Source organism: Micromonospora pattaloongensis (assembly GCF_900107255.1).
Lineage (GTDB): Bacteria > Actinomycetota > Actinomycetes > Mycobacteriales > Micromonosporaceae > Micromonospora_I > Micromonospora_I pattaloongensis.
In genome coordinates, this window is the sequence record NZ_FNPH01000013.1 from 1 (window position 1) to 56,522 (window position 56,522).

General features: G+C 70.9%; 52 protein-coding genes, 3 pseudogenes and 1 riboswitch (1 of these 56 running past the window's edge). Of the genes and pseudogenes, 22 read left to right on the plus strand and 33 right to left on the minus strand.

Annotated features, from left to right (window positions below; genetic code table 11):
• Positions 1–95: 95 nt before the first annotated feature.
• The 5 genes and pseudogenes from BLW47_RS22350 to BLW47_RS22370 form a co-directional block, all read right to left on the minus strand.
• Positions 96–458 carry an alanine racemase gene (locus tag BLW47_RS22350; protein ID WP_245736938.1) on the minus strand — a complete coding sequence of 121 codons (363 nt, stop codon included), beginning with the start codon at positions 456–458 and terminating at the stop codon, positions 96–98.
• A gap of 290 nt (positions 459–748) precedes the next feature.
• Complete coding sequence (locus tag BLW47_RS22355; protein WP_139307414.1) at positions 749–1,288, minus strand: hypothetical protein; 540 nt, start codon at positions 1,286–1,288, stop codon at positions 749–751.
• 408 nt (positions 1,289–1,696) lie between these two features.
• On the minus strand, positions 1,697–2,683 hold the full coding sequence (locus BLW47_RS22360) for a protein NO VEIN domain-containing protein (protein ID WP_175543759.1): 987 nt from the start codon (positions 2,681–2,683) through the stop codon (positions 1,697–1,699).
• A gap of 474 nt (positions 2,684–3,157) precedes the next feature.
• A pseudogene (locus BLW47_RS25950) lies at positions 3,158–3,313 on the minus strand (hypothetical protein); the annotation flags it as partial.
• A gap of 45 nt (positions 3,314–3,358) precedes the next feature.
• Positions 3,359–3,727: a hypothetical protein gene (locus BLW47_RS22370; protein WP_139307415.1), complete on the minus strand. Its 369-nt coding sequence runs from the start codon at positions 3,725–3,727 to the stop codon at positions 3,359–3,361.
• A gap of 143 nt (positions 3,728–3,870) precedes the next feature.
• Here BLW47_RS22370 and BLW47_RS24915 point away from each other — a divergent pair.
• Positions 3,871–4,063: pseudogene (locus BLW47_RS24915) on the plus strand (class I tRNA ligase family protein); the annotation flags it as partial.
• Positions 4,064–4,113: 50 nt separating this feature from the next.
• On the opposite strand, the gene BLW47_RS22375 reads toward BLW47_RS24915, so the two are convergent.
• The 3 genes from BLW47_RS22375 to BLW47_RS22385 all read right to left on the minus strand — a co-directional run bounded on the left by BLW47_RS22375 (position 4,114) and on the right by BLW47_RS22385 (position 6,495).
• A complete protein-coding gene (locus tag BLW47_RS22375; RefSeq protein ID WP_175543760.1) occupies positions 4,114–4,758 on the minus strand; it encodes a LysE family translocator in 645 nt (214 codons plus the stop codon).
• A gap of 201 nt (positions 4,759–4,959) precedes the next feature.
• Positions 4,960–5,505 carry a GNAT family N-acetyltransferase gene (locus tag BLW47_RS22380; protein WP_091561761.1) on the minus strand — a complete coding sequence of 182 codons (546 nt, stop codon included), beginning with the start codon at positions 5,503–5,505 and terminating at the stop codon, positions 4,960–4,962.
• 468 nt (positions 5,506–5,973) lie between these two features.
• Positions 5,974–6,495: a GNAT family N-acetyltransferase gene (locus BLW47_RS22385; protein ID WP_281247299.1), complete on the minus strand. Its 522-nt coding sequence runs from the start codon at positions 6,493–6,495 to the stop codon at positions 5,974–5,976.
• Positions 6,496–6,910: 415 nt separating this feature from the next.
• On the opposite strand from BLW47_RS22385, the gene BLW47_RS22390 reads away from it, so the two are divergent.
• Complete coding sequence (locus tag BLW47_RS22390) at positions 6,911–7,387, plus strand: GNAT family N-acetyltransferase (protein WP_091561765.1); 477 nt, start codon at positions 6,911–6,913, stop codon at positions 7,385–7,387.
• Positions 7,388–7,493: 106 nt separating this feature from the next.
• On the opposite strand, the gene BLW47_RS22395 is transcribed toward BLW47_RS22390, so the two are convergent.
• The 5 genes from BLW47_RS22395 to BLW47_RS22415 all read right to left on the minus strand — a co-directional run bounded on the left by BLW47_RS22395 (position 7,494) and on the right by BLW47_RS22415 (position 12,236).
• Complete coding sequence (locus BLW47_RS22395) at positions 7,494–8,210, minus strand: polyamine aminopropyltransferase (RefSeq protein ID WP_091561768.1); 717 nt, start codon at positions 8,208–8,210, stop codon at positions 7,494–7,496.
• Positions 8,211–8,340: 130 nt separating this feature from the next.
• Entirely contained in the window at positions 8,341–9,111 is a 771-nt protein-coding gene (locus BLW47_RS22400) for a MerR family transcriptional regulator (RefSeq protein WP_091562017.1), read from the minus strand.
• 29 nt (positions 9,112–9,140) lie between these two features.
• Positions 9,141–9,902, minus strand: coding sequence for an ABC transporter permease (locus tag BLW47_RS22405; RefSeq protein WP_091561772.1), 762 nt, complete (start codon positions 9,900–9,902; stop codon positions 9,141–9,143).
• Positions 9,899–10,744 carry an ABC transporter ATP-binding protein gene (locus tag BLW47_RS22410; RefSeq protein WP_091561775.1) on the minus strand — a complete coding sequence of 282 codons (846 nt, stop codon included), beginning with the start codon at positions 10,742–10,744 and terminating at the stop codon, positions 9,899–9,901. The genes BLW47_RS22405 and BLW47_RS22410 overlap by 4 nt, the downstream gene beginning before the upstream one ends.
• Positions 10,745–10,838: 94 nt before the next feature.
• On the minus strand, positions 10,839–12,236 hold the full coding sequence (locus BLW47_RS22415) for an aminotransferase-like domain-containing protein (protein WP_091561778.1): 1,398 nt from the start codon (positions 12,234–12,236) through the stop codon (positions 10,839–10,841).
• Here BLW47_RS22415 and BLW47_RS22420 point away from each other — a divergent pair.
• On the plus strand, positions 12,235–13,167 hold the full coding sequence (locus tag BLW47_RS22420) for a DMT family transporter (RefSeq protein WP_091561781.1): 933 nt from the start codon (positions 12,235–12,237) through the stop codon (positions 13,165–13,167). The two genes, BLW47_RS22415 and BLW47_RS22420, sit on opposite strands and share 2 nt — an antisense overlap.
• A 33-nt stretch (positions 13,168–13,200) precedes the next feature.
• On the opposite strand, the gene BLW47_RS22425 is transcribed toward BLW47_RS22420, so the two are convergent.
• The 3 genes from BLW47_RS22425 to BLW47_RS22435 form a co-directional block, all read right to left on the minus strand.
• Positions 13,201–13,620 (minus strand): hypothetical protein, encoded by a 420-nt coding sequence (locus BLW47_RS22425; protein ID WP_139307416.1) that lies wholly within the window; start codon positions 13,618–13,620, stop codon positions 13,201–13,203.
• Between the two features lie 108 nt (positions 13,621–13,728).
• Positions 13,729–14,184, minus strand: a complete 456-nt coding sequence (locus BLW47_RS22430; protein WP_091561789.1) for a pyridoxamine 5'-phosphate oxidase family protein — start codon at positions 14,182–14,184, stop codon at positions 13,729–13,731.
• 67 nt (positions 14,185–14,251) lie between these two features.
• Entirely contained in the window at positions 14,252–15,010 is a 759-nt protein-coding gene (locus BLW47_RS22435) for a DeoR/GlpR family DNA-binding transcription regulator (RefSeq protein WP_091561793.1), read from the minus strand.
• A gap of 61 nt (positions 15,011–15,071) precedes the next feature.
• Here BLW47_RS22435 and BLW47_RS22440 point away from each other — a divergent pair.
• A pseudogene (locus BLW47_RS22440) lies at positions 15,072–16,294 on the plus strand (MFS transporter).
• 212 nt (positions 16,295–16,506) lie between these two features.
• Here the strand turns inward: BLW47_RS22440 and BLW47_RS22445 are convergent.
• From BLW47_RS22445 to BLW47_RS22460, 4 genes are all read right to left on the minus strand, one after another.
• Positions 16,507–18,015 (minus strand): DUF6297 family protein, encoded by a 1,509-nt coding sequence (locus BLW47_RS22445; RefSeq protein WP_245736942.1) that lies wholly within the window; start codon positions 18,013–18,015, stop codon positions 16,507–16,509.
• A gap of 37 nt (positions 18,016–18,052) precedes the next feature.
• A complete protein-coding gene (locus BLW47_RS22450) occupies positions 18,053–18,703 on the minus strand; it encodes an ABC transporter ATP-binding protein (protein ID WP_245736944.1) in 651 nt (216 codons plus the stop codon).
• Between the two features lie 81 nt (positions 18,704–18,784).
• Entirely contained in the window at positions 18,785–19,585 is an 801-nt protein-coding gene (locus BLW47_RS22455) for a DUF4240 domain-containing protein (RefSeq protein WP_091561800.1), read from the minus strand.
• Positions 19,586–19,649: 64 nt separating this feature from the next.
• Positions 19,650–25,943, minus strand: coding sequence for a DNRLRE domain-containing protein (locus tag BLW47_RS22460; protein ID WP_091561803.1), 6,294 nt, complete (start codon positions 25,941–25,943; stop codon positions 19,650–19,652).
• Between the two features lie 299 nt (positions 25,944–26,242).
• On the opposite strand from BLW47_RS22460, the gene BLW47_RS22465 reads away from it, so the two are divergent.
• Complete coding sequence (locus tag BLW47_RS22465) at positions 26,243–26,767, plus strand: GNAT family N-acetyltransferase (protein WP_091562024.1); 525 nt, start codon at positions 26,243–26,245, stop codon at positions 26,765–26,767.
• Positions 26,768–26,966: 199 nt separating this feature from the next.
• Positions 26,967–27,851, plus strand: a complete 885-nt coding sequence (locus BLW47_RS22470) for an aminoglycoside phosphotransferase family protein (protein WP_091561807.1) — start codon at positions 26,967–26,969, stop codon at positions 27,849–27,851.
• A gap of 71 nt (positions 27,852–27,922) precedes the next feature.
• On the opposite strand, the gene BLW47_RS22475 is transcribed toward BLW47_RS22470, so the two are convergent.
• Positions 27,923–28,171: a hypothetical protein gene (locus tag BLW47_RS22475; RefSeq protein WP_091561811.1), complete on the minus strand. Its 249-nt coding sequence runs from the start codon at positions 28,169–28,171 to the stop codon at positions 27,923–27,925.
• Between the two features lie 140 nt (positions 28,172–28,311).
• Complete coding sequence (locus BLW47_RS22480) at positions 28,312–29,649, minus strand: helix-turn-helix domain-containing protein (RefSeq protein ID WP_091561814.1); 1,338 nt, start codon at positions 29,647–29,649, stop codon at positions 28,312–28,314.
• Between the two features lie 95 nt (positions 29,650–29,744).
• On the opposite strand from BLW47_RS22480, the gene BLW47_RS22485 reads away from it, so the two are divergent.
• Positions 29,745–30,035 carry a hypothetical protein gene (locus tag BLW47_RS22485; protein ID WP_139307418.1) on the plus strand — a complete coding sequence of 97 codons (291 nt, stop codon included), beginning with the start codon at positions 29,745–29,747 and terminating at the stop codon, positions 30,033–30,035.
• 145 nt (positions 30,036–30,180) lie between these two features.
• Here BLW47_RS22485 and BLW47_RS22490 read toward each other — a convergent pair whose 3' ends face one another.
• Complete coding sequence (locus BLW47_RS22490) at positions 30,181–32,235, minus strand: putative bifunctional diguanylate cyclase/phosphodiesterase (RefSeq protein ID WP_175543761.1); 2,055 nt, start codon at positions 32,233–32,235, stop codon at positions 30,181–30,183.
• 159 nt (positions 32,236–32,394) lie between these two features.
• On the opposite strand from BLW47_RS22490, the gene BLW47_RS22495 reads away from it, so the two are divergent.
• From BLW47_RS22495 to BLW47_RS22510, 4 genes are all read left to right on the plus strand, one after another.
• Complete coding sequence (locus BLW47_RS22495) at positions 32,395–33,564, plus strand: branched-chain amino acid ABC transporter substrate-binding protein (RefSeq protein WP_175543762.1); 1,170 nt, start codon at positions 32,395–32,397, stop codon at positions 33,562–33,564.
• 74 nt (positions 33,565–33,638) lie between these two features.
• On the plus strand, positions 33,639–34,568 hold the full coding sequence (locus tag BLW47_RS22500) for an LLM class F420-dependent oxidoreductase (protein ID WP_091561829.1): 930 nt from the start codon (positions 33,639–33,641) through the stop codon (positions 34,566–34,568).
• A gap of 340 nt (positions 34,569–34,908) precedes the next feature.
• Positions 34,909–35,874, plus strand: a complete 966-nt coding sequence (locus BLW47_RS22505) for a peptidoglycan recognition protein family protein (RefSeq protein ID WP_091561833.1) — start codon at positions 34,909–34,911, stop codon at positions 35,872–35,874.
• 120 nt (positions 35,875–35,994) lie between these two features.
• Positions 35,995–36,249: a hypothetical protein gene (locus BLW47_RS22510; RefSeq protein ID WP_091561836.1), complete on the plus strand. Its 255-nt coding sequence runs from the start codon at positions 35,995–35,997 to the stop codon at positions 36,247–36,249.
• A gap of 71 nt (positions 36,250–36,320) precedes the next feature.
• On the opposite strand, the gene BLW47_RS22515 is transcribed toward BLW47_RS22510, so the two are convergent.
• Genes BLW47_RS22515 through BLW47_RS22535 form a run of 5 tightly spaced genes read right to left on the minus strand, consistent with a single transcriptional unit; the run spans position 36,321 to position 40,316 of the window.
• Positions 36,321–37,559, minus strand: a complete 1,239-nt coding sequence (locus BLW47_RS22515; RefSeq protein WP_091561839.1) for a styrene monooxygenase/indole monooxygenase family protein — start codon at positions 37,557–37,559, stop codon at positions 36,321–36,323.
• Between the two features lie 41 nt (positions 37,560–37,600).
• The gene (locus BLW47_RS22520; protein WP_175543763.1) at positions 37,601–38,206 is read right to left on the minus strand and encodes a GTP-binding protein; all 606 of its coding nucleotides are present in this window, start codon (positions 38,204–38,206) and stop codon (positions 37,601–37,603) included.
• The gene (locus tag BLW47_RS22525) at positions 38,184–38,528 is read right to left on the minus strand and encodes a DUF742 domain-containing protein (protein WP_091561843.1); all 345 of its coding nucleotides are present in this window, start codon (positions 38,526–38,528) and stop codon (positions 38,184–38,186) included. The genes BLW47_RS22520 and BLW47_RS22525 overlap by 23 nt, the downstream gene beginning before the upstream one ends.
• Before the next feature lie 28 nt (positions 38,529–38,556).
• On the minus strand, positions 38,557–39,021 hold the full coding sequence (locus BLW47_RS22530) for a roadblock/LC7 domain-containing protein (RefSeq protein ID WP_091561846.1): 465 nt from the start codon (positions 39,019–39,021) through the stop codon (positions 38,557–38,559).
• On the minus strand, positions 39,018–40,316 hold the full coding sequence (locus tag BLW47_RS22535) for an ATP-binding protein (protein WP_091561849.1): 1,299 nt from the start codon (positions 40,314–40,316) through the stop codon (positions 39,018–39,020). Before BLW47_RS22535 ends, BLW47_RS22530 begins: the two co-directional genes overlap by 4 nt.
• A gap of 619 nt (positions 40,317–40,935) precedes the next feature.
• Here BLW47_RS22535 and BLW47_RS22540 point away from each other — a divergent pair.
• The 9 genes from BLW47_RS22540 (at position 40,936) to BLW47_RS22580 (ending at position 50,355) form a co-directional block, all read left to right on the plus strand.
• Complete coding sequence (locus tag BLW47_RS22540; protein ID WP_091561851.1) at positions 40,936–41,205, plus strand: hypothetical protein; 270 nt, start codon at positions 40,936–40,938, stop codon at positions 41,203–41,205.
• Between the two features lie 172 nt (positions 41,206–41,377).
• Complete coding sequence (locus tag BLW47_RS22545) at positions 41,378–42,826, plus strand: alpha-amylase (RefSeq protein WP_091561854.1); 1,449 nt, start codon at positions 41,378–41,380, stop codon at positions 42,824–42,826.
• A gap of 410 nt (positions 42,827–43,236) precedes the next feature.
• Positions 43,237–43,605 carry a hypothetical protein gene (locus tag BLW47_RS25270; RefSeq protein WP_091561858.1) on the plus strand — a complete coding sequence of 123 codons (369 nt, stop codon included), beginning with the start codon at positions 43,237–43,239 and terminating at the stop codon, positions 43,603–43,605.
• 317 nt (positions 43,606–43,922) lie between these two features.
• A complete protein-coding gene (locus BLW47_RS22555; RefSeq protein ID WP_091561861.1) occupies positions 43,923–46,628 on the plus strand; it encodes a cellulose binding domain-containing protein in 2,706 nt (901 codons plus the stop codon).
• A 210-nt stretch (positions 46,629–46,838) separates the two neighbouring features.
• Positions 46,839–47,162 carry a hypothetical protein gene (locus BLW47_RS22560; RefSeq protein ID WP_139307419.1) on the plus strand — a complete coding sequence of 108 codons (324 nt, stop codon included), beginning with the start codon at positions 46,839–46,841 and terminating at the stop codon, positions 47,160–47,162.
• 109 nt (positions 47,163–47,271) lie between these two features.
• The gene (locus BLW47_RS22565; RefSeq protein ID WP_091561868.1) at positions 47,272–47,664 is read left to right on the plus strand and encodes a TOBE domain-containing protein; all 393 of its coding nucleotides are present in this window, start codon (positions 47,272–47,274) and stop codon (positions 47,662–47,664) included.
• Positions 47,664–48,440 (plus strand): molybdate ABC transporter substrate-binding protein, encoded by a 777-nt coding sequence (modA, locus tag BLW47_RS22570; protein WP_091562031.1) that lies wholly within the window; start codon positions 47,664–47,666, stop codon positions 48,438–48,440. Before BLW47_RS22565 ends, modA begins: the two co-directional genes overlap by 1 nt.
• Positions 48,437–49,288 carry an ABC transporter permease gene (locus BLW47_RS22575; protein WP_091561872.1) on the plus strand — a complete coding sequence of 284 codons (852 nt, stop codon included), beginning with the start codon at positions 48,437–48,439 and terminating at the stop codon, positions 49,286–49,288. Before modA ends, BLW47_RS22575 begins: the two co-directional genes overlap by 4 nt.
• Positions 49,270–50,355, plus strand: coding sequence for an ABC transporter ATP-binding protein (locus BLW47_RS22580; RefSeq protein ID WP_425435435.1), 1,086 nt, complete (start codon positions 49,270–49,272; stop codon positions 50,353–50,355). Before BLW47_RS22575 ends, BLW47_RS22580 begins: the two co-directional genes overlap by 19 nt.
• Before the next feature lie 53 nt (positions 50,356–50,408).
• Here the strand turns inward: BLW47_RS22580 and BLW47_RS22585 are convergent, their stop codons facing one another.
• Together BLW47_RS22585 and BLW47_RS22590 are read right to left on the minus strand one after the other, a co-directional pair.
• The gene (locus BLW47_RS22585; RefSeq protein WP_091561876.1) at positions 50,409–50,795 is read right to left on the minus strand and encodes a hypothetical protein; all 387 of its coding nucleotides are present in this window, start codon (positions 50,793–50,795) and stop codon (positions 50,409–50,411) included.
• A gap of 130 nt (positions 50,796–50,925) precedes the next feature.
• On the minus strand, positions 50,926–51,312 hold the full coding sequence (locus BLW47_RS22590) for a VOC family protein (protein ID WP_217634918.1): 387 nt from the start codon (positions 51,310–51,312) through the stop codon (positions 50,926–50,928).
• 381 nt (positions 51,313–51,693) lie between these two features.
• On the opposite strand from BLW47_RS22590, the gene BLW47_RS22595 reads away from it, so the two are divergent.
• Positions 51,694–52,059, plus strand: coding sequence for an STAS domain-containing protein (locus tag BLW47_RS22595; protein ID WP_091561879.1), 366 nt, complete (start codon positions 51,694–51,696; stop codon positions 52,057–52,059).
• 131 nt (positions 52,060–52,190) lie between these two features.
• On the opposite strand, the gene BLW47_RS22600 is transcribed toward BLW47_RS22595, so the two are convergent.
• Complete coding sequence (locus BLW47_RS22600; protein WP_091561883.1) at positions 52,191–53,213, minus strand: coiled-coil domain-containing protein; 1,023 nt, start codon at positions 53,211–53,213, stop codon at positions 52,191–52,193.
• A 32-nt stretch (positions 53,214–53,245) separates the two neighbouring features.
• Positions 53,246–53,374, minus strand: a riboswitch (cyclic di-AMP (ydaO/yuaA leader).
• 188 nt (positions 53,375–53,562) lie between these two features.
• On the minus strand, positions 53,563–54,477 hold the full coding sequence (locus BLW47_RS22605; RefSeq protein ID WP_091561887.1) for a cation diffusion facilitator family transporter: 915 nt from the start codon (positions 54,475–54,477) through the stop codon (positions 53,563–53,565).
• 253 nt (positions 54,478–54,730) lie between these two features.
• On the opposite strand from BLW47_RS22605, the gene BLW47_RS22610 reads away from it, so the two are divergent.
• Complete coding sequence (locus BLW47_RS22610) at positions 54,731–55,672, plus strand: SMP-30/gluconolactonase/LRE family protein (protein ID WP_175543764.1); 942 nt, start codon at positions 54,731–54,733, stop codon at positions 55,670–55,672.
• A gap of 35 nt (positions 55,673–55,707) precedes the next feature.
• Here the strand turns inward: BLW47_RS22610 and BLW47_RS22615 are convergent, their stop codons facing one another.
• Positions 55,708–56,522 carry the final stretch of a HelD family protein gene (locus BLW47_RS22615; protein WP_091561893.1) on the minus strand. The gene runs 1,300 nt beyond the window's last position, so the window shows 815 of its 2,115 coding nt (coding positions 1,301–2,115); its start codon lies off the right edge, out of view; the stop codon is at positions 55,708–55,710.

Here is a 56,522-nt window from a genome sequence, read left to right on the forward strand (position 1 = left end):
CCATACTTCGACCCCGAGCTGTTGGGCCAAGTCCAGTGTTTCCGCGATGGCTTCGAGCTGACGCTCATTGAGTCCGGCGGCCATAGATCGGCAGCCTATGCAAAGCGGCCAGAATCGCGGCAGCAGATGCGGTGCGACACCTGCTCGGCGAGGGCACGTAACCGTGCCGCACGCGCAGGTGACGCCCAGACGGGGTAGGCGATGAACAGGTCGGTGAATCCTGCCTTGGCGAACACCTCGGCCTCGCTGACGGTCGCCACGGTCAGACCGACCGCGCCGATCTCGATCTGACGGCGTGCGATCTGCAAGCATTTATGGGTCTTAGCGTGTGGCCGCAGCGCGAGCCCCTGCGCGGTCGCCCTCACCGCCATGGCGCGCAAGTTACGGTCGAGAACGTCGAGGTCAACGGCCACATACGGCGTGCTCAGATCAGTGGGCAGCGGAGCCGGCATGTCCATGCGCCGGATCATGCCATGCGGGGGGAACAGGCGGGTGAGGACCGCAGCTACCCGCAGTCATTTAGCCGCGATCGGCGCGCTGAGGTGTCGCAGATCAGTTGGCGGACGACTGTCGCACGTCAGTCGACAGAGGACACTGACGCAAGCCCAACACTGCCGGCGACCTCAGGCCGGCATCGGCCGGGCCGGCCGGCCACGCTGAGAAACGGACAAGAGCAGAAGGCCCTGGGCTCCGCCCCAGACCCGGCCACTGCTCGGAGATCCGCCGCTTTCCAGCCAGGTCCGCATCGCTACTCAAGCATTGACCTGTAGCAGTCGCCAGCGTCGCTGATCGGGCGGTAGTGCTCGTTGACTGCCGCTGCGTGCAGTGCGGCCAGAAGCTCGTCTGCGGCCGGCAGATCGAGTGCTTCCCGGAGCCGGTCCCGTTCCATGTCGAGCTGCGGCCAGTCAACGCGAATGTAGTGGTCTGCTTGGGCCAGCCAGTCCCGTAGCTGGCTGCCATCATCACCGAACGGTCTTGCGGTCGCGTCGTGGAGACTGGACAGGCCAACGACGAGCGCCAGCGCATCACGCAGGGACGCGGCGATTAGCCCGCCCTCGCCTTCTGACCCGACATACACGACTGGTCGGTGACTGCCCGAGCCGACCAGCATGAATGCTCCGCCCGAGGCATCCCCGGCGATCATCTCAAGGGATTCCCCATTGGCTAGCTGGACCGGCTCAATCGGCCCGAATGCCGCCCGCGAGACATCGAAGTCGAACCGCGCCAACAGGGCCGCGATCCACGGCGTAGCGCGGATTTGATCCAGCAGAGCGCGATCGGATTGCACGTCAGCGACGGTACCGCCCAGGATCGGTGGGCCGTCCACGGGCCAGTAACGGTGTCGCTGAACGGTCACGAGTGGGCACGAGACGCAACCAGACCGCCCGCCGGCCGCAGGCGTTTCGGGCGTCACGTTCGGCCCCTGAAGATGTCGATTAGAGACTTGTCGAGGGTCCCGCTGATGCGGTGCAGGGCAGGTCTCGTGATCCCTGGTCGACGCCGTCCTCTCGCCGAGACCACCAACGCCTGCACCTCACCCGACGGGGCGCTCACGCCGTGACGCCCGCCAAGGCCACCTGCGGCCGCAAGGTCAAGGCGACTGTCGGGCCGAACAAGGCAGGAGGCTTGGGGGGCAAGCCTCGCCGGTCGTTGGGCAGCGGGTGTTGAGTCAACAGCCGCTGCCCAACGCACCGAATCAGATGACGGCTTCGTGCTGGTTGGCGGAGTCCCAACCGGGAACACGTCCGAGCCAACGCGTCGCCTGCAAGTCCTCTGATGGGGCCTTGTAGTTCTCGATGTGGAGGAGCCGCCCGCCCGTGGCCTGGTATGGGCGTACGGTGCGGTCAACCGCGATGTCACGAACAACGATGAGGTCAGCGCCGTGGGGGCAAGAGCGGAAGTGCGCAACCTCGTTTGAGGTGTACTCGACGTCAGCGCCCGCCCCGCTGGTTCCCTTTACTTCGACGTGCTTTTCCTCGCCGGACGGCTTCCGGCAGACGAGGTCATAGGGCTTGCCGAGCGGCTTGACGTCCGGCCACCCCTGGGCCTTCATGTGTTCGATGGCGAGATCGACGGCGCGGGCTTCGACAGCGCTGTTGAATTCCGGGTCACGCGACCGACCGGCTCCCCGGCGGCCCCGGACCGGAGGGAAAGACGGACGCGGAACACCGGCCGTTCGGCTGAGGTCCGGCACTGCGTCCGCGCCGGCCGTGGGTACGCCCATGGCCTTGAGTAGTGGGGCCACGTCCAGTTCGACGCGAATTCCGCGGTTGCTGATCGCCGCGAGACGAAGGGCTTCGGTCCCCCCGGCGCCCAGCACCCCGGTGGCATCGGCAGGAGCACCCGCGAGTGTCGCCACTGGAGTCAGGCCCAGACGGTACGGATAGATGAGCTTAGAATCTTCGATCTCGTCTGGCCAGTGGGGAGCCTCACCCCGGTACAGGGGTGCCGTGAACTCGCAGAGGATGAGGTCGACCGTTCCCTTCTGCCATACCGGTGCATCGATGCGCGGACTTCCGTTGCTGTGATCGTGTCCGAACAACACCCAGCGACTCGGCTGCTCGTACTGGGGATCGTGCTCCTTGAACCCCCAGGTCTGCGTCTCAAGGCCGAAGAGCAGGTTTCGGCGTCCGTTGGGAGAAGCGGAGGACCAAATACAGAGGACGTGATCGGTCACAGGCACCTCACGAATGAAGGAGGGGTCGTAGAGAGCAACGCTAAACCAGCCTCTGTTAAGTCGCAAGCTAAATACTGCTCGCCCCCCTTGGGCGGGCCGTGGCCGACCTTCTCGCCGCCATGGAGGTGGCCGGCGGCGGGGTTCCTCGCCGCCCTCTCGGCGCGTGGGGCAGAGGGCTGCACCGCTACGGAGGACCGGAGCCCTTGGCGGGGCAGCATGGGCGTGGTGCTGCTCATGGTGCGAAGCAGGGACGATCAAAGTTGCTGTAGGCCTTCCGGGGACGGGGACGAACCGCATCGAGGTCCGGACCGACGCCCTCGAGTCCGCACTGAGTCCGCAGGAGCACGACCCGCCGCCCGGTCGGGGCGGTCGGCCATCTGGTCGGGGTCGTCCTCGAACAGGTCCGCGTAAGACGTCCAGCGTGATCGCCGCCGAGGTGTGCCCGAGCATCCGCTGCACCGCCTTCACGTTGGCGCCCTCGGCCACCGCCAGACTCGCCGCCGTGTGCCGCAGCTCGTGCGGCGTCAGGCCCGCGAGGCCGATTGACTGTGGAGCCCGACCGAAGACCCGGCGGCGGAAGTTTGCGCAACACCTCGCCGGCCGGGGACGTGAACACCAGCGCCTGCGGGACTTGATTCACGACGACGGGAGCAGCATTCTTCCAAGCTGACGCTCACCGGGTTAGCTGTAGGGGGCGTACTGGACGCTGCGGGACCAACGCCGCCAGAAGGGCAGCGGCAGGCAGCCGGTGGGGCCTCTGCCTCCGATCTCGGTCTCCACTGATGCATCGGCGAGCGTGACCGAGACGGACGAGCGGCCCGGAGCGAACACCTCCCGGACCCTGCCAGCGATCACTGAGCGGACGATGTCTTCGAGTAGGGCGACGTCTTCAGGGCCGGCTTCCAGTTCCCATCGGCCGCCGTAGTCACCGACCTCCAGGATGAGTTCATCGGAGAAGTCCGTCCATCCGAAGGCACGAGCATCGGGGTTACGTGGTGTGACGCTCACCGATATCCCGCCCTCGACGCCGTCGACCTTCACGGTCGCCACCCCGGCCAACTCCCTTGCCAATGCCCTTGCGACTGCCAGAGTTGGTGTCCGGGGTACATCGTGGGTGTCGGGTTCGTCTGGGCCGTGCTTATCCCTCACGCGGCCAGTCTGACAAGCATCAGCGGTAGGGCGGACGTTGGGTCATCCTCGACCCCGATCGCAAGAAGATGTCGAAGTCAAAGGGCAACGTCGTCACGCCGATGTCCCTGCTCGAGGAGTACGGCGCGGACGCCGTCCGGTACTGGGCCGTCAGCGGCCGCCCCCGGCACGGACGCGTCGTTCGACACCGGGCAAATAAAGGTCGGGCGTCGAGCCGGCCGCTCCACCGTCCACGCGGCTTCGCTGGGGCCGGAGGGGCATCCGGCTCTTCGGCGCTTGGCCCATGGTCAGGTGGGCGTCGGTTGAGCGCGGTCGGTGGCGAGTTTAATCGCGAGTGCACCGAGCACGGTGCCCATGAGGTAGCGCTGAACGCGCAGCCAGCTGGGTCGCTGGGTCAGGAACACCGCGATGGTGCCGGCGGCCAGGACGATCGCGAGGTTCACCGCCAGACTCACGATGATCTGGATGCCGCCCAGCACAAAGCCTTGAACGACGACGTGCCCGGCCGCAGGGTGTACGAACTGGGGGATCAGCGACAGGTACATCACGGCGATCTTGGGGTTCAGCAGGTTGGTCATCAGGCCCATCGTGAATAGCCGTCGCGGTGAATCCAGTGCGAACTCCTGTGGCTCGAACATCGAGGTGCCGCCGGGACGGAGGGCCTTCCAGGCAAGCCATCCCAGATACGCCGCGCCTGTGAATTTGACGGCGAGGTACAGCTCCGGAACGGCCAGGAAGATCACCGACAGGCCGAGATTGGCGGCCGTGAGATAAACCAGGAAACCGAGCGCGACGCCACCGAGTGACACGACGCCGGCCCGGCGGCCCTGTGTGATGCTCCGTGAGACGAGGTACATCATGTTGGGCCCCGGGGTGAGGACCATGCCCAGCGCAACCGCGGAGACACCGAGGATCGACGCGACTGTGATCACACACGCACCTTTTCGCGACAGTAATCCATCCACTACAGCCAATCTGGCGGTCGTGGCCCCAGCCACCTCGACCTCGCCCTACCCGGCCAGGATTCGCTGACCGAACACGCCCCGGGCGCACGCTCATCGGCACGACCGAGGGCCGAGCCCCCACGCGTCCGGCGCGTACGGTGACAACCGGTCGGCGGCAGATCCGTGCGTTCAGTCGCGGACAGGGATGAGGCTGTAGACGTACATGTCTTTACGCTCGGTCCCGACCTGCTGCCAGCTGCGCAGGAGTCCTTCGCGCTGGTAACCGCAGGCTTCTGCCGCTCGCCACGAGCCCTCGTTCCATGGTTCGACGAACAGCTCCAGCCGCTTGACGTCGTCCAGTGAGCTAGCCCAAGTGGTGAGGGCGCTCAAAGCGGCCCGGACGTATCCGCGGCGCCGGTGCTGTGGCGCGATCCAGTAGCCCGTCGATGCGCGCCCGGTGGAGATGTGGCTGGTCCAGAGGCCGATGTTGCCCACAGCTTCGTCGGTCTCGATGTCCGCGATCGCAAAGGAGTAGCCAGACCCTTCAGCGAGTCGCTGGTGCTGCCGTTCAAGGTAGGCAGCGATGTCCTCGTGGGCATCGGAGGGCGGCACTGACGTGATGAGGGGAATGAGAGGGTCCGACGCGACCGAGGCGACGAGCCGGGCGTCGTCCAACCGGAACGCCCGCAAGCGCGCCGGCGGCTCGTCGAGACACGGCATCTCCGTCGGCAGCATGCCCCGATTCTGGGGCTCTCGGGCAGCCCGAGCAATCGAGCTCGGCAACCGCAATTCGCCATGACAGGACGTTGGTCGGCGGCTAAGCCGCCGCTCGATCGCCGGACCCTGTCGCACATCACCTGACGGAGTCGTGTCGCACATCAGTTGTCGGAGCACAACTGACAGAGCCCCTGACAGAGCCCACGCACTGCCGAATTCCCCTCTTTAGAATCAAGGCGGCCCGCAAGCGGGGCGCGCCGGCTGCGCCCGGCCTGGTGGCGGCGCAAGCGCCGGTATCGGCCGGAGCGCCGGGCGATACTCGCAGATGCGCCAAGCATCAGGGCTGATGCCTCCCGCGGGGATCTTCGACAAAGATGGGTGCGGCCCACCTCCACCATGGGTCCGGGCGAAGCCGTTCCACGATGTGCAGACTCACGGCGAAGATGGGCTCTCGGGGGAAGAGAGTGGCTGCTGCGCGGGTCCCCACTACGACAGGTGTGCCGCGTACACGTCTACCCGGTCTCCGGAACGCGAGGTCGCCTTACGCTCGAAGCGAAGATCAATCTTCTCAGCGACCCGCTGTGAAGGTGCGTTGTCCGGGTGAATGATGGCGATGAGTCGCCTTACGTTGAGGATCTCACGTGCATGATCGCGGCACGCTGCCGCGGCTTCCGTGGCGTATCCGTAGCCCTGTAGATCGCCCCGTACGTGGTAACCAACTTCGACATCGACGGCTCCTTCAACCTCCTGCGGTGTCAGACCGCAGTCACCGACGAATTCGCCTGTATCCCGCAACCTAATCACCCACAGGCCGAAGCCCTCCCGCTGGTACAGGCTCTGATTCCACCTGATCCAGCTCAGTGCCTCGTCACGATCCTTCGGATGCGGGTAATACCGCATCACATCCGGGTCACCAAGAAGCGCGGCCATGTCATCAAGGTCGTCGACCGTCATCTCAGCGAACGTCAGTCGCTGCGTGTCGGCAGGGCGACGGCTACTCAGATCCACAATTCTCCTCAGCCCCAGAGAGATCCATGTACCGGCCGGGACCCCAGCACACGTTACGTCGTGCCTAGGCATGTCGCTCGCCGGTAGGTGAGCGGTCCGCATCTGGTGCGCAAGACGCCGACGGACGGCGGGGGAGTGGCGAGAGACGTCGACAGGCGTTTTCGCCGCCGCTTCAAGCCCATTAGCCCAGCTCGCCAGGTCGTCCATTTTTATCTCATAATCCCTCGATCGCGGAATCGAGTCCCGCCCGCACCAGACCCAGCATTTGACACAGCGGGGGCTAGCGCACGGTGATTGCCGTGCGAATTTCGGCGGAACGGTCTCGCCGCAGGAACGCCGCCGACACCGCGTACGTGCCGCGGCCGGAGACGGGAAATGCGTTGCGGCCCGTGAGGCGAGCAGCGAAGTTGCAGAGGTGGCCCTACCTCAGCACGAGCACCCGGTACGGCAGGCGACGACGTCCGACGCCGTTGTCGTCGCCGAACTACTGGATGCCTTCAACCGCGAATTCGACACGCCGTCACCGGGGACGGAGGTGCTCGCGCCACGCCTCCGGCGACTGATCGCCGGGGACCACCTCGTGGCCCTTCTCGGCGGCGAACCGGCCGTCGGCGTCGCGGTGCTCTCCTTCCGGCCCAATGCGTGGTACGACGGTCCGGTCGCGGCCCTGGATGAGCTCTATGTCCGGCCGGACCTGCGTGGACAGCGGTTCGGGCACGCCATGCTGGAATTTGCCTGCCGCCTGGCGCGGCAACGCGGCGCGCAGACGCTGGAAATCAACGTCGACGGCGAAGACACTGCCGCGCGGCGCTTCTACGAGGCGCACGGCTTTTCCGACACCGAGCCCGGGGCGAGCGAGCCGATGTTCTACTACTACCGCGATCTCGACTGATCGCGGCGCCGACGCGGTTGCGTCGAACGTCGGGGGGGAATTCCCGGCGGCAGCGATCATCCGGCTCATCTGATCGGCGGGGCGGGCGGGGAGCGGAACGTCGCGACTACGCGACGGTGGCGACGTAGACGGTGTTGGTCGCGGGCCGCCCTTGCAGGGGGTTGGGGAAGCTGACGACGTGGGCCTTTGCCGTGGCGAACGCCTCCGTGAGCGTGGCGGTGAAGTCCTCGTCCGGTCGATCGTTGGACCACAGCGCGAACACCCCGCCCGGGTGGAGGCGACGGGTGAGACGGCGTAGCCCCTCGGGGGTGTAGAACGCGGCGTGGCTCGGATGGAGCACCTGCCGCGGCGTGTGGTCGATGTCCACGAGGAACGCGTGGAACCGCCGGCCGGGCGTGTCGGGGTCGAATCCCGTGGCGCCGGCGACGAGGGCGAAAAAGTCGGCGTGGACCAGCCGGGTGCGCGAATCGCGGGTCAGCTCGGCGGCGAACGGGAGCAACTCGCTTCGGTGCCACCCGATCACGTCGTCGAGCGCTTCCACCACCGTCAGCGTCCTGACCCGCGGGTCCTCCAGCACGGCGCGCGCGGTGTAGCCGAGACCGAGGCCGCCGACGACGACGTCGAGGTCGTCTCCGTCCAGCGCGGCCAGGCCGAGCCGGGCGAGTTCGATCTCCGCGACGGTGAAGAGGCTGGACATCAGGAACTCGTCGCCGAGCTTGACCTCGTAGACGTCGAGCTTGAGCGATGGGTCGAACCGTCGCCGCAGACGGATCTCGCCGAGCGGCGTCTCCCGCCAGGCCAGCTCCTCGAAGCGTGAACTCATTCGGCACATCCTTCCCGCCCGCGGGCGCCGGCGTCGTCCGGCGCGCCAGGCGTGTTCATCCGCAGCCCCGATCGATGTGCGGCAGACGAGTGCGCCTGATCAGACGCGGGTGCGACCCCGGCGTGGTGCGTCAGGGGTCGCGCCTCTCGACCCGGGTCCACCCGGTCCAACCACGCTCGGCCACCAGCTCCCGCAGTCGCGCGACGGCGGGGTGGGCAGCATCCGCGAACGAGTCCATCAGGCGGATGAACGCCGCGTCGGGCATGATCTCGTCCTGCCGGTCCAGCTCCCCGCTGGCCGCGGCCTGCTCGAACAGCTCGCTCATCAGGTCGGCCGTCTCGCGCAGCAGCTCTTCGTCCCTCCAGTTCTCCGCGATCCGACCGATGAGCTGGTAGAGCCGGACGACCGCCGGGTTGGCCAGCTGGGCCACCTTCTCGGCCATGATCGCCGGGATCGCTGCCGGCCATCGCGCTGCCATGAGGATCCATGCGTCGCGCTCAGCCTCAACGAGGGCCGCCGGTGCTCCAATGGCACGCAGGCGCTCCAGGTAGTCGACCACCTCCTCAGGGACAGCCAAGGAATCGCCGCAGCCCAGTCGCGCGATCCGTCGCCGGTGCTCCTGCAGCGCGCGGATCTGCGCACGCAGCTGCCGGTCGATCTCGGTGGTCGCGGCGGTGAACGTCTCGGGGTCAGCGTCGAGTAGCGCGCGGACGCGGGCCAGTGGTACGCCGGCCTCGGCCAGGGTCCGGATCCGGATGAGTCTCACGACCGCGGCCGCGTCGTACGTTCGGTAGCCGGAGGCGTCGCGCTCCGGCTCCCGCAGCAGTCCGATCTGGTGGTAGTGCCGCACGGCGCGGATGGTCACGCCGGCGTAGGACGCCAGCCGTCCGATCGTCAGCATGGCTTCAGCCTGCACCACGGAGACCATCGTTAACTGATCTTGCGGTGGTAGATGGCCATGGCGACGCTATAGGCGACGATGAGGAGGCTGGCACACCAGGCGAGGGCGATCCAGATGTCGTCACCGACCTGGTGTTGAGCGAACAGGTCGCGGATCGTGTTGACGATGGACGTCACCGGCTGGTTCTCGGCGAAGGCGCGTACGGGGCCGGGCATGCTCTCCGTGGGTACGAAGGCCGAGCTGATGAACGGCAGGAAGATCAGCGGATAGGAAAACGCGCTCGCGCCGTCCACTGACTGCGCGGTCAGGCCCGGGATGACGGCGAGCCACGTCAGGGCCAGGGTGAACAGGATCATGATGCCGGCGACCGCGAGCCAGTCCAGCGCGCCGGCCCCCGAGCGGAAGCCCATGAGCAGGGCGACCAGCACCACCACCACGAGCGAGATCAGGTTGGCGACCAGCGAGGTCAGCACGTGCGCCCACAGCGCGGACGAGCGTGCGATCGGCATGGACTGGAACCGCTCGAAGATGCCGCCCTTCATGTCCAGGAAGAGGCGGTATGCGGTGTAGGAGATGCCCGAGGCGACCGTGATGAGCAGGATGCCGGGCAGCAGGTAGTTCACGTACTTGTCCGACCCGGTCTGGATCGCGCCGCCGAATACGTAGACGAACAGCAGCATGAATGCGATCGGCATGATCGCGGTGGTGATGATCGTGTCCGGGCTGCGGCTGATGTGGCGCAGAGACCGGCCCAGTAGGACAGTGGTGTCGCCGAAGAAATGCCTGGTCATCGAGGGTCCTTAGCGGTTCGTGCCGTTGGGTCTGGCGGCGTCTGCTGTGCTGTCAGTGCCTGGTCACCGACGATGGCGAGGAAGACGTCTTCGAGGGTCGGCTGCTTCTCGACGTACTCGACCTTGGCCGGCGGCAGCAGCTGCTTGAGCTCCGGGAGCGTGCCGTTCGCGATGATGCGCCCCTGGTGGAGGATCGCGATCCGGTCAGCGAGCTGTTCCGCCTCGTCGAGGTACTGCGTGGTGAGCAGCACCGTCGCGCCCTGCCTGGCGAGCTCCCTGACGGCCTGCCACACCTCCAGACGCGCCTGCGGGTCGAGCCCGGTCGTCGGTTCATCGAGGAATATCACCGGCGGGTTCCCGATGAGGCTCATCGCGATGTCGAGGCGGCGGCGCATCCCGCCCGAGTACGTCGACACCTTCCGTCTGGCCGCGTCGCTCAGTGAGAAGCGGGCCAACAGGTCATCCGCAATCCGGCCCGGATCCCTCAGATGCCGCAACCGGGCGACCAGCACCAGGTTCTCCCGCCCGCTGAGGATCTCATCGACGGCCGCGAACTGTCCCGTCAGGCTGAGGGACTCCCGCACGTTCGCCGCTTGCGTGGCGACATCGAAGCCGTTGACGCTGGCCGTCCCCGCGTCCGGCTTGAGCAGTGTGGACAGGATCCTCACGACGGTGGTCTTGCCCGCCCCGTTGGAGCCGAGCAGGGCAAAGATGGTGCCCCGCGCCACGTCGAAGTCCACGCCGCGCAGCACGTGCAGCTCTTTGTACGACTTCTCCAGGCCCCGGACCTGGATCGCAGGCCCGCGGACCTGCTCGGTTGTCATCTGGGCATCTATGGACATGGCGCCAGCATGCGGGGTTGACGCTGCGTCAGGGTCAAGCCTGGAAGTAAGGCAGGTCGCCAATGAGTCGCGGTGTCCTTCTTGCTGCCGCCGCTCAGAAACCGTTCGGTAAGACGCGAGCGAGGCGGCGGATGGCCTCGTCCATGAGGTCGGGTGGGGCTGCGGCGAAGGTCAGGCGCAGGTGCGGCGCCGGGGGTTCGGCCGCGTACCAGGGACGGCCGGGGAAGACGATGACGCCTTGCGCGGCCGCTGCGGCGGCCAGGGCGACGTCGTCGGTGCTGTCGGGCAGGCGGGCCCACAGGTGCAGCCCGCCGCGTGGGATCGTCGGTGGGGCGAGTCCCGGCAGGTGCCGGCGCAGTGCGGTCAGCAGCGCCTCGCGCCGTGTCCGCAGCGCGGTGCGCAGGGTGCGGCGGTGCCGTGTCCAGGCCGGGGCGGTGACGAACTCCAGCGTGGCCTGCTGCAGCGGGCCGGCGACGAAGAAGTCGTCGAGCAACCTGGCCGCGCGCAGCCGGGCACCGGCTGGGCCGCGGGCGCCGATCGCGGCGACACGTAGGCCGGGCGCTGCGGACTTGGTCAGTGAGCGCAGGTAGACCACGTGCCCGTCCGGGTCGTCGGCGGCAAGCGGTGGCGGGGCCTCTCCGTCGATGGTGAGGTCGCGGGCGTAGTCGTCCTCGATCAGGAACGCTCCGGCGTCGCGGATGGCATCGGCGACCGCAGCTCGGCGGTGGGCTGCCAATGTCGCACCGGTGGGGTTCGCGTGCAGCGGTTGGCAGTAGAAGAGCCGCGCGCCGGTGCGAGCAAACGCGGCGGTGAGTTGGTCGGGGAGTACGCCGTCGGCGTCGGCGGGCACCGGTACCACCCGTAGCCCAGCCGCCCGGGCCGCGGCCAGCGCCCCCAGGTAAGTCGGGGACTCGACGAGCAGGGTGTCGCCGGGCGCGGCGAGAGCGCGCAACGCGGATGACAGCGCAGCCTGCCCGCCAGGGCAAATCACCATGTCGTCGGCGCGCAGCCGGGCCCCCGCCTCACGGGCGAACCAGGCGCGTAGGTCCGCACGCCCCTCGGCCGGCCCGCGCTGCCAGGCCGCGGGCTGCCGGGCGGCGCGGGTGAGCGCGGCGCCGAGCGCGGCAGCCGGCTGCAGATCTGTGTCCAGGTAGCCGCCGGACAGTGGAATCGCTCCCGACGGCGGTAACGCCAATAACGCCTGCATCTCCTCCTCGCCCGGTCGGCGGGGGCCGAGCGCGACGGTTTGCCAGGACAGGTCGGGGGCGCGTCGCTCGTCCGGTCGGGCGGCCACGAAGGTGCCCTTCCCCGATCGCGTCTCGATCAGCCCTTGCGCCACCAGCTGTCGGACTGCCTCGGCGACGGTCACCGGCGAGGCCTGGTGCCGGGCGGTCAACTCGCGTACCGAGGGCAGCCGAGTTCCGGGGCCCGAGACGGCCACGAGCCCGCGCAGATCTTGGATAACGCGGGCGACAGCGTTACCGTTGTTCATGAAGGACAAGAGTAGCGCTACTGTCGCAACCACGGTAACGGCGGACCGGCTCATCGGCCTCACCCTCGGCGCGCTGGGCGTGCTCGCCTTCAGCATGTCGCTGCCCGCCACCCGTGTCGCCGTGCAGCAACTCGACCCGTGGTTCGTCGCCTTCGGCCGGGCCGTCGGTGCGGCGCTACTGGCATGGGCGTACCTACGTTTCACCGGCGCGCCGCGACCCACCCGGAGTCAGTGGCAGCGGCTGTCGATCGTCGCCCTTGGCGTCGTCGTCGGCTTCCCGCTGTTCACCTCGCTGGCACTGACCACCCAGACTTCCGCACACGGCGCGGTCGTCATTACCGTGCTGCCCGCCATGACCGCCGTGTTCGCGGTACTGCGGGCCGGCGAGCGCCCACCGCTGCTGTTCTGGGTCGCCAGCGCCGGCGGGCTGATGGCGGTGCTCGCCTTCCTGATCACCAGCGGGGCGGTGCGCGGAGCGCTGTCGGGCGCCGACCTGTTCCTGCTCGCGGCGGTCGTCCTGTGTGGACTGGGATACGCCGAGGGCGGCGCGCTCGCCCGGGAACTGGGCGGCGCCCGGACGATCTGCTGGGCGCTGCTGCTCTCGCTGCCCGTCACCCTGCTCATCACGCTCGTCGCCGCTTCGGCCCACCCGCCGGGCGCCGACGCCGCCGCCTGGTCGGCGTTCGGATACCTCACCGCGATCTCCATGTTCCTGGGCTTTTTCGCCTGGTACGCAGGTCTAGCCCGAGGTGGGATCGCCCAGGTCGGCCAGATTCAGCTCGCACAGCCGGTACTCACCCTGCTCTGGTCCGCGCTACTGCTCGCAGAGACCGTCACTCCTGCCTCGATCGGGGCGGCGCTGGTCGTGCTGGCCTGCGTCGTACTGATTCAGCGCACCCGCAGCGCGCGCAACACCCATCAACGGCCGTGATGTGTCCAGCCCACCGGCAGCAGGAAGGGTCAGTCAGTCCCGGACCCAGAGCCTGACTCCGGCACCGACGTCAACGGCATTCACGACGATGAAGGCCGCAGTGCCGGCTGCGCAGACGAGCAGGGCGGCCCGCATCCATGGAGGAAGGGTTGCGCGTCGCGCGGCGAGCAGGACCAACCCGCCGAGGGCGAACAGGCCTGCAACGAACGGGCCGAGCGTCACATCGAAGATCGGTAGCAGGTTGCCCGTGTACTTCATGGGGAACAGGCCCTTGGGGTCAAACGGCCTGTTCCATGCCTCCTCGCGGTGCAGCCCGTGCGCGAAGTACGGGATGAAGGCGAGGAGGAAGTAGCTGACGACAATCAGCGCCTGCCCGACTATCAGCAGTGTCGCGGCATGACGGCTTGGTGGGATTTTGTGGGGTGCCATCGATGGACTCATGCCGGTCGTCATCGCCGTACCGTAGGAGGTCTCCAAGCGGTGCCACAAGCGGTCACGGCCGTCGGGCGGCAAATCCGCCCATGCGATCAAGCCGAAAGGATGCTTGTTCGTCGGTCGATGTCACTCGCGCTCGATCCTTCGCAGCCCTTGCGGGGGCGACCGCCACTCGATGACGAGCATCGTGGCCTCCTGGTTGAGGTGGGTGTGCACGACCTCGGCGATGTCGGCGTGGAAACGGTCGCCGTCGCGTTCTTCGGTGATTGGTCCGGCAGCTATCGCCCGGCCCGAGATCTTCGCCTCGCCCGGCCACTGCGCCTCGGCGCCCTCGACCGGGTCGACCGTCGCACTGTGCAAGGCAAACCGCGGATCGCTACGCAGATCCGCGCCCTTGCGTGCGTTCGGCATCGAGCCGAAAACCAGTTCACCCCCCTCGAATACCGCCTCAATCCCCGAGATCCGCGGCGACCCGTCGGCTCGCAACGTAGCAATGGTCTTGTGTTTGTGAGCGTCGAACAGCGCCCGCACGCGCTGCGCGAACTCCGGCTCTGCCCGTTCGACGTCCTGCCACGAGGCCATACGCCCATGGTCGCACCGCCTTGACGGTGACGCCGAACAGGTCGAAGAGCACGTGTCCGCCACCGGGTCACACCCTTCGTACGACGACGCCGGCGGCTTCCAGCGCGTCCGCCTCGTCGTTGGGGGCGTCGTCTCCGGTCACGACGGCGTGCAGCGCGGACGTCGGCGCGACGAAGGCGAGGGCAGTGCGGGAGAACTTGGCCGCCTCGGCGACCGCGATGACGCGGTTGGCCGAGGCCATCACGGCACGCTTGATCGCAGCGTCGGCCAGGTCGTACGCGGTCAGGCCGTTCGCGGCGTTGAGGCCACAACAGCCGATGACCGCGGTGTCGAAGCGCAGCGCGGCGAGCGACGCCTCCGCGAGGGGGCCGGTGAGCGCCAGTTCACCGGGGCGCGGCTCCCCGCCGGGCAGGAGAAGCCTCAGTTGAGGTGCGCCGACCAGTGCGTTGGCCGCGTGCAGGGACAGCGGCATGACGGTCAGGCGGCGGTGGGTCAGGGCGCGGGCCACTTCGAGGCAGGTGGTGCCGCTGTCGATGACGACCGCCTCGCCGTCGGCGATCATGGCGCCTACCGCTGCGGCGATGCGCTGCTTGACCTCCAGGCCGTCATGCGCGCGAAGCGCGAACGGGGGTTCCTCGCCGCGCAACAGCAGGCTTCTGGCCCCACCGCGGTAACGCTCCAGGAGACCCTGTTCGGCCAGGATTTCCAGGTCTCGGCGGATTGTCATCTCCGAGGTGCTAGTCAGTTCCGCCAGCTCCGCCACGCTGAGCTGCCCGGCGTGCCGTACGGCATCGGTGATCTGTTGGTGTCGCTCCACGCTCGCCATGCACTCATTGAACACCAATTGCTTTCGTTCAACAATATTTTGAACACGAACCATGTTTGTTATGTTCGAAACCATGATGAGATCATCGCGGGTCGCTCGGTTGGCCACCTTCGCTTACTTCGCCCTCAACGGCTTCGTCATGGGTATCTGGATCGTCCACATCCCCGCGGTCGAACACCGGGCCGGAATCAGCCACGCCGTGCTCGGCTGGCTCCTGCTGCTCCTCGGCGCCGGTGCCTTCACCGGAATGCAACTGGTCGGGCCGCTCACCGACCGTTTCGGCGCTCGCAAGGTCGTGCCGCTGAGCGCGGCGCTGTGCAGTACGGCGCTCGTCCTGCCCGCGCTCGCCGTGAACGCGTGGACACTGGGCGTGGCACTGCTGGTGTTCGGCATTGGCAACGGCAGCCTGGACGTCAGCATGAACACGCACGCTGTTCAGGTCGAAGCCCGGTACAAGCGTCCGATCATGTCCGCGTTCCACGCCGTGTTTTCCATCGGCGGGGTTCTCGCCGCGCTGGTCGGCGCCCGGACTCTTAGCTGGGGTTGGAGCACCACGGCTACCGTGACCGCGGTCAGCCTCTTCGCCCTCGCCGTCACCGCCGTCGTCGCACCCGCACTGTTACCAAGGCCGGAAGCCGCCAGCGCCGTAGAGCCCTCCACGGCCAAGGCCACCACCTGGCGGACCACGCCCCTTCGCATCTGGGCGCTCGCCGCGCTGGCCTTGATGCTGATGCTCAGCGAAGGCGTGGCCAACGACTGGAGCGTGCTGGCGATGCGCGACGTGCTCGACGCGCCCGCCGCCACCGCCGCCCTCGCCTACGGTGCCTTCGCCACCGCCATGACGATCGGACGCTTCCTCACCGACCGGGGCGCCGCACGCTTCGGCTCGGTCGCCATCGTCCGCTACGGATCGGCACTGGCCGCACTCGCCCTCACGATGATCGCCATTTCACCGTCGATCCCACTGGCTATCGCCGGATGGGTGCTGTTCGGTATCGGGCTGTCTGGCACCATCCCGCAGCTCTTCAGCGCGGCCGCCACGCCGACCCCAACGCCGCCGGAGCAAACGTCTCCCGCGTCGCCGGGCTCGGCTATCTCGGCATGCTCGCCGGGCCCGCCATCATCGGACCCCTCACCCGCCTTATGCCGCTGAACTACACATTCTTCCTGCCGGTGGCCTTCTGCGTAGTCGCCGCCCTCACCGCCCACATCCTTCGATCCAAGGCAGAAACGCCACAGCCACAGGTAACCAGCCCGCCAGCAGCCAGCATCCACACCGCCTGAGTCACGCCCTGATGCGCGGCAGCTGATTCTCCGGTCCCGCGCGCGAACCCGCAGGGACCGGCTGCGCGCGGCGGTGGGCTCGATGCGTCAACCGCAAGGCCCGGCGGGTCAGAGCTGATCCAGTTTGCGCACGGCGCCGAACTCGGTGTCCCCGACGTTATGGAGAACACCGGCGCGGCGTCCCCGTCCCGGCGCCGGACAGCGCCACCCGGTCAGACGGGACGCCGGCCAGTGGAGATCCACAGCACCAGCCCGCCGAGGGCGGAGACAGCCGCCTGCGCCAGCACCGCGTGCCACGCCAACTCTCGAGAGGATGTCACGGCGACCATGACCGGAAGGGTCAGCACGGCCAGCACGTCGATCCCGTTCACCAGCCAGAGCAGCATCCCTGAGGGGAAGGCGCCGAACGGTGTCTCGATGAGCGTGCTGCCGATGCTCGACGCGCTCGCCCGCGCCCGCTGCATGGCGGCCAGCGCGGCGGCGGGCCCGGTGGCCACGCCGAGTATCCACCAGGGTCCGCTGAGCACACCCGCCACTTGGAGGCCGGCCATTGCCAGCGCGGCCCAGGACGCTGCCAGCAGGCTCGGCATCACGAGACGCTGGACGGCCACTTGCCGCCGTGACAGCCCCATCAGCCGCACCATCGACGGGTTCGCCGCATCGCTGTGTGTCGGTTCGCCGCAGAGGCCGGCTGCGGCCATCGCGCCCAGCAGGAACAGCATGATCAGCGCCCAGAGGGGGCCGTCCGCCAGTGCGGCCGGGGCTGCGGCGAGCGCGGCCAGCCATGGGAGCCGGCCGGCCTTGCGTCGTACCAGAAGCAGGTCCTGTGCCAGCAGTGGGGGAATGCCGCGGCGACGAAGGAGGCCGCTGGTCCGGATGCCGGTGCGGTTCCGCCAGAACCGCCGGGTGCTCAGCTCGCTCAGGAAAGAGGGTTCCGCGGCGTAGACCACGTCGGCGTACGCGCAGGTGATCGCGGATGCCTCGATGATCCGGTGGATCGGCCAGCGGTCCACACCGGCCCAGGCGCGGGCCAGCCCGATCGCCGCCGCGATACCGGCGGCGAGGGACACCACCAGTGTCGTCGGCGTCGTGGCGGGCAGCGACGGCTGTGGTGACGGTTCCGGGACCACTTGCGCGCCGACGAGTGCTGCCAGGAGCGCCGCAGCGGCGAGGGAACCTGCGGTGTCGAAGATCCGTGCGGCGGCCCTCGTCCGCTGGGCCCGCACTGCCGCGCATGCCAGCGCAAAGGTCGCGGCGCAGCCGCCAGCGACGGTCGTCAGGAGCTGCGCGGGTGATACCGGCCGGGTGGCGGCGTGTCCCGCGACGGCAACTCCGGCGAGAACGCCGACCAGCACTGCGGCGGTGACGGTCAGCAGGAACGCCGGTGCCGACAGCGTGCGACGGGGCACCGGAGCGGTCAGCAGCCACGTCGCGTCGCCGCGACCCACCACCACGGGGCCCAGTTGCCGGAGTACGCCGTAGAAGCCGAGCAGGGCCAACCCGACCGTGGCCGGGGCACTGACCGACGACGAAGAGCCCGCCGGCCAGACCAGGGCGAGCGCCGGTTGACCGACCAGCGCGACCGCCATCGCCAGTGCCAGCAGCACCGAGTAGACGGTGGTCGGCTCCACCCGACCGTTCGCGGCGATCTGTCGCTGCCTGATCCAGCGGCGTACCTGCGGTGCCGACGTCCCGGCTGCGGACCGGATGTCGTTGGTCACGGTCACGGTCGGCGCGTCTCGCCGTCGTGGCCGGCCGTCACCGGGAGCCGCCCAGCACGACCCGGTCGGCGCCCACCGCACCCAGGAAGTCGTCGTCGTGACTTGCCATGAGCAGCGTCCCGCCGGACGTGACGTAGGACCGCAGGCATGCCGCGACCTCGCGCTTGACCGCATGGTCGAGTCGCTGCTCGGGCTCGTCGAGCACGAGCAGGCGACTCGGTCGGACGAGTGTCGCGGCCAGGAGAAAGCGCTGGCGCTGCCCGGAGGACAGCGTTCCCGGCAGGGCGTCCGCCAGACCGGCGAGGCCGAGCGTGTCGGTGAGTTCCTCGATCCGGCCGTCGTTCGGGTCGCAGCCATTGGCCAGGCGCACCAGGTCCAGGTGCTCCCGGACCGTCAGCCCCTGGTACCAGCTCGGTGACTCGACCGTCGTGGCTACTTGTCGCCAGAAGCCGACAGTCCGGCCCGGCTGCTCGGCGAAGACGGTCACGATGCCGTCCGTGGGTTCCTGGAGGCCGGCCACGCAGCGCAGCAAGGTCGACTTCCCGACACCGTTCTCGCCGGTGACGGCGCAGGCGGAGCCTTCCGGCAGGCGCAGGCTGAAACCGTCGAGGACCGTGACGCTGCCGTACGAGACTCGAAGACTGTCGACCACGACGGCCTGAGTGGAACCGAGGACTCCCGCACTCACGGAATTCGTCTCACGTCGTCGACTCCCACTGACCCGGTTGTCTGTCATGACGACCGTCGAGATCGGCGCAGCGCCGCGAGATCATCGGTGTTTGCGGCGTAGTTCCTTCAGCCGGGCTGCCCGGTCCGCGCTCCGCGGGTCCTCCGGCTCGGCGTTCGCCGGCCACGGCGTCGCGGGCGGGGCGGGCAGCCTGAGCTTCGCCGTGACGGCCCGCATGATGCGGGTGACGTCCTCGGCGGCCAGCCTGGCCGCAACGCCCGGCGGCCGGTGCAGCAAGCGCTGGAGCGGAAACCGGAAGTCGGCCCGGACGATGCGGCCGCCGGTGCGCACGGTGCCGCCGTCGTCGTCGGTGAGCTCGATGACGAGTTCCAGCCGCTCCCGGCCGGCGGCCGCCCACCATGACCGCCAGTCGTCACGGGCGTCCAGCGCCGTGGCGATCTCGTGAACCGCGTCGGCATAGGAGAGCCAGTGCCCGGTGCTTCCGAACACCAGCGGCCGGCACCAGCCCGGCGGCCCGACGATCCGCTCGAACACGCGGCCCAACCGGTCGGCTTCGCTGAAGGACCACCGCCGGGTCTTCACCACGGCCGGCTCCGCGCGGACCGACCCGTACACGTCGGGCCCCGCCGCCACCACCGCCAGCAGCAGATTTTCCAGCGCCGTGCCGGTCAGCGGCAGCGGCTCGACGCCCGGGGGGTCCGACACATCACCGACCGGCAGGCCCAGGAACCGGCTTCCGTCCAGGGCGCGCACCATCTCATCGAGTCGCTGCTGGAACGCGGCCGCCCGGTCACCCAGCTCGCCGCAGAGGCGCGCCACCGTTCGCTCGTCGGCCACCCCGCCGAGCGAACGGATCAACGCCCAGAACTCCTCATCGGTCACGAGAACACGTCCCCGGAAGGCAGGCCGGTCCGCGCCCCGGAACGGGGCGCGGACCGGCGGGATGTCAGCGGCAACTGTCGTACTGCCCGGGCGGGCAGTGCCAGTGCCGGGCGACATATTTCAGGATCTGGGCGGCTTCCCAACGGCGGGCATTGTACCAGCCGCGGAGTCCCCATCGGATGATGGTGTACCGGCAGCCTGAGCTGACCCCGTAGTAGCGGTTGCACGTGGAGATTTGGCTGGCCGGGCGGCTGGCCCCGACCGAGGAGATGCCGTACTTCCAGATGCGGCCGTAGTAATGAATCATGTACCCGATGTAGGGCCGCTTGTCGGTGAGCGACTTGCGCGTCAGCTTGCCGGGCCATGGCACCTTCGGGCGGATGCGGGGCACCGCGATGGTGCAGCCCGCGACGTAGCAGTAGTACGCGATGACCCACAGCACGAGCAGGATGATCACGGCGACAGCCAGCACCGCGAGCGTCCCCGCGGCAACCGGCAGGAGCACCACCGCGGCCTGACCGTCCGCGTCGAGGAAGTTGATCGGGTCGGCCGGGTAGATGTAGCTGTTGCTGTTGCCGCCCTCGATCGGGTCGCGGGACAGGAAGCGCCCGGTCCCCGGGTCGTAGATGCGGGCACCCATCAGGATCATGTCGGTGACCGTCTCGGCGTTGCGCTGCCGGTCGCCCAGCCAGCCGTACCGGGGTTTGGTCTCCGCCGCGACGACGCCGTACTCGTCCATGACCACGACCGTCGGCGACTCGCCTCCAGTAAGCGGCAGCACCAGGTTGACGTCGCCGTGCAGGTTGGTCAGGAGCAGGGCCGTCCCGCCGGAGCTTCCGGTGTTCGCGACGAGCTTCCCGCTCACCGAGGTGACGTTGCGGATCACGTCGCCGGCGCCGTTCTCGACCGTCCAGCGGGGGCTGTCGCCGTCGGCGCCGTAGTGGTTCAGCTTCGCCTGCGAGGGCTGCCAGGTGCCGCTGACGTTGGTCTCCACCGTCCAGGATCGGTAGCGATGTGCGGCGTCGAGTGTCCAGGTCTGCCGCTTGCCGTTGCCGACCAACTCCCGGGCCTTGTCGTTGGTGAAGTAGCCGACCGTACGGCCCCCGGGCAGCGCGGTCGTGCGGCCCAGTGCGTCGTAGGTGTACCCGGTGTCGACGAGCCGGTCCGCCGAGTCGTACGTGTGGGTCTGCACGATGTCGCCGCTGGTCGGGCACTCCGCACCCGGGTTGCCGGTCGCGGTCTTCTTGGCCGTACGGTTCGAGTTCTTGTCGAATTCGTAGAGGCGCCGGGTGCAGGTGCCGGCCAGCACGTCGTTCACCTCAACCAGCCGGCCCACCGAGTCGTAGCGGTAGCGTTGGGTGGACAGCTCACCCGGCACGCCGGTGTGCGAGAGCCACTGCCCGTGCACCGACGAGGTGACCGCGTCGCTCATGACGACCGTGCCGTCCGAGTCCCGCGTGTAGGTCCGTGAGGTCGGCGCCCCGGCCGGGTCGGACTGGTTGCGGACGGTGAAACCGCCGGGCAGCTTCTCCTCGGCCAGGTCGCCGTCGCGGTCGTAGCGGGCGCCGAACACTCCGGCGACCGAGTCGGTCATGCCGGTCGGCAACCCCCGCGGGTCGATCGCCAGGTCGTAGCTGTACGCGACCGTCGACGGTGACGAGTCGCTGACCTGCACGATCCGGTTCAGGCTGTCGTACGTGGTGGTGGTGACGCCCGCGTCCGCGTCGGTGTAGGAGACCAGGCGGCCGAGCTTGTCGTACGCCCGCGTGATGGTGCCGCCGGTCGGCGAGGTGGTGCGGGTGAGCAGCCCGCTCACCGGGTCGTACTCGCTGGTGCTGACCGGCGCCGCCGTGCCGATGCCGGACGTGACGGTCAGGCTTCCCTGCCGTCCGGCATCGTCGTAGGTCAGGGTCGACGTCGTGGTCACGCCGTTCGCCGTGGTCGTCTCCTTGGTGCGTTCACCGTGCCGGCCGTACTCGTAGGTCTTGGTCGGCAGCTTGGCCGGCGCGGAACCGCCGCCCGTGATGTCCCCGCCGGGGCCGGTCGAACAGAGCAACCCTTCCCACTCCGGCCGGCCACCGCACGGCGCGGAACCGGCACCGGTGTAGTAGGTGTTCACGGTCGTTCCGGCGTCGTTGTCGGCGCTCTTCGGCTGCCACGCACGGGTCACGCGGCCCTGATCGTCGTGGCTCACGCGGCGGGAGATGGCGAGGCCGGCCGGGTCGTGGGTATAGAGGTTGGCCAGGCCGGCCTCCCAGTCGTACCCGATGGTGGACACCCGGGCGTCCGCCATCAGACCGGGGAACTGCCGCAACTCGGCGCCCGCGGTCTCCTTGGTGATCTGGTGTTCGATGTTCGCGCTGCCGTCGGTCGGGCGGCCCACGTCGTACTCGTTGAGCGTGCGGGAACGTGCGATCACCGCCGTGCCCGCCGGGATCACCACCGTGCCGTTCCGGCTCAGGTTGTTCGCCAGCGTGATCGTCCGGATCGGGCCGAGCACTTCGCGCTCCTCGTTACCCTCCCGGTCGAAGGTGGTGCGCGTGGAGAGCAACTCGGCGCGCTGGGCGACCGTCAGGTCCCATAGGCCGAGGGTGACCAGCTCGTCGCGGTCGGCCTGGGTCATGCCCAGGGCGCGGGCCCGGTTCGCGGCGGTGAGCTCGCGGACGACGTTGCCGAACCGGTCGTGCTCGGTGGTGGCGATGTTGCCGGCCGCGTCGCTGGTGTTCACCTCCGCACCCGAGGCGTTCAGGTAGTAGACCAGCGCCCGCTTGTAGCCGTTCGCGTCGAGGTCGGGGCCGTGGTGCGAGGCGGGGACGGCGTCCGGCGGGAAGATCGCCGTGCCGTCGGTCGGCAGGTCGGTCTGACCCCAGTTCCGCACATCCGAGGCGCCCAACGCGTACGGGGCACGGGCCCCGCTCAGCGGCACGTTGTAGACGACCGACAGCGTGCCGGTGCCGTCCACCTGGTCGGCCGTACCGGTCCGTAGCGTCGGCCGGGACACCTTGAGCAGCATCCCGTCCCCGCCGGTCGCCCCGCCCACGTTGCCGTAGGTGAAGGTCCACGGCAGCTGCCCGGGCGGCGTCAGGCTCAGCACCCGGCCCGCCGCGTCATAGGTGTACGCGGTCTTGAGCGCCGGGCTGGTCCGCGGATCCCAGTCCTCGCGCAGCCGCCCCGCGTCGTCGTAGGCGTACTGCGCGACCGTCGTGGCGGTGGCACCGCTCGCCCCCGGCGAGGTCGCCCAGAGCTTGACCTGCACGACGCGGCCGGCGAAGTCGCCCAGCGCCGACGGCGTCGCGGTGGTCGTTGTCGCGTAGATCAGTTCCAGGGCCCGGCAGCCCTTGGTCGTCATCGCGGCGAGGCAGGTGGCCGCGTCCACCGCGCTGGTCGGCGCGATGATCCGCTTGGGTCGGGCCATCGTCTTGCCGTCCACCACGACCTTTTCCGAGACCACCTTGGTGGTGGAGTCGTCCAGGCCCGCGATCAGCGATTCGGTGACCTGCCAGTCCGGTGCCGCGGGGTCGACCTTGGCGAACGTGACGACGTTGCCCTCGGCGTCGGTCAGCTGGAACTGGCCGGTGAACGAGCCGGTGAGCGTCGCCGACTCGCTGCCGGGCTCGCCCACCCACGTCCCGTTCGGACCGGCCGTGAAGTGCGCTGGGGTCCCGTCCTCGCCGATCACATCGAGCGAGGTGGCGGACGTCTTGGTCAGATGGGTGTAGCCGGCCCCCGGCCGGTCGGCGACGATTCCCGCGACCCACTGGGGCCCGAAGATCGGGACCTGGCCCTCGCGCACGCCCGCTGCCGGGCTGCGCGACGACGCGGTGCGGCTCATCGACATGCCGAAGAAGGTCGCCTCGGAGCCGCTGAGCTCGAAGTCACCGGTGAGCAGGTTCAACCTGCCCGGTCCGGCGGCGATGTCCTCGGCGCCCGGGGCGTTGCGGTCGACCACGAGCGCCAGCGGCTGGGTCGAGCCGCTGCCGCCCGGCCCGATGAAGTCCGCCTTCAGCTCGATGTTGCCGTCCAGCGAGACGGTGTCGAGCACGTTCCAGGTCAGCGGCGCGTTCTTGCCGTTCGTGAGCGGCACCGGCCAGGACGCCACAGGCTGCCCGGCGTCGGTCACGTGTGCCAGGGGGATCGGCGCCCACGCCTCGGTCGACGAGCGGCGCCAGGAGAAGGAGACCCGGTCGAAACGAGCGCCGTCCGACTCCGCCGCGAGCACCACCCGTCGGGCGGTGCGCTGGCCGTCTGAGGGCGTCAGGAAGCCGCCAGGGCCGGCGTGGAATGTGTACGTCAGCGGCTGACTCGCGTTGTCGGCCTTGTCGACGGCCCGCACCTGCAGGCCGTGCGTCCCGTTGACCGCCGGGGTGACCGAGAACGTGACGGGGTTCGCCCGGCCGGCCGTCTCGATCCGGTTCCAGGTGATGCCGTCCAGCGACCATTCCAGCCACTGATGGTCGGTGCCGGCGGGCGGCGTGGCCGTGAACGACCCGGCTTGGCCGGCGCCGCGCACCCACTGCCCGGTCGGATAGTCGGTCGAGGTCAACGACGCGGGTGCGGACGGCGCGGCGGTGTCCACCACGAAGTTGGTATAGGCCGAGCCGATGGTGTCCCAGTGCGTGCCGTCGTAGGTGACGACCCTGAACTTGTAGGTCTTGCCGTGGGTGAGCAGCCCCGCCGGGACCTGGCCGGAGGCGGTCTGCCCGGCCGGAGTCCAGGGCGAGGTGAAACGGGTGATCAGCGCGTTGGTCGAGGCGTCGAGGACCTCGAAAGTGCCCTGGACCTTGTCGTTGTTCGTGTCGCCCGCGGTGTAGCGCAGCGTCGGCGTCACCGAGTTCACGTGGTAAGCGCTGCCGTGCAGGAAGTACGGCGGACCGGCCTGCAACTGCTTGGCCGTCCCTGGCCGGTAGTTGTAGGTCACCAGCAGCTTCGGAATGTTGCTCGCGGCGTTGCCGGAGTTGAACCGCTTCCAGTAAGTCGTGTCCGTCTCGCTGCCAGCCTTGAGGCCCATGCCGGAGCGCGATGACCGGAGCCCGGCCCACACCGAGACGAGATTGGTGATGTCCGCGTTGACATAGCCGTCGTTGTTGCAGTCCGGGTGACCCCGGGTCTCGGTCGACGTGTGGTAGGCCGGGTCGGTGAGCATCGCCGGCTGGTTGGCCCAGCGGGTCGAGGTCGAGGCCTGGTCCGCCGGCCACACCTGCCACTGCCGCGCCTGGCAGGTCCAGGAATGATTGTTGTAGAGGCTCAGGCGCGCGCTCTGCACGATCGAGTCCGCGATCGGCGCGGTGTTCCAGGTGATGAACGACCGCGCGATCTTGGTGGTCCCGTCGCTGTTGCTGCTGCCCGGGTAGCCGATGAGCAGCTCGGTCGCGCTCGACAGGTCGGTGGTGACGCCCCGCTGCACGTAGGTGTCGAAGACGTTGCCCAGGTACCCGGTCGACGGGTCGACAGTCACCGGGTATTTCGTCGCCGGGTCGGCCAGGAACTTGGCGTCCGGCGTGACCAGCAGGTCCACCTCGGCGCCGCGCTGCGCCAGCCGGAGCCCGACCGGGGCCGTGTGCGTGCGCTCGCCCGTACGCGGGTCGGTGGCGGCGTCCCACATGACCGGCGCGGGCATCACTGCCTTCAGCTTGCCGGTCTTGCGGTCGGCGATGTCGACGCCGCCGTCCTTGTTCTGGGTCAGCTTCAGGCCCGGGGCCTTGAGCGGCAACGTGTACGAGAAGTCCGTCGAGGCCGGGCGCTGGTTGACGCGGACGAACTGCTCGAAGCCGGTCCGGGTGGCTTCGACCACGAGGTCCGCACCGGGAACAGCGTCCACGTAGGTGGCCGTGGCGCCGTCGGCGACGGGGTTGGGCAGGTTGCCGCGCCAGCCGAGGGTGATCTTCCCGTCACCCTCCCCGAGCGTCAGGAAATCACGCGACTTGGTCGCCCGCGCCTCGGTGAGCGAGCGGGGCGCGGCGCCCGTCCCCCCGGCAACGTGCAGTCCGAGCGGGTGCGCCCGCGACTCGACCGACCCGTCGGACCGGGGGTTGAACGTGACGTCCACGTCCACCCACTTGTCGTCTCGCTTGAACCGTACGGGTCCGCCGGCCAGCTCGGAGGTGAGTGATCCGTCCGGGTTCGCCCAGGTGGTGCTGTCCTCGGTGCGCTCGGACAGCGCCTCGACGCGCAGGCCGGAGAGTTTGGCGGCGACTCGCGCCGACCGAATGTCGGCGGCTTCCTTGGGGCGCGGCTGCGACGCGGCCGGGGCGGCCGGGGCGGCCGGCGCCGCGATGGCGGGCTGGGTCGGGATGCCCTGGGTCAGCGTTATCGCGAGCGGAAGCGGCAGGGCCGAGGCCAGTAGCCGACGCAGGCGCATTCGTCTGCGCCTGTCGCTGACGGCGAAAAGCTTGGACCTCCGTGGAAACCGATGCATTCCACTCCTCTAATATGGACAAACACCGCGACTCGCTACGGTGCCTGTCGATTTGTAGGAAGGTTTTACCACGCCGTCAGCGGCCCGCGATGCCCTCGACCGCCGGGGCTGCTGCGAGGACTCTCGGTTGTCCAACTGTCCGCAACTGATACGTGCCGTACCCTGGGTGGGGCGAACGGGTTGCGCTTCGCGCGCGACGGGTGGACCTCCTCAGGCCGGCAGGCCCGCCGATACACTCGATCATGCCGATCGATCTACAGCCCGTGCTCCTTGGGGATCTCCTCGGCGTCAGGCCCCTGCGTTCGACGGATTTCGACGCTCTCTATCAGGTTGCTCGTGACCCTCTGCTCTGGGATCAGCATCCCGTCAGGGATCGGTACCGGTACGAGGTCTTCACGCGGTTCTTCGCGGAGTCCCTGGCGTCCGGCGGCGCTCTGGCGGTCACGTCAGCTGCGGGCGACATCATCGGGTCGTCCCGATTCCACGGTTACGATCAGCGACGCAGCGAAGTCGAGATCGGGTGGACGTTCCTGGCCAGGTCGTACTGGGGCGGCCAAGCAAATGGGCAGCTGAAATCCCTCATGCTGGGGCACGCGTTCCGCTTCGTCGAGAGGGTGGTGTTTCTCGTCGGCCCGGACAATCGGCGTTCCCAGCGAGCACTGGAGAAAGTCGGTGCGGTTCGCGTGGGAAGCCGACCTGACGCGGTCGGGCACGACAGCGTCCTGTTCGAGATGCGGCGCCCAGAGGGATTTACGAGGACTGGGTGACTCGTCGGACGCGCAGCGGCTCGATCAGCTTCCACTGCGCGTCGGTCAGGCCAGAGGGGTAGCCACGGCGAGCAGACACCGTGCGGCCCTCCCCGGCCCGTCGGCGGATGTCGTGCCACCATGCCGTCCATAACAGACCTTTTCAAACAAGCTCTAAGTCACGTGCGGCTTGGCTGGACGGCCGATAGGGTCTGCCGCGATGATGCACGACAACGAATATGTCGTCGACGCGCGCCTCGTACGTCGGCTGGTGGCGCGGCAATTCCCGCAGTGGGCGGACCTTCCCCTGAGAGCGGTCGAGTCCACGGGGACAAACAACGCCATCTACCGGCTGGGCGACGACATGGTGGTCCGCCTGCCGCGGATCGCGGCGGCCGTCGAGCAGGTCCGGTTCGAGTACGAATGGCTGCCGCGGCTGGCTGCGGTGGTTCCGGCGGCGATCCCCGAGCCGATCGCCCTCGGGACACCCGACGAGGCATATCCCTGCCCATGGGCGATCAACCGCTGGGTGGAGGGCGTGCATCCCACCGAGAACGACGGTGGCGACCAGCGCTTCGCCCAAAGCCTCGGCGAGTTCATCGCGGTGTTACGCGATTTCGACGCCACGGGCGCACGGCAGGGATACCGCACCGGCCCGTTGCATACGCGCGACACCTACGTACGGGAGTGGGTGGCCAAGGCAGAGGGTCTGATCGACGCTAAGGCCGTACTCGCCGTCTGGCAGGACGCCCTCGATCTTCCACAGTGGTCGGGTCCGCCCAGGTGGACGCATGGCGATCTGTTGCCTGGCAACGTGCTGGTCCAGGACGGGAGACTCACCGCCGTCATCGACTTCGGCGCGGCCGGTGTAGGGGACCCTGCCTGCGACGCGCTGCCCGCGTGGACGCTGCTGACCGCCGAGACCCGGCCAACCTTCCGGGCGGCGGCCGGATTCGACGACGCCACCTGGGCGCGTGGGCGCGCCTGGGCGTTGACGTTCGTCGGTGGCATCACCTACTACCGTCGTACCAATCCCGCGATGGCCGACCTGGGCCGCCGAGCGATCGCCGAGGTTCTCCAGGATCTGGCTTCTGAGGTCGGGTAACCCGTCGTCGGACGGTATACACCGTAACGACCGGCCCGTGAGATGCGGGAATGTGTTCGTATGCGCCCGCGTCAGTCAGGCTCGACGCCGCCGGCACGCAGGATCTGCCGTACCCGCTCCTTCGTGTAGCCGGTCCGACGCTCGATCTCCACGGGTCGCATCCCGTTCTGGGCCGCCTCCACCATCGCGGCGTGCAGCGCCGCCCGTGCGGCCTCGGCACGTTCGCGGGCCGCTTCCACGCGCCGCTTGGCGGCTCGCTTCGCCGCATCGATGCCGGACACAGCGCGGCTGAAATCGCGTACGGCGGCGTCGAGGTCCATCGGGCAAGTATGTCAACTATCCAGACCAAATGACGCTGCCCTGTATTTGGCCAAATCGCCGGATGGCATATTTGGCTCTCTGTGGCTCGGGTCAGCAGGAGGCGGGCCGAGCGCATGTCACGATCCGCGCACAGATCGGTTCAATCGGCCGGCGGACGTCCTCCGACGCTGTGTCGCGGAGTCGCGAACCGGAACTGCTCCGTCAACTGGTCGACAGCAGGTATGCCCCGGTATGGCTGGAACAGCGGCCACAGCGCGGCCACGCGATCGCCGGCGCGCACCGAATCCGCTCTTCGGGCGAGCGCAGCCGCCCGCATCGCCACCTCCGCCGCCCGCTCGACCTCGCCCGCCTGCAGCAGCGACTCGGCGAGCCAGGTCAGGTACAGCGAGGTTTCCCGGCCCGTCTCCTCGCCGTATCCGGCGGTCGTGCGCTCCAGGATCGGCACCGCGCGCAGCGGCCGACGCAGCTGCGTCCACACGCGCCCCGCCATCACCGCCGTTTCGTCCGCCGATAGCCAGTACACCCACGCCGGATCATCGGCCGGCCGCCGTCGTGTCAACGCCTCCTCGACCGCGTCGAGCGCGCGTACCGCCGGCTCGGCTTCGGCGGCGCGCGCGTGCGTCCACGCCACCCGCTCCAGCAGTAACGCCCGTGTTGTCGCGCTCGCGGCATGCCGCGCCCCGCAGTACGCGGACCGGGCGAGCGTCACCGCCCTGCGGGGGTCGCCGACGTTCGCCTCCTGGTAGGCGAGCGTCGACAGGTTGTTGGCGGCACCCGCCACGTCACCACCCGCCTGCGCCGCGCGCATGCCCGCGAGATAGCGACGCTCGGCCTCGGCGTACCGGCCCGCGTCGGTGGCGACGTAGCCGGCCAACTGGCACAGCTCGCCGACCGCGACGAGCAACCGCCGCCCGACCCGCTCCGTGTACGAGCCCTCGCGGAGCAGGGCCGCAGTGGCGGCGAGTTCGGCCGTCACGATCTCGTGCGTCTTGACGCCGCCCACGTGGTCATCGAGGAGCCGCAGCTGGTGCACGCGCCGCTCGACCCGCTCCACCGTCGCGTCGCCGATCCGACGGCCGGCGCGCGCCTCGTACACCTGGGGCGGGTCGGTGATCAGCCACTCGTGCGCCAGCCGCACCGCGTTCTCGGCGGTGGGCGCTTCGGCGAGCAGCATCCCCGCCAGTGCTTCGGAGTCGGGCCGCCGCCAGGTCCCGTCGCGCGACCACCGCACGGACCCGGCGGGCCGCGCGCGGGCGACGAGGTCACCGCCCGCGTCGAGCGCGAGATCGAGCGCCGCCGCGATCGTGGGTGCGGGTGGTCGGCGCCCGGTTTCGACGCGGGACAGGTGGCCGGGGTCGACGTGCGCCCGGCGCGCCAACTCGCGCAGGCTCATGTCGCCGCGGGTCGCGCGCCACCTGCGTACCGCTTCGCCGAAGGTCTCCGACACCGCCGCCGCCTCTTCGCCGGTGTTGCCCACCGTTGCCAGCCCGGGCGCGCATCAGGTCACCCATCCCGCACGCCATCCGTAGCCGTGACGCTACAGAAATGTCGTGTCGAAAGGGAACGTGGTCGATGCTTCGGGCACGGTTGCGGTTCGCGGGCCACCGTGGGCGGCGGGCGGTAGCGCAGCTGCGCGGACCGCAGTGGCGGTGGCTGCCGTGGGTACGCCGACGGGCGCGCCGGGCCGCCCGGCAGGCGATCCTGGACGCCGCCGCGCAACAGCAACGCCGGGAGTACGAGCGGGCCTGTGCGCGCCGCATCGCGCACGCCCTGAACAACCGGTGGAACGGCCCGACCGAGATCCACGGGACCCTGCTCACCCTGGGCCAGCTCAACCAGTACAAGCCGGGGGAGCGGCGGTGATCCGGCTGTTGCTGCGCACCGGCTGGCCGGGCGCCGTACTCATCCTCCTTTTCCTGGTCGTCGTCAGCAGCCGGTGGTGGCGGTGATGGACGACGGGCCGCCCACCGACAGCGACGTGGTGTGGGCGGCGCGGTTGCCGGACGACCTAACCCGCCGTCCGCAGCGACGGCAGCCGCGCCGCACCGCCCGGCACCCGACGCGCCTCCTGCTGGGCCCGCGCGCACGCCGCCAGCAGCTCGTCGGCCGGCACCGGCCGGCTGAGCGCGAAGCCCTGGGCGAGGTCGCAGCCGAGCTCGGCCAGCAGCGCGAGCGCGTCGAGCCCCTCCACCCCCTCGGCGACGACGGAGAGGCCGAGGTTGTGGGCCAGGTCGACGGCGCTGCGCACCAGCACCACGTCCTCGGGGTCGTCGGCCAGCTCCCGCACGAACGTACGGTCGATCTTCAGTTCGTCGGCGGGCAGCCGCTTGAGCTGGGCCAGTGAGCTGAAGCCGGTGCCGAAGTCGTCGATGGAGACCTTCACGCCGTGCTCGCGTACCTGGCGCAGCACCTCGCGGGAGCGTTCCGGCTCGGTCATCACGCTGGTCTCGGTCAGTTCCAGCTGGAGGAGCCCGGCCGGCAGCCCCGAGGAGGCCAACGCGGCGCGCACCCGCGGCGCGAACTGCGGGTCCAGCAGGCAGCGGGGTGAGACGTTGACCGAGACCACCAGCGGGGCGCCGGCGTGGTGCCAGGCGGCGGCCTGGGCCACCGCGACGTCGATGAGGTGGTACGTCAGCGGGATCTCCAGGGCGCGGGCCTCCGCGATCGGCAGGAACGCGCCGGGCATCAGCAGCCCCCGCGTCGGGTGCCGCCAGCGCGCCAGCGCCTCGACCGCGGTGACGGTCGCGTCTTCGATCCGGATCTGCGGCTGGAAGAACATCACCAGCTGCCCGTCCGGGTCGCCGGCGTCGAGCAGCGCCCGGAGCTCGCCGAAGAGCGCCATCCGGTCCGGCGTCTCGGCGTCGACCTCCGGGTCGTAGACAGCGAAGCCGCCGCCGTTCGACTTCGCCCGGTACATGGCGGCGTCGGCGTGCCGGATCAACTCGTCGCTGACGCCGTGCAGCGGGCCGATCGCCACGCCGATGCTGCCGCTGACCGCGGCCGGCCCGGCGTCGAGCAGGAAGTCCTCGCGCAGCCGTTCGGCGATCCGGTCGGCGACCCGGGTGGCCTGGCGTACGTCGGCGATCTGCGGCAGCAGCACCGCGAACTCGTCGCCGCCGAGCCGCGCCACCACGTCGCCGGCGCGGGCGCTGCTGCGCAGCCGCTGGCCCGCCTCGGCGAGCAGCTGGTCGCCGGCGGCGTGCCCGAGCGTGTCGTTGACCGCCTTGAAGCCGTTCAGGTCGAGAATCATGAGGGCGAGCTGGCCGTCCGGTGTGGACTTCAGCTGCCGCAGCGCCCGCGCCAGCCGGCGCCGGAACATTGCCCGGTTCGGCAGGCCGGTGAGCGGGTCGTGCAGCGCCAGGTGTTCGTTGGCGTCGGCCTGCTGGGCCAGCCGGCGCTGGTAGCCGAGCACCACCCGCCAGATCACCGCGACGAGGACGAAGCCGAGCCCGAACCCGACGGACGTGCCGGCGAGCATCCGTACCTGCGCCGTCTCCAGGGCGGCGGCCTGCACCTGCGCACGGGTGTGGTAGGCCCGGTTCACCGTGCCGATGTCGTGCTGGAGCTGGTAGTAGGTGGGCGTCACCTGCAGCCGGTCGAAGCTGGGCCACTCCGGGTTTCCGTCGGCGACCATGTTCAGCAGCCGGTCGGTGCGCTCCCGGTACGCCGCCTGCCGGTCGAGCAGCCGGCGCGCGTCGGCGGCGGCGTCCGCCGTACCCGTGGTGGTGACCTGGCGCAGCGCCTCCTCGGCGTCGTTGGCGGCGGCGACGTACCGCAGCCGCACCGCCCACGACGGCTCGACCTGGTAGTGCCGGGCGTGCGCCTCCTCCAGCGCCGTCGCGCTGCGCGCCTCGCTGAACCAGCCGTCCACCGACAGCGCCGTGCTGTGCTCGCGGGTGATCGAGGTCATCTGCCAGGTGCCGACGATGGTGTACGCGGACAGGGCCACGAGCACGGCGGCGAGGGCGCCGGTCGTCGCGAGGCTGCGCTGACGGCGGGCCCGCGACTCGTCGGTCGTGCCCGCACCCGTGCTGCGGTCCGCCCCGTTGCGCCCGCGCCACATCGCCGGCTCCCTTCGTCCGCGGCTGCGTCGGGTCGTGCGCGGGTGCGCGCCGACCCCTGTCTGGATCATCGGCAGTCGCGTCCGAAAGCTGACCCGTCCGCTCAACCCGATGCGATTCCCGCCGATGGGCCGATGAAGGATGCGGACGAGGGGGTCGGGATGGTCGTACGCACACGCCCGCGGGTCGGGGCGGTCGCGGTGGCCGTGCTGGTCTGCGCCGCACTCGCCGCCTGCGTCGGCGGCGGCGACCCGCGCCCGGTGGCGCCGGTCATCCGGCTGGGCACGCTGGTGCCGTTGACCGGCGTCAACGCCCCCTCCGGCCAGGCCATGGTCAATGCGCAGCACCTCGCGGTGAACGAGGCGAACGACGCCGGCGGCGTGCTCGGCCGGCGGGTCGAGCTGGTCGTCCAGGACGACGCGTGCGACCCGGGCACGGCGGTGATCGCGGCCGGGAACCTGATCGCCCAGGACATCACGGTCTCGGTGGGCGGCTACTGCAGCAGCGCCACCGTCCCCACGCTGCAGATCTTCCGGGCCGCCGGGGTCCCGATGGTGATCCCGCTGTCGAACTCCGCCGAGCTGCTCGCGCCGGGATACGACAGCATCTTCCTGATCTGCGGCACCACGCAGGCGGAGGGGCGGTTCGCGGTGGCGGCGATGAGCCGGCTCGGCGCCCGCCGCCTGGCGGTGGTGCACGACGGCACCAGCTTCCCGGTGTCGCTGGCCGAATCGACGGTGACCGCCGCCCGTGCTGCGGCCGCGACCGGGATCCGGGTCGTCGGCCAGTTCGAGCTGAGCCAGGCCGCCGCCCGCTACACCCGGATCGCGCAGCGGGTCCAGGCCAGCGGCGCGGACACCGTCTACTTCACCGGCTACTACGCCGAGGCGAACCGGCTCGTCATGGACCTGCGCACCGCCGGCTTCACCGGGAAGATCGTGGTCGGCGACGGCGCGGTCGACGGCCCGCTGCTGCACGGCCTGACCGAGGCGCAGCGCCGGAACCTGTACGGGACGACGTTCATCGTGCCGCAGTTCATGCCGGCGCTGGCCGACTGGTCGGCCCGCTTCACCCGGGCCGTCGGGCACGCGCCCGGCCCGAGCGCCCCCGAGGCGTACGACGCGGTCACGCTCGCCCTCGACGCGATCCGCCGTGCCGGCAGCCTCGACCGCGAGGCGGTCCGGCGGGCGATCGCCGCCAGCGCCGACGTGCCGCTGCTCTCCGGCAGCCCGCGCTTCAACCCCGACGGCACCCGCAGCAACCCGACGTTTCTGCTGCTGACCGCGCGGGGCGACGGCTTCGCGCGCGTCTGGTCCAACGACCCGGCCTGACGCATCCGTCGGCCGCGGTGACAAATGGGGGCGACCCCGGAGCGCGGCACCGGCACGGTTCCTATGCTCGCGGTATGGACTTGCGGATCTTCACCGAGCCCCAGCAGGGCGCCACCTACGACCAGCTGCTCGCCGTCGCGCGGTGCGCGGAGGACGCCGGCTACGACGCGTTCTTCCGCTCCGACCACTACCTGAAGATGGGCCAGGTCACCGGCCTGCCCGGCCCGACCGACGCCTGGATCACCCTCGGGGCGCTCGCCCGCGAGACGTCCCGGATCCGGCTCGGCACGCTGATGACGGCGGCGACGTTCCGGCTGCCCGGCCCGCTGGCGATCAGCGTCGCCCAGGTCGACGCGATGAGCGGCGGGCGGGTGGAGCTGGGCATCGGGACCGGCTGGTACGAGGCGGAGCACACCGCGTACGGGATCTCGTTCCCGCCGCTGCGCGAGCGCTTCGACCGGCTGGAGGAGCAGCTCACGATCATCACCGGGCTCTGGGAGACCCCGCTCGGCAGCACCTTCGACTTCGCCGGCAAGTACTACAGCGTGACCGACTCGCCCGCGCTGCCGAAACCGGCGCAGGACCCGCGCCCGCCGATCATGCTCGGGGGTCTCGGCCCCAAGCGCACGCCGGCGCTGGCCGCCCGGTTCGCCGACGAGTTCAACCTGCCGTTCGCCAGCCTGGAGGACTCCGCGGCGCAGTTCGACCGGGTGAGCGCGGCGTGCGCGGCGATCGACCGCGACCCGGCCACCGTCTGCTACTCGGCGGCGCTGATCGTGTGCTGCGGGCGTAATCAGGAAGAGGTCAACCGGCGGGCGGCCGCGATCGGGCGGGAGCCGGACGAGCTGCGCGCCAACGGCCTGGCGGGAACTCCGGCGGAGATCGTCGACAAGATCGGCCGGTACGCCGAGATCGGCGCGGAGCGGATCTACCTGCAGGTCATGGACCTCACCGACCTCGACCACCTGGAGCTGATCGCGGCCGAGGTGATGCCGCAGGTCTGAACCCCGGCGGACAGCGCCTCCCACCGTTGTGGACACTCTCCGTGATCGCGGCGCATGGGCGAGGCGGGGCGGGCGGTCGCGGGAGCGGCTCGCCCGAACCGCGCGGCGCGGCAACCACGCTGTCACGGGCGATATCGGATTTTGAGCCGATTCACCTGCACATTAGCCCGCGGCGACGGGTCGCTCAAAGGCCAACCACGTCACGCGTACGGGGAAAAAGTCCATCTTCGTGACATGTGCGAACTCGTCGCGTCGGACCGCCGTCACGGTGGGCACCGCTCCCCGTTGCGCGCACACTTCGTAACAGGGCGTCACGGGCAGCGGACAGCCGGAGGCAGCCATGAGAGTGCCGGGAGTGCGCTTCGTGCAGGGGCGCAACAGATACGGGACGTCCACGAAGTACGCCATCGCGGTGCACGCGACCGCGAACACGGCGTCGGCCGCGGACGAGGCGATGTACGCCACGCGCCGGACCGACGGCACGAGCGCGCACTTCTACCTCGACCGCCGCGAGGTCATCCAGTCCCTCGACACCCGGGACCGGGCCGGTCACGCCGGGTCGACCCAGGGCAACACCTACGCCATCGCGTTGGAGTTCACCGGCCTGAACTCGTGGTCACGGGCGACGTGGTTGTCGTCGGTCGCCTGGGACCGGGTCGGGGCGGTCCTGGCCACGGTGAGCCGGACGCACCAGATCCCCGCCCGGCGGGTCACCGTCGCCCAGATGCGGGCCGACGCGCGGGTGCGGGGGGCGTACGACCACAACCAGATGCGGCTCGCCTGGGGCGGGACCGACCACACGGACCCGGGGCCCCACTTCCCATGGGACCGGCTGCTCGCCGTCTGGCAGCAACACCTGCAAGGAGAGGATTTTCCGGTGGACCAGAGTCAGTTCGAGAGCATGTTCCTCAGGGCGCTGCGGCAGGGCGGGGCGATCCGGCGGGCTATCGGCGTGGCGCCGCACGAGCAGTCGGTGTACCGGACCGGGCAGAGCGCGCACTTCTGGTGGTTCAGCAAGATCCCGGACAGCCTCGCCGAGATCAACCGGAAGCTGGACATCCTGGCCGGGAGCGCGGGCGGGGCGGTCGCGCGGCAGGTCGGGGCGATCAGCTCCGAGACGCGGACGCCGCGGGTCCCCGCCGCCCGGACACCGGCGGAGTCGACCGGGGACGCGGACGTCGTGGCCCGGCTGGGCAGCCCGGACGTCACGGTCGCACAGAAGGCGGCGCTGCTGCGCGAGTGGCTGGGTCAGGACGCGCCCGCCGTCGGCGCGGCGCTCGCCGCGGGGCCGGCAAGATCCGCGTGATCAGGAAGGCTCGCGCGCGCCGCTCCGGCGACACGCGCGAGTTACTCCCTGATCACGCCGGGTATTGGTGGTTGGTAGGGGAACAGTCTGCTGGGCGATCAACCTTGAGGAGGATTCGCCATGAAGCTCAGTGACCCGACCAGCCGCAAGAAGGACAAGGACTACGACCAGTCCGACGTGGAGCACCTGCTCCGCAAGCGCCCCTGGCACAGCTACGACCAGATGGTCAACTGGCTGAAGGAAGAGGGCGACGAGGACCGGCGGTTCACCCCGGGCGAGGTCGAGCGGATGATCGCGGACCTGTCGCGGCTGCAGGAGCGGCGCGTGCCGTTCACCAAGGACCCGGATCGGCTCTGCCACGAGATGAAGGGTTGACCGGGCCGTACCCGAAGAGAACCGCCCCCGTCGGCGCCGCGCGAGCGGGCCGGGCGGGGGCGGTCACGCGGTCAGGACGCGACGGACGCCAGGTATGCCTGGGCCTTGTCCGGGCTCATGAACCAGTTCTCGAAGTCGGTCGGGTCGGAGAAGCCGTTGGCGAAGCGACGCGCGACCGTCTCGTTGCCGGCGGCGGCGCCGAGAATGCCCTGCACGTGCTCGGGCAGCGGCTGCAGCATCGCGTTCGTCCAGCCGGTGACGTGCCGCCCCGTCGACTCCCAGAACCACTCGAAGGTCTGCTCCATCCAGGCCCGGTCGAACGGCCGGTCGCCGTGCGCGAGGATCGCCTCGACGTACGCCGCCGCGCACTTCGCGGCCGTGTTGCTGCCCTGGCCGGTGATCGGGTCGTTGGCGATCACGACGTCGGCCATGCCGAGCGCGATCCCGCCCGAGGGAAGCTGGGCGACCGGTCGCCGCACGGTCGGGGTGTAGCGGCCGGAGAGGGTCGCCCGCGCGTCGGTCAGCTCCACGTTCGCGCACCGCTCGTAGATCCACGGCACGTACTGCTTGGCCAGGTCGAGGGTGAGCGCGAGGTGCTCGTTCGGGTCGCGCCGCTCCTGCCACAGGTCCAGCGGGCCGCCCGGAACCGCCTCCCAGAACAGGATCTCGCAGTTGCCGTTCAGGGTGTGGCAGGGCATCACGAACAGCTCGCCGAGGCCGGGGACAGCGTTGAAGCTGACGTGCGGCACCGGCCACAGCGGGTCCGGCGTCATCCCGTGCACGTACGCCACGGCCAGGCCGCGCTGCGGGGTGGTGTACGGCGAGCGGGCCGGGTCGCGGTCGAAGACGCTGACCAGCTCGCCCTTGCCGGCCGCTACCACCGTCAGGTCGTACCGGCCGAGGCTGGTCAGGCCGTCGAGGTCGGAGGTGGTGACGCCCTGGTAGTGGACGGTGCCGCCGCGCTCCTCGAAGAGCTCCAGCCAGGCCGCCATCTTCACCCGCTGGTCGACGCTCTGCGCCGGCTCGTCGATCGGGGACTCGATGCGCAGCGCCCGCTCGCCGGGGGGCGCCGACAGCGACACCTGCAGGCCCTGGATCTGCGGGGTCGCGGCCTGCCACAGGTCGAGGCCGTAGATCCGCTCGGTGCGCAGCGCGTTGCCGAACATCGCCTGCGTGCTCATCACCCAGCCGCGGCGGATCTCGTCGGGGGTGCGCGCGGACATCACCGTCACGTCGTACCCCTCGGCCTGCAGGCTCAGGGCGAGTTGGAGCCCGGACTGCCCGGCGCCCACGATCAGAATTCTGCGCATTGGTATCTCCAGAGGGGCATCTGTGTTTCCTGAAGGGGGAGCTACCGGGCGGGGAAGGCGCCCGGAGCGGTGTGGCCGGTCCGCTGCATCGTGTGCGTGACCACCGCCATCAGCGCCTGCGCCACCGACGACGGGCTGCGCGCGTCACAGGTGATCAGCGGGACGTCGGGGGAGAGCGCGAGCGCCTGCCGTACGTCGTCGAGGTGGTGGGTCAACATCCCGTCGAAGAGGTTGAGGCAGACCACGAACGGCAGGTCGCTGTCCTGCTCGAAGTAGTTGATCGCGGCGAAGGACGCGTCCAGCCGCCGGGAGTCGGCCAGCACGAGCGCCCCGACCGCGCCCCTGCACAGGTCGTCCCACATCGGCCAGAACCTCGCCTGTCCGGGCGTGCCGAACAGGTAGAGCACGAGGTCGTTGGAGATGGTCAACCGGCCGAAGTCCATCGCGACCGTCGTGGTGGTCTTGTCGATGCCGGGGTCGAGCCGGTCGATCGGCTCGCTGGCCGCGGTCATCCACGCCTCGGTGTTGACCGGCGGGATCTCCGAGATCGCGGCGACGCAGGTGGTCTTGCCCACGCCGAACCCGCCGGCGATGACGATCTTCGCCGAGGTCAGCGTCGGGTTGTCAGGCAAGCTTGCGGAGGCCATCGAGGAGTCTCTCCAGAAGGCGGCGGTCGAACGGGGACTCGTACGTCTCGGCGTGGACCAGCAGGCGGTCGGTGGACGCGAGGTCGTCCACCACGACGCGGGTGACGCCCAGCGAGATGCCGGAGAAGGCGGAGAGCTCCGCCAGCGACCGGGTCTCGCGCGCGTGCTCGTAGAGCGTGCGCTGCTCGGGCAGCAGGCCGGCGGCGAAGACCGAGTCGTAGTACGGCACCGAGACCAGGGTGTGCACGAGCAGCTGCTGCCGGGTCCGGGTCCGACCGCCGGTCAGGACGTACGGCCGCACCTTCCAGTGTCTTTTGGCCAACGTCGGTTCGCTCCTTGGTCCGAGTCGGTCAGCGGGTCGGCTGGGTGGCGGTGATGCGGTGCAGGTCGGCGCGCATCTGCGGGGTGAGCACGTGCCCGACCGCGCCGACGAACTGCGTCATCTGGTAGGCGACGACGCGCAGGTCGCAGCCGGCGGTCGCGGCGACCGCCAGGCCGGCCGAGTCCCCGACACGCATGAAGAGCAGGTGGCCGCGCGGCAGCCGGATGGTGATGTACTCCGAGGAGCCCAGCTCCAGCAGGGCGGCGCCGCGGTCGGCCATGCTGATCATGCCGGCGGTGAGCGCGGCGAGCTGGTCGCCCAGGTCGCGGGGGACCGCGCCGGAGGCGACCAGCTGGAGCCCGTCGAGCGAGACGAGCAGCGCGTGCGTCACGCCCGGCACCTCGTCGGCGAACTGCCGGATGAGCCAGGCGAACTCCTGCGGCCCGCGCACGCCGCCGGGCTGCAGGGTGGGGCTGCCGTGTGGTCTGGTCATCGGGGGTTTCCTTCGGAGCTGGGGTCGGTGGCCGTGCGCAGCGCGTCGCTGATGCCCGCGGCGAAGTCGGCCGTCTCGTCGGCCCACCGTTCCCGGTCACCGCTCGGCTCCCCGAAGCTGGGGGTGGGGGCCGGCGGTGCCGGGTCGTCGCCGCGCAGGCTGGCCGGCACCCGCACCGGCAGGCCGGTGGCGGTGGCCCGCGGCGCCACCGCCGGGAGCGCCGCGGTGTCGCTGCCCACCACGGGAACGCCGTTCGCCGTCGCCGGGGCGCTGTGCGGCGCCACGGGCGGGGCGCTGTGCGGTGACGGGGCGGCGTGCGTCGCGGCGCCCGTCGGCCGCGCGACCGGCGCGCCCGCGGCGTGCGCGCCCCCGGAGCGGCGCTCGGCGTGCCGCGGCGCGGGCACCGCCGGCTCCGCGCCGCCCTGGTACACGACGAACGGCGGGCGCTGCGCGGGCGGTGGGCCGCTCACCGGCATCGCGGGCGGGGCGGGACGGCCGGCGGTCGGTACCTGGGGGATCTCACAGAGCAGCCACTCCGGGATGAGTACGGTCGCGGTCGTGCCGCCCGGCTCCCGGCTGGTCAGCTGGACCCGCATCCGGTGGGCGAGCGCCAGCCGTTGCACGACGGCGAGTCCGAGTTGCAGGGCCGGCTCGGCGCGCAGTGGGGCCGGGCTGTCGGCGGCGAGCATCGTGTTGAGCTCGCGCAGCTGGTCGGGGCGGATCCCGACGCCGGTGTCCTCGATGCGGAGCAGGATGCTGCCGCGCTCGGTGAGGTGCGCGGACACGATCACGCGGGCCGTGGGCGGAGAGAACCGGGTGGCGTTGTCCAGCAGCTCGGTGATCACGCGGATGACGTCGTCGGCGGCGAACGCGACGACCGCGAGCTCGGCGATCCGTCCCAACTGGACGCGCTGGTAGTACTCGATCGCCGAGGACGACGCGCGGACGACGTCGAGCAGCGCGGTCACCTGCGCTCCGGCGTCCTCCACCTTCCGTCCGGTGAGCACCTGCAGGTTCTCGGCCTGGCGGCGCACCCGGGTGTTCGCGTGGTCGATCCGGTAGAGCTTCTCCAGTCGGTCCGGATCGCGCTCGTCGGCCTCGGCCGCTTCCAGCTGACCGCCCATCTGGTACGCGGCGGCCATGATGCGCAGCGCGAACTGCTCGGAGATCGCGGGCCACGGATCCGGAGCGGGCTGCGGGCTCGCCGGCGCCGGTGGGGCCGGCTCGGGTAGCACGTCGACCGTCGGGTCCAGCCAGCGAGCAAGACTCCGCCGCCATCCGCTCGTCCCGCTCATCACGCGACCTCGCCGTACATGCCCGCTCTTTCGGTTGTTCCCGACCTGCGAATCATTCGCACGGTTTGCCCCTCGGGTCGGCAGTCAATCACCGCCGTGCCGGGAAGGCAAGGCTTCGGTTTGTGGGTGATGTAACGCGCCAGCTCCGTTGCGCTGCCGGGGTTAGGGCCTATGTGGCGCGCCGTCGACGGCCACCACACCGTCCATTGTGCAACGTCGTTCGGCGAACGTCTCTCATCACGCATCGTGAATGCGTCGTCACCTCAAGATCGCTTCCCACCAGTGTGATCTCGAACCGGCGGCCGCACGTGGTGGTCCGGTCCTGGTCGGCGACCGGTCCGGATGGAGTCCCGTCCCGGTGTCCCGGAGCGGGGGCGTCGCCGCGCCGCGGCGATCATGGAGCGGCATGGGGGTTCTTCAGATGGCGAGAATGCTCGCGATCATGATTAAAAGGGTATTTGCGCACCTAATCGACGGATCTTCGGTGGGGCGCTTGGGCTGGCCGTTGCAGTGATGTTGCGCGCATTCTCCGCCAGCTGTGGGGGTATGCCCCATTTGATCCCTGGTTGAACCGGTGTGGCCGGATGTCAATCGGCGGATTTTTGGCGATCATGAGCGAATGCACGTTCCGGCCGGAGACGCCCTGCACTACAGCGACGGTTCGCACCGCTGGGTGCCCGCCGATCCGGCCGCGGACCCCGAGGGCTGGCGCCGGGTGATCGAGGCGCACATCCAGGAGGCCGCCGCGGCGGGGGGCTGTGACGCGCCGCGCCAGCGTGCGCGGCCGCGACCGGCGTCCGGGTCGCCCGGATGGGGCCGCGTCCGGGGCGTGCGGTCGGGCGAGGGGCGCGGCGTGCGGTCCGGCGAGGGGCCGGCGTCCGCGGCCTGAGGTCGGATGGCGCGATTGCGTCGTCGGGCGGGTCGGCCCCGGGGTATCGACGGGCGCCTCTTGACACCGTTGTAAGAAGTTTCTAACTTTGCGGCAACGTTTCATCTTTGTTTCACGCGCGCGAGTCCCCCTCTCCGTCGCCGGGCATTCGCCCCAGGACCCAGGAGGTCCGATGCACCACCGCCGACCACCCTCGCTCGGCCTGGTCGCCGCCCTGACCGCGGCCCTGCTCACCCCCGTCGCCTCAACCCCGTCCCCGGCAGCCGCCGCGCCCGCCGGCACCAGGAACGTCATCGCCAACCTCTTCGAGTGGAACTGGAACTCCGTCGCCAGCGAGTGCCAGAACTTCCTCGGCCCGCGCGGTTACGGCTACGTACAGGTGTCACCGCCGCAGGAGCACGTCCGCGGGCAGCAGTGGTGGGTCGCCTACCAGCCGGTCAGCTACCGCATCGAGTCCCGCAAGGGGACCCGCGCCCAGTTCCAGTCGATGGTCAACACCTGCCACAACGCGGGCGTGAAGGTGATCGTCGACGCGGTGATCAACCACATGTCCGGACAGGACGCCGGGGGCACCGGCTGGGCCGGCTCCTCGTACGGGCACTACAACTACCCGGGCATCTACCAGACCCAGGACTTCCATCACTGCGGCCGCAACGGCAACGACGACATCGCCAACTACAACGACCGGTACGAGGTGCAGAACTGCGAGCTGGTCAACCTCTCCGACCTCGCCACCGGGTCCGAGTACGTGCGCGGTCGGATCGCCGGGTACCTCAACGACCTGCTCTCGCTCGGCGTCGACGGATTCCGGCTCGATGCCAGCAAGCACATGCCGGCCGCCGACATCGCGGCGATCCGCGGCAAGCTCTCCCGGTCGGCGTACATCGTGCAGGAGGTGATCTACGGGGCCGGCGAGCCGATCCAGCCGGGCGAGTACACCGGCAACGGCGACGTCCACGAGTTCCGTTACGGCAAGGACCTCGGTCGGGTGTTCCGGCGCGAGCGGCTGGCGTACCTGAAGAACTTCGGTGAGGCGTGGGGGCACCTGCCCGGCGGCAACGCCGCGGTCTTCGTCGACAACCACGACACCCAGCGCGACGGCGGCGACGTGCTGACGTACAAGGACAACGGGATCTACGCGCTGGCCAACGCGTTCATGTTGGCCTGGCCGTACGGCTCGCCGACGGTGATGTCCAGCTACGACTTCAGCAACCGCGACCAGGGCCCACCCTCGGACGGCTCGGGCCGGACCAGCAACACCACCTGCTTCTCCGGGTGGCGCTGCGAGCACCGCTGGCAGGTGATCGCCAACATGGTGGCGTTCCGCAACGCGGTCGCCGGCACCTCGGTGGTCAACTGGTACGACAACGGCAACAACCACATCGCCTTCGGTCGCGGCAACCGGGGATATCTGACCATCAACGACGAGGACTCCGCGGTCACCGGCCGTCGCTACCAGACCCAGCTGCCGCCCGGCCGCTACTGCGACGTGATCCACGGCGACCACACCGGCGGCTCCTGCACCGGCCCGGTGATCACCGTCGACTCCGCCGGCTGGTTCTCCGCCGACGTCCCCGCCCACGACGCGGTGGCCATCCACGCCGGCGCGAAGATCGGCTGACCCCGCTCCGGCCGGCTTCGCCTCGCGCATTTCCTCAGCTCGGTCCGCGGCCCGCCGATGGTCGATCGTGCACCACGCAACCGTGCTGCGGCACGCGTACCCCCAAGCCCCGCCCGCGGCCCCGGAGCCCCGCGCCGCCGGGGCGGCCCGTCCGTCGCCGCGGGGCACGTGGCGCCGGCTGCGTGCCGCGGTCGGCACGCTGACCCGACCGTCCGATCCGGACCGGATCGCGCAACCGGCGACCCCGGGTCGCCACCGGGCGACAAGACGTGACTGCGCGCCCGGGCGGCGAGCGGGCGCCATGAAGGGCGCCGCCGCGGTCCGACAAGGATCGGCGACGGCGTCCGCTCCGGGTACGGCGCGTGCGGCTCAGGCACGACGTGGTGGCGAAAGTCGAGCAGGGGAGTCGAATGAATAAGCAGGCAGGCGCGTTGTTCGCCGCCATCGTCGCGGTCGGTCTGGGTCCGGCCGTATGGCTGGGCGGCACGCTGCTCCGGGGCGATCCGGTCCCGGCCGCCCCGGTGCCGGTCAGCACGCCCGAGATCACCGAATCGCCCAGCCCTTCGCCGTCGGAGCCGGAGCCGGAGCCCGAGCCGGAGCCGACCGAGACCCTGTCGCCGACCCCCGCCCCGACCGAGGAGCTCGACCCGGACGGGGTGTGGACCCCGCCGGGTGGGACGGCGTCGACCTCGAAGCGGGCGACGCCGACCCGGTCGATCTCGCCGTCGGTGACGCGCACCACCACGCCGTCCGGGCACCCGGAGCCGGCCGTCGGGTAGTCCGACTTCCGATCGTCACGCCGTGACGCCGCGACCGCGGCGTCACGGCGTTTTCGCGTCGTCGGCCATTTTCGCGTCGTCGGCTTCTCCGGGGCCGTCGACGACGACATTGACAGCCATCGTGCCGTCGTGTGTGAATGTCTGCACGGCCGGGCGGGAGCGGTGTGGCCGATCCGGGAGCCCGAGGGCAGCTCCCCGACACCCAGACATCGTTCGGTCCTGCGCGCGCACGCGCGCGGGCGTCGCCACCGGTGCCCTCCTTCTCCGGCGCGAACCGGGCGGTTGTCTGCCCGCAACGCCCGGAGAGGAACCGGTACATGCGCAAACCCATCGTCAGCGCCGTCGCGGCCACGGTCGCCGCGGCCGGGATCGCGGTCGCGGTCCAGGCCACCGTCGGCACAGCGCCGCCGGCCGCCGCCGCGGCCGCCGAGCCGTACTCGTGGCGCAACGTCCGGATCGACGGCGGCGGCTTCGTGCCCGGCATCGTCTTCAACCCCACCGAGCGCAACCTCGTCTACGCCCGCACCGACATCGGCGGCGCCTACCGCTGGGACCAGGCCAACCAGTTCTGGACGCCGCTGCTGGACCACGTCGGCTGGGACCGCTGGGGCTACAACGGAGTGGTCAGCCTCGCCGCCGACCCGGTGCAGACCAACCGGGTCTACGTCGCCGCCGGGATGTACACCAACAGCTGGGACCCGAACAACGGGGCGATCCTGCGGTCGGCCGACAAGGGCGCCACCTGGCAGACCACGGAGCTGCCGTTCAAGCTCGGCGGCAACATGCCCGGGCGGGGGATGGGGGAGCGCCTGGCCGTCGACCCGAACCGCAACAGCATCCTCTACCTCGGCGCGCCCAGCGGCAACGGCCTCTGGCGCAGCACCGATCACGGCGCCACCTGGTCCAAGGTCACGAACTTCCCGAACCCCGGCAACTACGTCGCCGACCCGAGCGACCCCAACGGGTACGGCAGCGACAACCAGGGCGTCGTCTGGGTGACCTTCGACAAGCGCACCGGCAGCGCGGGCACCGCGACCCAGACCATCTACGTGGGGGTGGCGGACAAGCAGAACACCGTCTACCGCACCACCAACGGCGGCACGAGCTGGGAGCGCCTCGCCGGTCAACCGACCGGGTACCTCGCACACAAGGGGGTGCTGGACACCGTCGGCGGCTACCTCTACATCGCGACCAGCGACACCGGCGGCCCGTACGACGGCGGCAAGGGCGACGTGTGGAAGTACCACACCGCGACCGGGGCGTGGACGCAGATCAGCCCGATCCCGTCGAGCAGCGCCGACGACTACTTCGGCTACAGCGGCCTGACCATCGACCGGCAGAACCCCAACACCATCATGGTCGCCACCCAGGTCTCCTGGTGGCCGGACGTGATCTTCTTCCGGAGCCGGGACGGCGGGGCGACCTGGAGCCGGATCTGGGAGTTCAGCAGCTATCCCACCCGCACCAACCGCTACACCATGGACATCTCGTCCGCGCCGTGGTTGACCTTCGGCGCCAACCCCGCCCCGCCGGAGACCGCCCCGAAGCTCGGCTGGATGACCGAGTCGCTGGAGATCGACCCGTTCGACTCCAACCGCTTCATGTACGGCACCGGCGCGACCATCTACGGCAGCACCGACCTGACCAAGTGGGACACCGGCGGCCAGATCACCATCCGCCCGATGGTCAAGGGACTGGAGGAGACGGCGGTGCTCGACCTGATCAGTCCGCCGACCGGGGCCCCGCTGATCAGCGCGCTCGGCGACATCGGCGGCTTCCGGCACACCAACCTCGACGCCGTACCGCCGATGATGTTCACCCAGCCCGTCTTCACCAACACGACCAGCCTGGACTACGCCGAGCTCAACCCGAGCGTCATGGTCCGGGCCGGCAGCTTCACCGACGCGGACCGGCCGTCGGACAGTCACGCCGCGTTCTCCACCGACGGCGGGGCGAACTGGTTCCAGGGCACCGAGCCGCCCGGCGTCAACGAGGGCGGCACGATCGCCGCCGCCGCCGACGGCAGCCGGTTCGTCTGGGCGCCGCGGAACGTGGGGGTCCACTACTCCATCGGTTATGGCAACAGTTGGAGCGCTTCGACGGGGCTGCCGCCGAACGCGGTCGTCGAGTCCGACCGGGTCAACCCGGCGAAGTTCTACGGCTTCAGCGGTGGCACCTTCTACGTCAGCGCCAACGGCGGGGCCAGCTTCACCGCGACGGCCGCGACGGGGCTGCCCACCGGCGACGTCGCGGTCAAGGCGGTGGCCGGGCGGGAGGGCGACATCTGGCTCGCCGGCGAGACCGGACTGTTCCGCTCCACCAACTCCGGCGCCTCGTTCAGCAGGGTCGCGGCGGCGACGAAGGCGGTCAACGTCGGCTTCGGCAGGGCGGCGCCCGGGCAGACGTACCCGGCGGTCTTCGCGGTCGCGACGATCGACGGCGTGACCGGGGTCTACCGGTCGGACAACGCCGGCGCGGGGTGGGTGCGGATCAACGACGACAGGCACCAGTACGGGAACATGGGCGGGGCGCTGACCGGCGATCCGAGGGTCTACGGGCGGGTCTACCTCGGCACCAACGGCCGGGGTGTGCTGGTCGCCGACCGGCTGGGTGGTCCGACCGGGCCGCCGACGAGCGGACCCACCAGCACCCCGACCGCAGGGCCGACCACCGGCCCGACGACGCCGCCCACGGGCGCTCCGACGACGCCGCCGGCCGGCGGCTGTTCGGCGGCGTACCGGGTCACCGGCTCGTGGTCCGGCGGGTTCCAGGCCGAGGTGACGGTCCGCAACACCGGGACCTCGCCGATCAGCGGATGGACCGTGAGCTGGAGCTTCCCCGACGGACAGACGATCTCGCAGCTGTGGGGCGGCACGCACACCCAGGCCGGGGCCCACGTCTCGGTCCGCAACGCCGCCTACAACGGCCCCCTCGGAGCGGACGCGACGACCACGTTCGGCTTCCTCGCGAGCTGGACGGGGCGCAACGGCGTCCCGGCGGCCGTCAACTGCGCGCGGAGCTGACGCCGGCGCGACCGCACGGATGGGCCCGCCGCGCCAGCGGCGGGCCCATTTTCGGCGCGATGTGGAGACGACGCGCGATCCGGACAAGATCCGCGTGCATCGGATCGACTCTCCGCGACGGTCGTCCTACATTCCGTGCGGTAGCGGTTGTCGTGCGCCCGCGCCCCCGGTGCCGGACGGCACCGGCGGCGCGGCAGGGAGGCGGGGAGCATGGGCAGAGCGGACGTCGAGCAGGACATGGTGCGCGCGACCGAGGCGTTGCAGGCCGCCCTCGACTTTCTGATCCGGTACGACCACGCGCACGCGGTGCTCAACGGCAACGGCAGAGCCGGGCCGCTCTCGCCGCTGACGCTGCACACCGACGACGGGCTGCGCGCCGCGCACCGGGTGCTGACGCACCTGCGCGAGGTGAACGGTCGGCCCGCACCGGCGGCCGCCGCCCGGCGGGACGTCCCGGCGCCGCGGTCGCCCGGGCCCGCGCTCGGTGAGCCGGTCCAGCCGGGCTGGGGCGCGCACGGCGACCCCGGCGAGTGAGGCGCGCTGGCCGCGCAGGGTCTCCGACGGGCGCTCGAAAGCGGCCAGCGGCTGGAAGATGCGACTCTGAAGGATGTAAAGGCTTGCATCTGCGAGGTAAAGTCGCGGCATGGCTGCGTACCGCATCGGCGAGGCGGCCGAGCTGCTCGGCGTCAGCGCCGACACGGTCCGGCGGTGGGTCGACTCCGGCCGGCTGGCCGCGGCCCGCGACGACCACGGCCACCGGATGATCGACGGCGTCGACCTCGCCGGGTTCGCCCGGACCCTGGCCGACGAGCCCGACACCGGCGGCGCGCGCTCGTCGGCGCGCAACCGGCTGCGCGGCATCGTCACCGCCGTCACCCGCGACGCCGTGATGGCGCAGGTCGACATCCAGGCCGGCCCGTTCCGGGTGGTGTCGCTGATGAGCCGGGAGGCCGTCGAGCAGCTCGGCCTCGCCGTCGGCTGCGTCGCGGTGGCCGTCATCAAGTCGACCACCGTCGTCGTGGAGCTGCCCCGGTGATCCGGCGCGCCCCGGCCGTGGCGTTGACGGCCCTGCTCGCCCTGACGGCGCTCGCCGGATGCGGCGGCCGATCGGCGCCGCCCGACCCCGACGCCCCGCCGACCGGCCGGGTCACCGTCCTCGCGGCGGCGTCCCTGACCGATCCGTTCACCCGGATCGGCGCCGATTTCGAGGCCGCCCACCCCGGCGTGAAGGTCGACTTCTCCTTCGCCGGCAGCTCGCAACTCGCCCAGCAGCTCGCGGCCGGCGCGCCGGCCGACGTGTTCGCGGCGGCCGATCCGCGCACCATGGCCGCCGCCACCGAGAGCCGCCGGACCGCCGGCCCGCCGCGCGTCTTCGCCCGCAACCAGCTCGTGATCGCCGTACCCGCGGGCAACCCGCGGGGGATCACCCGGCCCGCCGACCTGACCGCCGCCGGCGTGCGGGTCGCGGTGTGCAACGCGCAGGTGCCGTGCGGGGCGGCCGCCCGGAGGGCGTTCGACGCCGCCGGCGTGGCGCTCACCCCGGTCACGCTCGAGCAGGACGTCAAGGCGGCGCTGGCGAAGCTGCGGCTGGGCGAGGTCGACGCGGCGCTGGTCTACCGGACCGACGTGCGGGGGTTGCGCGACGTCGAGGCGGTCGAGTTCCCGGAGTCGGCGGACGCGATCAACGACTATCCGGTGACGGCGTTCGGCGACGGGCCCAACCCGGCCGGGGGATTGGCCTTCGCCGCGTACGTGCTCTCCGCCGACGCCCGGGCGGTGCTGGCCGCCGCCGGCTTCGGGGCGCCCGCGTGACGCCGCTGCGCGAGGCGCCGCCGGCGACGCGGCCGGCCGACCGGCGCGCGCTGCGGCGGCGCCGCCCGCTCGGCCGCGCGCCCGTGCTGCTGGTGGTCCCCGCCGCGCTCGGGCTGCTCTTCCTGGTGCTGCCGCTGGCCGGGCTGCTCGTCCGGACGCCGTGGGGCACGCTGCCGCAGCGGTTGACCGCGCCCGGCGTGCTCGAGGCGCTGCGCCTGTCGCTGGTCACCGCCACGCTCGCGACGTTCGTCTGCGTCGTCCTCGGGGTGCCGCTGGCCTGGTTGTTGGCGCGGACCGCGTTTCCCGGTCGGCGACTGATCCGCGCGCTGGTCACCGTGCCGCTGGTGCTGCCGCCGGTGGTCGGCGGCGTCGCGCTGCTGCTCGTCTTCGGCCGACGGGGGCTGCTCGGGGCGTGGCTCGACGCCACGTTCGGGCTCTCGCTCGCCTTCACCACCACCGGCGTGGTGCTCGCCGAGGCGTTCGTCGCGATGCCCTTCCTGGTCATCGCCGTCGAGGGGGCGCTGCGCGGGGCGGATCCACGCTTCGAGGAGGCGGCGGCCACCCTCGGGGCCAGCCGCTGGACGGCGTTCCGGCGGGTCACGCTGCCGCTCGTCGCGCCCGGCGTGGCCGCGGGGGCGGTGCTGTGCTGGGCCCGCGCCCTCGGGGAGTTCGGCGCGACCATCACGTTCGCCGGCAACTTCCCGGGCCGCACCCAGACCATGCCGCTCGCCGTCTATCTCGCGCTCGAGACCGACCTGCAGGCCGCGGTCGTGCTGAGCCTGGTGCTGCTCGCCGTCTCGGTCCTGATTCTGGCCAGCCTCCGGCACCGTTGGATCACCGCGCCGTGACCGCGCCCGACGCGCTGCTCGACGCGCACCTGGTGGTCCAGCGGGGCCCGTTCCGCCTCGACCTCGCGCTGTCGGCCGCGGCCGGCGAGGTGGTGGCGCTGCTCGGCCCCAACGGCGCGGGCAAGACCACCGCGCTGCGGGCCCTCGCCGGGCTGCTGCCGCTCGACGGCGGCTACATCGAACTGGCCGGCCAGCGTCTCGACGACCCGGCCGCCCGGCGGTTCCTGCCGGCGGAGCGGCGCGCCACCGGCGTCGTGTTCCAGGACTACCTGCTCTTTCCGCACCTCAGCGCCGTCGACAACGTCGCCTTCGGCCCGCGGTGCCGGGGGGCGCGCCGCCGGGACGCGCGCGCCCAGGCCACCGCCTGGCTGCACCGGGTCGGCCTGGCCGAGCACGCGCACCGCCGCCCGGCGCAGCTCTCCGGCGGGCAGGCGCAGCGTGTCGCGCTGGCCCGCGCCCTCGCCGTACGCCCGGAGCTGTTGCTGTTGGACGAACCGCTCGCCGCGCTCGACGCCCGCACCCGGCTGGACACCCGCGCCGAGCTGCACCGGCACCTCGCCGCGCACTCCGGAGCCGCGTTGCTGGTCACCCATGACCCCCTCGACGCGATGGTGCTCGCCGATCGCCTGGTGATCGTCGAGGAGGGGCGGATCGCGCAACAGGGCGACCCGGCCGCGGTCGCCGCCCGCCCCCGCACCGAGTACGTCGCGCGGCTGGTCGGGCTGAACCTCTACCGCGGACGCGGGGCCGGGCACGCCGTCGTGGTGGCCGACGGGTTCGCGCCGACGCTCGCCGAGCCGCTGCACGGCCCGGCCTTCGTCGCGTTCCCCCCGGCGGCGGTCGCGCTGCACCCGGCGCGGCCCGACGGTGTCGCCGGCACCTGCTGGCCGGCGACGGTCGACGGGATCGAGCGGCACGGGGACAACGTCCGGGTGCGGCTGGCCGGGTCGGTCGCCGCGCTGGCCGACGTCGCCCCGGACGTCGCGGCCGAGCTGCGGCTGCACCCGGGGCTGCCGCTCTGGGCCTCGGTCGCGCCCGCGCGGGTCCGGGCCTACCCCGCGTCCTGACGGGCGGGTAGGCCCGGACACCGGGCTCGGGATCGCGGTGATTCGGTGCGGCGTCAGCGCTGATCGACGTCGACGTACGCGATCCGCTCCGTGATGTCCTCCTCCTGCGCGGTGGGGGACTGCTCGCGCGGGGCGACAGCGGCGCGGGCGGCCTGGCCGGCCAGCCAGCCCAACGCGACGCCGAGCGCGCCGGCGCCCACGATCCAGGCCCAGGGCAGGGGCCGCCGGCGGCCGGCGAGCGCGTCGAGCGCCGCGTTCGCCCGGCTCCACGCCTCGTCGGCGACCGGACCGATCCGGTCGGTCGCCTGGTCCGCGAGCGCGGACGTCTGTCGCTTCGCCTGCCGCGCGGTGTCGCCGGCGGTGCCCGCCGCCGAGGCGAGCTGCCGCCAGGCCTGCTCGGTGATCTCGTCCAGCCTGTTGCCGTGCTTGGTGCCGAGCATGTGCTACCTCCTCCGGTGCCGAACGGGAGCACCCGGTCTGATCGGGGGTCCGTCGCCGACGGTCGCGATTGCTCCCGGGCAGGAGGTGCCCGTTCGGGTTTTCCAGCAAACCCGCGATCATGCGTCGACGTCAGCGCGGGTAGACGCTGATCTCCACCAGGTTGCGGTCGGGATCGCGTACGTAGACCGAGGTGATCGGGCCGAGCGCGCCGGTCCGGGGAACCGGTCCCTCCTCGATCGGGACGCCGCACCCGGCCAGGTGCGCCATCACCTCGTCCAGCGGGGTCTCGGTGACCAGGCAGACGTCGGCCGAGCCGGGCGTCGGCCGGTGCGCATCCGGGGTGATCCGCTTCCCCTGGGGATGCAGGTTGATCTTCTGGTTGCCGAAGGCGAGCGCCCGCCGCCCGCCGCTGAACGTCACGGCCTCCATCCCGAGCACCCGGCTGTAGAACGCGACCGTCCGGTCGATGTCGGCCACCGTGAGCACGAGATGGTCGACGCGTTCGATTCTGATCATTCGATGCTCCCCGGCCGGGGCGGAGGGGGCGTGTCGGCGGGGCCGCGCACGGTGGTTTCCGGGCGAGGATACGAAGATCAGTACGTGTGCGGAGGGCGTTTCCGGTCGACGTGGTAAAGGCCACGCGGGACCCGGCCGGGGCCGGAAGCGCCCCTGTGGCGTCGGACCGGGCCGCTAGGGTGGGGGCGTCGCCGTTGAACGGTTTGATGCGCCATGCCGTCGGTGAATATGACGGCACTTGTCCAGAAATAGGGAGATATCGGCGGCGCGTCGGAAGGATTCCGGTCGAGCAGGGGTGGCGCCGATCTGACCGGCGGAATACGCTCGGTCGCGGCCCGCGTACTGATGAGGCGCCCGTCATGGGCGAGTGGAGGTGCTCGCGTGAGCCTGTCGATTGTCACGTCGACGCTGCCCGGTGGGGTGGTCGAGATCTCTCCTCGCGGGGAGATCGATGTGGACACGGCGCACGAGGTGCGCGAAGCGATCGCCGGGGTGCTGACCAGGAGCCGGCCCACGCGGATCCAGCTCAACATGCGGCTCGTCACGTTCATCGACTCCGTCGGCATCAGCGCGATGGTCGCCGGCTTCCAAACCGCCGAGGTCAGCGGGGTCAAGCTCGTCGTCACCGAGCCGAGCCGGTTCGTGCACCGGCAGCTGTGGGTGACCGGCCTGCTCGGGCTCTTCGGCGCCCCCGAGCCCTACTACGGCGGCGCCGGTCAGGTGCCCGAGGTGCTCCCCGGGGCCTGATTCTTTCTCTGCACGCGGCGCGGTAGCGGTTCGGCCGTACCGTCGCCCGGTGGCCTGCACGGCAACGGTGGCCGTTCGGCGCGCGGCCCGGCGCCGGAGCGCCGGGCCGCGACACTGTCAGTTCGACACTGTCAGTTCATCGACAGGTGAACGTGGTTGGTGTGGTCGCTGGACGGGTCGCCGTTGCCGTTGTTGTACGCCCGCCAGCCGCTGCTCGGCAGCCAGATCTGCCGGAACCAGATGACGTAGAGCACGCCGAGTCGGTCGGCGTTGTTCACGAAGTACGCGGCCAGGTTGTTCCCGTACGTCCGGTCGCCGCCGGTGGCGACGCCCCCGAAGCCGCCCGGCTGCGCCGCGAAGTCGCACGCCCGGCCCAGCGGATGTTCCCCGGGTCCGCCGTCGTTGCGGAAACAGGCGACGAAGCGTGTGAAGCCCGCGGCCTTGGCCTGGTTCAGGGCGTGCAGGGTGCGCGGGGTGAGGCAGCCGCTGGTGGTGGGGTCGTCGACGTTGCACGACTCCGGCGGCCAGGACCCGTCGGCGTTGCGTCGGGCCGGGGCCGCGGAGGCCGAGCCGCCGCCGACGCCGCTGACCTGCTGGCCGCCGCCGGCCGCGGCGAGCGCGTTCTCCGCCTGCTCCTTGCGCTTGGCCATGACCGCGAGCTGCTTCTTCTGCTCCGCGATCTCCTTGGCCACCGCGACCTTGGCGCGCCTCTCCTGGTCGCGCGTGTCGAGCAGCGCGCGGAGCTTGCTGTCCTCGTTGGCGGCGACCGCGCTGAGCGCGGCGGCACGGCCGAGGAGGTCGTCGCCGGAGCCGCCGTCGAGCAGGGCCGCGACCGGTCCGAGCCGCCCGGTCCGGTACGCCCGGTCGGCGACCTGACCGACCGTCTGCGTGCGCGCCGCGAGTTCCACCTCGACCTTCTTGAGGTGGGCGTCCAGCTCCTTCTGCCGCTTCGTCGACGCGGCGAGCGCGGCCTTGGCGGCGACAAAGCCCTTGCTGGCGGCGTTGAGCTGTTCGCGCAGTTTCGCGGTGCCGCCCTCGTCGATGTCGCCGGGGGCCGCGCGCAGGACGGCGGTCGCGCCGCCGGGCGCGGCGGTCGCCGGAGCGCCGGTGAGTCCGGCCGCGGCGGCGGCCAGCGCGAGGAACACCGCGACCATCCGTCGCGCGGGGGGTCTAACGATCACACTCCAGTCCTTCCGTCCGTCGCCGCCCGGGTTAGCTGACGGGTTCGGGACGGAAGATCCCTACCGCTGGCGCGGATGCACCCCACCTACCTGGTTCCCCGGCTCGCCCGTGGGCGATTAGGCGAGGCCACCGCCGGCACCGGAGGGGCGCCGCCGTGCGGAGGCCGCGGCCGAGACTACCGGCGCCGATGGCCCGGCTCACGGCGGCGATGTGCGACGGGTGGGAAATTTGACCGGATAACTCCGGATAAATCCCACGTAGCACCGGGGTGGTGGACGGAAACTTAAGTCGGGGCTAAGGCCGGGGCGCACGGACGGGCGATCACCAGTTCTCGGGGCCGCAGGCCCCCGAGGCGGTCGCGGGCTCGACCTGCAGCGTGGCGTGTTCGATCGCGAACTCATCGTGCAGAGCGTGCCGGGCGGCGGTCAGCACGGCCGTCAGTTCGGCGGTCGGCTCGATGGTGAGGTGCGCGGAGGCTACCTCCATCCCCGAGGTGAGCGTCCAGACGTGCAGGTCGTGCACGTCGCAGACCCCCGGCAGGGCCGCGAGCCGGGCCCGCACCGCGGGCACCTCCAGGTGTTCCGGCGCGGCCTGCACGAGGATCCGCACCGCGGCCCGGGCGAGCCGCCAGGTGCGCGGCAGGATCAGCACGCCCACCACGACCGCGACGATCGGGTCCGCGTACCACCATCCGGTCGTGGCGATCACCAGCGCCGCGACGATCACGCCGGCCGAGCCGAGCAGATCGCCGAGCACCTCCAGGTACGCCCCGCGCACGTTGATGCTCTCCTGCGCGCCGGGCCGCAGCAGCGCGAAGGCGACGACGTTGGCGAGCAGCCCACCGACCGCCACCGCGAGCATCGGCCCGGCGAGCACCTGCGGCGGATGACCGAACCGGCTGACCGCCTCGACCAGCACGTAGACGGCCACCCCGGAGAGCAGGACCGCGTTCGCGAGCGCGGCGAGCACCTCCAGCCGGTAGAGCCCGAAGGTGCGCTGCGGGTCGCGGCCGGCGCGCCGGGCCGCGGTGATCGCGGCGAGCGCCATCGCGATGCCGAGCACGTCGGTGAACATGTGCCCGGCGTCGGAGAGCAGGGCGAGCGAGCCGGTGACCCACGCCGCCACCGCCTCGACGACCATGAAGGCGGCCAGCACCCAGACGGCGGCCCAGAGCCGGCCGCGGTGCCGCTCGCCGGCGCGAATCGCCGACGCGCCGTGGTCATGCCCTGCGCCCACGTTGGTCCTCCGTTACCCCGGTCGCCGGAGTCGACCCGGTCGACTCCCCGATCAGCGGCGCGCACGTGAATCATGCGCACATTGCTATGTGTGCAACCAATGGTACCCGTGACGCCGCGACGACCCCGCGCCAGCCCGCTCAGCGGGCACGGAATGCGGACAGTGCGCGCGGACGGCATTATGTGACGGTCACTCACAGACGCCGATGGCCGGGCCGTCGGCGGAGGCCGCCGAGAGTCAAGGGGTACCCACCGTGCTCACGCGTCCACGTGTCTTCCTCGTTCTCGCCGCGGCGCTCGCCGCGGTTCTCTCCGTCCCGACCGCCGGCGCCGCGTCCGCCCGACCCACCCGGGCCCTCCCGGACACGATCGCGTTGCCGGACGGGTTCCAGCCGGAGGGGATCGCGATCGGCGCCGCGCCGTACGCCTTCTTCGGCTCCCGCGCCACCGGCGCGATCTACCGGGCGAGCCTGGTCACCGGGGAGGGGTCGGTGATCAACCCGGGCCCCGGCACCCCGTCGCTCGGCATGAAGGTCGACCGGCGGGACCGGCTCTTCGTCGCCGGCGGCACCGGCGGTGACGGCCGCGTCATCGACGCGGTCACCGGCGCCCTGCTGGCCAGCTACCGCTTCAGCACCGTGCCCAGCTTCGTCAACGACGTCGTGCTGACCCCGGACGCCGCATGGTTCACCGACTCCACCAATCCCGTGCTCTACCGGGTGCCGCTGTCGCGGTCGCCGAAGCTGCCGGGGCCCGAGGCGGTCGTCCGCACGCCGCTGACCGGCGACATCGTCTACGGCACCGGGATCAACGCGAACGGCATCGCCCGCACCCCCGACGGCCGCGGCCTGCTGATCGTGCAGTCCAACACCGGCCTGCTCTTCCGGGTCGACCCCGCCACCGGTGTCACCCGCACCGTCGACCTCGGCGGCGAACTGCTCACCAACGGCGACGGCCTGCTGCTGGAGGGTCGCACGCTCTACGTCGTGCAGAACCGGCTGAACATCGTCGCCGCCGTACGGCTGAACGACGCCGGCACCCGCGGCGCGATCGTGTCGCGGCTGACCGACCCGCGCTTCGACGTGCCCACCACGGTCGCGGCGTACGGCAAGCGGCTCTACCTGCCCAACGCCCGCTTCACCACCCCGCCGACCCCGACCACGCCGTACAGCGCGGTGGCGATCCCGCGCCGCTAGGGCGCACCGGGCGGGCCCCGTGTGCGGGGCCCGCCCTACGGCACGTCGATCGTGGTGAGCCGCTGGGTGGCCCGGGAGAGCGCCACGTACAGCGTCCGGACCCCGGCCTCCGAGTCGGCGCGGATCTCGCCGGGCGCGACCAGCACCACGCCGTCGTACTCCATGCCCTTGGCCTGCAGGCTCGTCACCACCGACAACCGCGGCGCGGCCAGCTCCGTCAGCCAGCCGGCGACCTCGTCGCGGCGCGGCACCGGCGTGATGACCCCGACCGTCCCCTCGACCTCGGCCAGTAGCGCCGCGGTGGCGTCGCGGGTCGCGTCGGGCAGGGCCGCCGCCGGCACGGTGAGCGCGACCGGCTCGACCCCGGTGGAGCGGACCGCCGTCGGCAGCGGCAGGTCGGGCTGGATCTCGCGGATCACCGCCGCGGCGACCGCGAAGATCTCCGCGGAGTTCCGGTAGTTGGTGGTCAGGGTGTACTCGTGGCGTGGACGCCGCCCCAGCGCCTTGTCCCGGGCCTGCGCGAGCTCCCCGGGGTTGCCCGTCCACGCCGTCTGCGCCGGGTCGCCCACCACGGTCCAGGAGGCGAACCGACCGCGCCGCCCCAGCATCCGCCACTGCATCGGCGACACGTCCTGCGCCTCGTCGACGACCACGTGCGCGTACTCGCGGTAGTCCTCCGGGCGCTGCACGGCGGCGGCCCGCGCCGCGCGCTGCCGCTCGGCGTAGGTGGTCACCTCGCGGATGCCGTCGCGCACCAGGTACGGGTCGCGCTTGCGCCGCTGCGGCTGCGGCGGCCGCCCCATCAGCGCGTCCAGCTCGTCCAGCAGCGCGACGTCGGCGATCGTCAGCC

Bases quoted from the DNA above. Each gene is read 5' to 3' on its own strand.
- BLW47_RS22530 (WP_091561846.1), bottom strand. From the start codon at position 39,021: ATGACCAGACCACACGGCAGCCCCACCCTGCAGCCCGGCGGCGTGCGC.
- BLW47_RS22490 (WP_175543761.1), bottom strand. From the start codon at position 32,235: ATGTGGCGCGGGCGCAACGGGGCGGACCGCAGCACGGGTGCGGGCACG.
- BLW47_RS25270 (WP_091561858.1), top strand. From the start codon at position 43,237: ATGAATAAGCAGGCAGGCGCGTTGTTCGCCGCCATCGTCGCGGTCGGT.
- BLW47_RS22505 (WP_091561833.1), top strand. From the start codon at position 34,909: ATGAGAGTGCCGGGAGTGCGCTTCGTGCAGGGGCGCAACAGATACGGG.
- BLW47_RS22520 (WP_175543763.1), bottom strand. From the start codon at position 38,206: ATGGCCTCCGCAAGCTTGCCTGACAACCCGACGCTGACCTCGGCGAAG.
- BLW47_RS22585 (WP_091561876.1), bottom strand. From the start codon at position 50,795: ATGCTCGGCACCAAGCACGGCAACAGGCTGGACGAGATCACCGAGCAG.
- BLW47_RS22565 (WP_091561868.1), top strand. From the start codon at position 47,272: ATGGCTGCGTACCGCATCGGCGAGGCGGCCGAGCTGCTCGGCGTCAGC.
- BLW47_RS22415 (WP_091561778.1), bottom strand. From the start codon at position 12,236: ATGAACAACGGTAACGCTGTCGCCCGCGTTATCCAAGATCTGCGCGGG.
- BLW47_RS22485 (WP_139307418.1), top strand. From the start codon at position 29,745: ATGCTTCGGGCACGGTTGCGGTTCGCGGGCCACCGTGGGCGGCGGGCG.
- BLW47_RS22590 (WP_217634918.1), bottom strand. From the start codon at position 51,312: ATGATCAGAATCGAACGCGTCGACCATCTCGTGCTCACGGTGGCCGAC.
- BLW47_RS22435 (WP_091561793.1), bottom strand. From the start codon at position 15,010: ATGGCGAGCGTGGAGCGACACCAACAGATCACCGATGCCGTACGGCAC.
- BLW47_RS22430 (WP_091561789.1), bottom strand. From the start codon at position 14,184: ATGGCCTCGTGGCAGGACGTCGAACGGGCAGAGCCGGAGTTCGCGCAG.
- BLW47_RS22475 (WP_091561811.1), bottom strand. From the start codon at position 28,171: ATGGACCTCGACGCCGCCGTACGCGATTTCAGCCGCGCTGTGTCCGGC.
- BLW47_RS22515 (WP_091561839.1), bottom strand. From the start codon at position 37,559: ATGCGCAGAATTCTGATCGTGGGCGCCGGGCAGTCCGGGCTCCAACTC.
- BLW47_RS22535 (WP_091561849.1), bottom strand. From the start codon at position 40,316: ATGAGCGGGACGAGCGGATGGCGGCGGAGTCTTGCTCGCTGGCTGGAC.
- BLW47_RS22540 (WP_091561851.1), top strand. From the start codon at position 40,936: ATGCACGTTCCGGCCGGAGACGCCCTGCACTACAGCGACGGTTCGCAC.
- BLW47_RS22555 (WP_091561861.1), top strand. From the start codon at position 43,923: ATGCGCAAACCCATCGTCAGCGCCGTCGCGGCCACGGTCGCCGCGGCC.
- BLW47_RS22420 (WP_091561781.1), top strand. From the start codon at position 12,235: ATGAAGGACAAGAGTAGCGCTACTGTCGCAACCACGGTAACGGCGGAC.
- BLW47_RS22470 (WP_091561807.1), top strand. From the start codon at position 26,967: ATGATGCACGACAACGAATATGTCGTCGACGCGCGCCTCGTACGTCGG.
- BLW47_RS22380 (WP_091561761.1), bottom strand. From the start codon at position 5,505: ATGCTGCCGACGGAGATGCCGTGTCTCGACGAGCCGCCGGCGCGCTTG.
- BLW47_RS22410 (WP_091561775.1), bottom strand. From the start codon at position 10,744: ATGTCCATAGATGCCCAGATGACAACCGAGCAGGTCCGCGGGCCTGCG.
- BLW47_RS22465 (WP_091562024.1), top strand. From the start codon at position 26,243: ATGCCGATCGATCTACAGCCCGTGCTCCTTGGGGATCTCCTCGGCGTC.
- BLW47_RS22395 (WP_091561768.1), bottom strand. From the start codon at position 8,210: ATGAGTTCACGCTTCGAGGAGCTGGCCTGGCGGGAGACGCCGCTCGGC.
- BLW47_RS22495 (WP_175543762.1), top strand. From the start codon at position 32,395: ATGGTCGTACGCACACGCCCGCGGGTCGGGGCGGTCGCGGTGGCCGTG.
- BLW47_RS22510 (WP_091561836.1), top strand. From the start codon at position 35,995: ATGAAGCTCAGTGACCCGACCAGCCGCAAGAAGGACAAGGACTACGAC.
- BLW47_RS22405 (WP_091561772.1), bottom strand. From the start codon at position 9,902: ATGACCAGGCATTTCTTCGGCGACACCACTGTCCTACTGGGCCGGTCT.
- BLW47_RS22460 (WP_091561803.1), bottom strand. From the start codon at position 25,943: ATGCGCCTGCGTCGGCTACTGGCCTCGGCCCTGCCGCTTCCGCTCGCG.
- BLW47_RS22350 (WP_245736938.1), bottom strand. From the start codon at position 458: ATGGACATGCCGGCTCCGCTGCCCACTGATCTGAGCACGCCGTATGTG.
- BLW47_RS22425 (WP_139307416.1), bottom strand. From the start codon at position 13,620: ATGACGACCGGCATGAGTCCATCGATGGCACCCCACAAAATCCCACCA.
- BLW47_RS22400 (WP_091562017.1), bottom strand. From the start codon at position 9,111: ATGCTGACGATCGGACGGCTGGCGTCCTACGCCGGCGTGACCATCCGC.
- BLW47_RS22500 (WP_091561829.1), top strand. From the start codon at position 33,639: ATGGACTTGCGGATCTTCACCGAGCCCCAGCAGGGCGCCACCTACGAC.
- BLW47_RS22545 (WP_091561854.1), top strand. From the start codon at position 41,378: ATGCACCACCGCCGACCACCCTCGCTCGGCCTGGTCGCCGCCCTGACC.
- BLW47_RS22600 (WP_091561883.1), bottom strand. From the start codon at position 53,213: ATGGTCGCGGTGTTCCTCGCGCTGGCCGCCGCCGCGGCCGGACTCACC.
- BLW47_RS22560 (WP_139307419.1), top strand. From the start codon at position 46,839: ATGGGCAGAGCGGACGTCGAGCAGGACATGGTGCGCGCGACCGAGGCG.